The organism is Agarivorans gilvus, assembly GCF_001420915.1.
In the GTDB taxonomy this organism is placed as follows: domain Bacteria; phylum Pseudomonadota; class Gammaproteobacteria; order Enterobacterales; family Celerinatantimonadaceae; genus Agarivorans; species Agarivorans gilvus.
On sequence record NZ_CP013021.1, the window covers coordinates 240687 to 298357 of the forward strand.

A 57671-nucleotide genomic window follows, 5' to 3' on the forward strand; every position below is an offset into this window, starting at 1 on the left:
CATCGAATTGTTGGCCAGTAATGGCGCTAGCATTCCGCTGCAAGCCGGTGGCAAGCCTGTTTCCGAGGTATTGGAACTGACTCAAGCGCAGCAAAGCTGGGTATTTGATGCGGTGGCAGAAGAACCTTGTGTGGTGCTGCTGCAAGAGTTTTCTGCTCCAGTAAAACTTGATTATAGCTACAGCAGCGAACAGCTGTTATTGATGATTAATCATGCCAGTAATACCTTCGCCCGTTGGGATAGCATGCAGAAGCTGATCGCCGGATGGATGCAGCAAGCGGTGGCGAAAGTTCAGCAACAGCAAGCCTTAGAACTAGAGCCTGCTATCATCGCCACCTTTGAGCAATTACTGCAAGACCAAGCGATTGACCGAGGCTTATTGGCAGAGTTACTTACCATTAGCAGCGAAAACGAAATTGCCGATAACTTCCAAGAAGTGGATATTGACGCCATCGCTAAAGCACGTGATTTCTTTATTGAAGCTTTAGCCTTAGCCTTAGCAGAACCGTTTGCTCAGTTAGAACAACGCTGCGCCGAGGCGGATCAACAAAGCTTGGCACATAGCGATATTGCATGGCGCTCACTCCGTGCTGCGTGTTTACAGTTTGTTGGCTTTAGTCAACCACAGCGAGTGGCGGCGGCTTATTTTGAGAGCAGCTTAATGACCGATAAGCTGGCAGCAATGGCGGCGGCCAATACCGCGGCTATTGAGCAACGTAACAGCATGTTTAAAGATTACGAACAGCAGTGGCAACATGATGGCTTGGTGATGGACAAATGGTTTGCCCTTGAAGCCAGCTTTAGTGGCGGTGATGCGCTAGCGCGAGTGAAAGCCTTAACTGAACACCCTAGCTTTAGTATGGAAAACCCTAACCGGATCCGTTCATTAATTGGTAGCTTTGCTAACAATAACGCGCGTCACTTCCACGCTAAGGATGGGGCGGGTTACTGTTATCTTGCAGAAATCTTGACGTTATTAAACAAGCAAAACCCACAGGTGGCTTCGCGCTTAATTACGCCACTGATTCAAACGGTGAAGTTAGATAAGCAACGTAAAGCGATGATTATTGAACAACTTGAAGGTCTCGCCGCGTTGGATGAGCTTAGTAAAGATTTATACGAGAAAGTCAGCAATGGCTTGCAGCAGTTAAAGGGCTAATATCGTTTTAATTTAATGAAGCAATATTATTTTAATTTGCACATTTCTTATCAGGAATTTGAGCGGGTATACCGAGGAACGGCCCGCTCAGTTCTTGCTGTAGATAACCAAGGGCGGCGGATCCAAATACCGGCACTGCGTTTTTTGCCTTTTTTGACATCGGTCGGTATAAGCGGTCGTTTTGTGTTGTCCACTGATAACAATAATAAATTCCTTTCACTTCAAAAAATCTAGTTAACCATGTTGTAAATTTGTAACGCAGTGGTTTAATTGTTGGTAACAGTTCGCGCTTTATTTTTCGATAAATTAATAAAGCCAACTACACTAACAATAAGCAATAAGCCATTGTTGTTTAACAACAATACTCATTCTCTACTAGGATAAGGAATGCGTTATGACAAGAGCGCAGCAACACACCTCCGTTTTATTGCAAAAGGTCTATCAAATTGTTCATCAAAAACTCGACCCTAAGGTCGCTCCCTTAGCTGAAGAGTTTATTGCGCGACTTTTTTCCGGCATGGGCAGTGATGATTTAGCCAATCGCAGTGATAGTGACCTTTATGGTGTGGGCTTGGGTTTGTGGAATACCCTAAATCAAACCGCCACTTGTGATCGTCACATCAAAGTATATAACCCCGAGCTCAGCCGTCATGGCTGGCAGTCCACCCACACCATTATCGAAATTGTAGTGCCCGATTCCCCGTTTTTGGTGGACTCCATTCGCATGGCTTTAGGGCGTAGTGGCATTAATACCCACTTGTTAATGCATCAACCGATGCGCATTGAGCGTGGCGATAATAATCAAGTACTGGCGCTGCACAATGTAAAACATGAAGAAATCGGTAATCAAACCGTGTTCATGATTGAAATTGACCGACAAAGTGATGAGCGTGCTTTACAACACTTAAGTAAAGAGCTGAACACCGTTTTAGATGACGTGAGCGTGGTGGTGAACGATTGGCCAGCGATGCTGACTAAACTCAAACAGGTTACCGCCGATCTGGCGGCCAGCAAGGGAGCGAAGGATGATCAGTTGCTGGCGCAGAGTACCGCATTTCTCTCATGGATGGCCGATAATAACTTCACCCTGATGGGTTATCGCCATTACAGCCTTAAGAAAGTGAAAGGGGATTTGCAACTATTGCCCGACGACAAGGGCTGTTTGGGCTTATACCGAGAGTATCAAAGTGACAAGGTAGTTTCGTTATCTAGTTATACCCATGCGGGGCGCGAATTGGCCACCAACAGTGTGCCTTTGGTGCTAAATAAAAGTAACCATAAATCACGAGTACATAGACCCGCCTATATTGACCATGTCGGCGTTAAGATTTTCGACGATAAAGGTAATGTAGTAGGTGAGCATCGGTTTATCGGCTTGTATGCGTCTTCTATCTATAATCGCAGCGCCTTAGAAATTCCGCTCATCAATCAAAAACTCGCTCGTATCATGGTTAATTCCGGTTTACCGGAAGGCTCTCATGCGTATAAATCGCTACTCAATATTATGGAAACCTATCCTCGTGATGAGTTGATTCAAGCTACCGAAGAGGAATTGCTGGAAATAGGCCTAGGGGTTGAACAAATACAGGAGCGCGATTTAGTTAAGCTGTTTGTGCGTAAAGACATCTACGGGCGTTTTTATTCTTGTTTGATCTATACCAACAAGGAGCGCTACAACACCGCTCTGAGAATTGAAAGCCAGCGCATATTAAAACAGCACTTTAAATCAGATGAAGAAGTGGAATTTTCAACTTACTTCACCGAAGGGGCGATGGCGCGTACTCAGTACATGGTAAGGGTTAAGGATTACAATCAGGAGTTTGACTTGAGCAACCTAGAAACTAACCTCATTGAGGCCGCTCGAACTTGGGAAGACCGCCTAGTTGATTCATTAGTTTCTAACTTTGGAGAAGAGCGGGCGATTGAGCTGAGCAATCTCTATCAAACGGCTTTTCCTCGCTCTTACAAAGAGAACGTATTACCGGGCTCTGCAGTGGCTGACATTATTCAATTTGAAGAGCTCAGTGATGAACACCAGTTAGGTATGTTGTTTTATCGGCCTCAGGAAGAAGCGGCACAGAGTAACTCGGTGCGTTTAAAATTGTTTCACTTAAACGAACCCTTATACTTATCAGATATTTTGCCCATGCTCGAGAATATGGGCTTACGAGTCATTGGGGAAACACCGTATCGTTTATTGACCTCCGAAGGAAAAGTCTATTGGCTACTGGATTTCTCAATGTTATTTGTGGGCTCTGGTAGTTTGGACATGGAAAAAAATCGGGACAATTTCCAGCAGGCCTTGGCTAACATCTGGGCTGGTAAACTAGAAGATGACGGTTTCAATAGATTGGTATTAGCCGCACAAGCCTCGGGCAGAGATGTGGCTTTACTGCGGGCCTACGCTAAATACATGCGGCAAATAGGCAGCAGCTTTAGCCAAAGCTATATTGAAGAAACCTTCGCCAACTATCCAGAGATAGCCGTATTACTACTTGAGCTATTTAGACGGCGCTTTAATCCCAGCTTAAAACCTGCACCCAAAACCGAGCAGAAAATTGAAGAAAAACTCATCTCTCTATTGGATGGGGTAGAGAATCTCGATGATGATCGGATTATTCGTCGTTATCTTGAGATGATTAAAGCCACACTGCGCACCAATTTCTATCAGCTTAATCAAGCTAAGCAGGTGAAAGATTACATCTCGTTTAAGATGAATCCGAGTCAACTCTCAGACATGCCCCAGCCGGTGCCAATGTTTGAAATATTTGTTTACTCGCCTCGCGTCGAAGGGGTGCATCTACGTGGTGGCAAAGTGGCCCGCGGAGGATTACGCTGGTCGGATCGTCGCGAAGACTTTAGAACCGAAGTGCTCGGTCTGGTTAAGGCTCAGCAAGTTAAAAATACCGTTATTGTGCCTGTAGGGGCCAAAGGCGGCTTTGTTTGTAAACAGTTGCCTAGCCCTAGTGAACGTGAGGCTTGGTTGGAAGAAGGCAAGGCTTGTTATCGGATCTTTATTCGTGGTTTGTTGGATATCACCGACAATAACGTTAAAGGTGAAATCGTGCCTCCGGCTCAGGTGGTGCGCCGCGATGACGACGACCCTTATTTAGTGGTGGCCGCCGACAAAGGCACTGCGACCTTCTCAGACATTGCTAACCAGTTAAGCCAAGAATATCAATTTTGGATGGGCGACGCCTTTGCCTCTGGCGGCAGCAATGGTTACGACCATAAAGGTATGGGTATTACCGCTCGAGGGGCTTGGGAGTCGGTAAAACGCCACTTCAGAGAAATAGGCATCGATTGCCAAAGCACCGACTTTAGCTGTGTCGCGGTGGGTGATATGGCTGGCGATGTATTTGGTAATGGCATGCTGTTATCTGAGCATACCTGCTTGGTGGCCGCCTTTAACCACATGCACATTATTATCGACCCTACACCAAACGCTGCTGCGTCTTACCAAGAGCGTAAGCGTTTATTTGAATTACCTCGCTCATCTTGGGCCGATTACGACAAAAGTTTAATCAGCGAAGGCGGCGGCGTATTCTTGCGCAGCGCTAAGTCGATTAGCTTAACGCCGCAAATACAAAAATTGCTTGATACCAAAGAAACTCAGGTCACACCCAATGCCTTAATTAAGCTCATTTTGTGTGCTCCGGTAGATTTGTTCTGGAATGGTGGCATTGGTACTTATATTAAAGCCAGTTCAGAGTCTGATGCGGATGTGGGCGACCGAGCCAACGACGCCTTAAGAATTAACGGCAAACAGTTACGCGCAAAAATTGTCGGCGAGGGTGGCAACTTAGGTATTACCCAGCTGGGACGTATTGAAATTGCCAGCCATGGTGGGCGCATCAATACCGATTTCACCGATAACGTGGGTGGCGTGGACTGTTCTGATAACGAAGTAAATATCAAAATTTTGTTGAATGGTCTGGTGGCAAATGGCGATTTAACCGAGAAACAGCGCAATAAGTTGTTGGTTGATATGACTGAGAACGTAGCGGAAATCGTACTCGATAACGCCTATCGTCAAGGTCAGTCAATCAGCCTCACCGAGCATCTGGGGGCGACTACTGCTAAAGAGGTGATTCGCTTCATGCACGCTTTAGAGCGTGATGGCTTACTTGACCGCAGTTTAGAGTTCTTGCCTAGCGATGAAGAGTTAATTGAACGCCAGTCCAATGGCCAAGGTTTAACTCGGCCAGAGCTAGCGGTGCTGGTAGCCTATGGAAAAATGGTGTTAAAAGAGTGGTTTAACGTAGAAGACGTCACCGAAGATCCCTACTTAAGCCAAACCTTGATTAAGTCTTTCCCAGTATTACTGCAACAACGTTATAGCGAGCAAATGCAGCAGCACCCGCTGCGCCAAGAGATTGTTGCCACCCGTTTGGCGAATCGAGTGGTTGACCACGCAGGTTTTAACTTTGTGACTCGTTTATTGGAAGAAACTGGCTCCAGCGCGGCTGAAATATGTACTTGTTATGTGACCGCCTGCGAGGTGTTTGGCATATGGGAACTGTTTGAGAAAATAGAGGCCTTAGACAATCAAATTAGCGCACAATTGCAGCTTAAAATGATGAATAGCCTGCGCAGAATGGTGCGCAGAGCTACGCGACGTTTCCTCACCTTGCGAGACCGCTCGCTCTCTATCACCGAGCAGATTGAGCGTTACCGTCCAAGTTATCTCACTCTGCAAGATACGCTAATGGAAGTGCTAGCAGCAGAAGAGGTGGCCTTGGTTAACAAAGAGTCTCAGGATCTACAGGCTAAGCAGGTTCCCGCCGATATTGCTTGTGCTATGGCCAAGATGAACTCCTTGTATTCGGTATTAGATTTAACCGAAATTGCCGAGCAGGCAGAGCAAGATATTGTTGAAGTTGCAAAGCTTTACTTTAACTTAGGAGCCAAAATTGGCTTGCACTGGTTCCTCGAGCAAATTAACCAGCAGGGCGTCGACAATCACTGGCAAGCCTTAGCGCGCTCTTCATTTAGAGAGGATCTGGATTGGCAGCAACGTTTGTTAACCATTAGCGCCTTAAAATGGGCCGCAAAACTGGAAAGCGAACAACCGCTTGACGATTGGTTGTTGGCTCACGACAGTGTTCTTGACCGTTGGAATCACATGTTAGCCGACTTTAAGACTGGTAATAGCCATGAGTTTGCAAAATTTTCCGTATTATTGAGGGAATTGAACTTATTAAATTTAAACTGCGCCATAAACTAGTATAAAATACGGCCCCCGAAGCCCTGCATCTTCGGGGTCTTATACTAGGAGTTCAAATGTATTACCCACTCGCACGAAAATTGATCTTTCAGCTTAACCCAGAGCGCGCTCATGATCTTACTATCGAGATGTTTAAACGCACTGGTGGCACCTTATTAGACCGAGTTTATCGCCAAACGATTCCAGAAAACCCAGTTGAGTTAATGGGCTTACGTTTTCCTAATCCGGTGGGCTTAGCCGCGGGCTTAGACAAAAACGGCGAGTGTATTCAAGCGTTTGACGCAATGGGCTTTGGTTTTATTGAAGTGGGTACTGTCACTCCTCGCGCTCAATCGGGTAACGATAAGCCACGTATTTTCCGAGTGCTAGATGCCGAAGGCATTATTAACCGTATGGGTTTTAATAACCTTGGGATCGATAATTTAATAAACAATGTTGAGAAAAGCCAATATAAAGGGATCCTTGGGATCAATATTGGTAAAAACTTCGATACGCCTGTTGAAAAAGGAAAAGATGATTATTTAATAGGCATGAATAAAGCTTTTCCTCACGCTTCTTATATCGCTGTCAATATTTCTAGCCCAAATACTCCTGGTTTACGTACATTACAATATGGCGAAGCCTTAGAGGATCTATTAAAGGATCTAACTGAGCGTAAAGATCAACTTTCTCAGCAATATAATAAACATGTTCCTTTATTGATCAAAATAGCACCAGATTTATCAGAAGCAGAAATTGAACAAATTGCTGACTCACTACTTAAATATAAATTAGATGGTGTAATCGCTACTAATACCACGCTTGAGCGTTCGATGATTGAAGGCATGAACCACGCCAGCGAGGCGGGCGGCCTAAGCGGACGACCTCTGCAATTAAAGTCCACTGAAGTTATTCGTAAATTGGATCATTATTTAAAATCTGAGATCCCAATTATTGGCGTAGGTGGAATTGATTCAGGAATGGCCGCTAAAGAAAAAATGGAAGCGGGTGCTAAATTAGTACAAATATACAGCGGCTTTATTTATAAAGGCCCAGAATTAATTAAGCAAATATGTAAGGCTGTATAAAAAATAGCAATTTAATTTGTCTTTGTTGAGTTCACGTAGTACATTTGTTTATTAAGTGAACTCGACATGGATAGCGCGTCTTTTTAGAAATGTTAATTCAACCTAATAAACATTGGCACTGGATATTTGATAACAATAAAGGAGTGATGACTCTGGAGTTGGGCAAAGATATGCTGTTTGTGTCTAAGTTATGTAAGAAACGTTGTGTTCAACATGCTCAAGAAGACAGTCCTTTTACTGCCGAACATACCCAGCTTTATTATCAGTTTCTTGAACATCTAGAAGCTTTTTCTTGGTCAGATCCCATTAAAGTTCAAATTTGCCTCAATGCCGTGGCCTCTGCGCAGTTCTTAAAACCTTTAATGCCGCAAAGTTGGTTCTTTAAAAGCATTGCTCAGGCCCAGCAGTCTCAGTTAGAACTGGGTGAATTGGCGGTGTTGCAGAGTGAGCATAGCCAAGCGCGTTGCGTGGTGGTGGAGCGCAGTGAGCAAACCTATACCTTAATGACCATCGAAGACGGTTTAGTATTGGACGAGCGTAAAGCGCTGGCTCAGTTCGAGGCCATCAAAGTGATGCAAGACCGAGTCATCCCCTAAAGCAACTGTTACAGAATCAGTATCGCTTAGCTCAGACCGGCTAATTCTTCGCTAATAAATCTTTTAGTTGCGCGCGCATTTTTTGGCTAATGAGGCTTTGTGCCTCTTGGTTTGGATGGATCCCATCTTGCTGCATCAATTCTGGCTGCTGCGCGATATCTTCAATAAAAAACGGTAGGTAATGCACTTGTTGCTGCTCGGCAATTTGCGGATAGAGTTGTTCAAAGGTTTGTATATAACGTTTGCCATAATTAGGTGGAATGCGGATCTGCATTAAGGCGACTTGTATTTGTTGTTGTTTGGCGATGTTGATGATGGCCTCTAGATTGGCTGCGATGTTGGCTGGAGGGTGACCTTGTAGAGCGTCGTTACCGCCCAATTCAATCAGTAGCCAGTCTACTTGATGCTGTTCTAGCAAAGCGGGTAACCGTTTTAAACCACCCGCGGTGGTTTCGCCACTAATACTGGCATTGATGAGATCGATGTCCTGAGATGTCTCGTTATAATATTGTTGGGTAAGTGAAACCCAGCCTTGGTTTAACTCCATGCCATAAGCGGCACTTAGGCTGTCTCCTAGAATGAGTACGCTTTGCTCATTTGAAGAAGCCTTTGAATTTAATGTAAATAAGAGTAAAACCGCTAGAGTTAACAGCGATAAAACTTTACTGTTATATTTTACTAACATTCTTTGAGCACCTACTTTTTATGGTCACAGCTAATTTAAGTCGAAGCACTAAGATAATCATAAACGCCAGTGCACTCAATCACCATATTGTCACCCCTGGTGGAAAACTCAAGCTGTTGAAGGACATCGACTTGCAAGTAGAGCAGGGCGAATCCTTGGCCATTGTTGGCGCATCTGGGTCTGGTAAAACCACCTTATTAAGCATTCTGGCAGGTTTAGACAGCGCCAGCGAAGGCGATGTGACTTTGTGTCAGCAAAACCTGAGTCAACTCGACGAAGAACAGCGCGCCGAGCTACGTCGCGATAATGTGGGTTTTATTTTCCAGCAGTTTTTATTAGTTCCCGCTCTTACGGCGCTGGAAAATGTCATGTTGCCCGCCGAGCTTAAGGGTGATCGTCAGGCCAAACACTTGGCCGAACAATGGTTAGCTAAGGTGGGTTTAGCCGAGCGTCATCATCATTATCCCAATCAATTATCTGGCGGCGAGCAACAACGGGTGGCGATTGCGCGAGCCTTTATTAGCCAACCTAAGGTGTTATTTGCCGATGAACCTTCGGCCAATCTCGATAGCGACAACGGCCAGATCATTGAAGATTTATTATTTGAATTAAACCAGCAGTCGGGAACCACCTTGGTATTGGTGACTCACGAGCAAAAATTGGCTCAGCGCTGCGCTCGGCAAATACGTTTGCAGGCCGGCATGATTGTCGATAGCTAAGGAGCCAACAATGAATAGCTTGATTTGGCGCCTATTTAAAGCCGAGTTGCGTCGCGGCGAGTTAACCATTATTGCCGCAGCCATTGTATTGGCGGTCAGCTCGGTATGGTTGTTTACCAGTATCACCGACCGCATGGAACAGGCTATCTTCAATAAAAGTGGTGATTTCATCGCTGCCGATAGGGTGGTGAGGAGTGCCCATCCGGTAGAACTGCCCATGGCCGAGCAGGCTCAAGAGCTTGGGCTAGGCTATGCCGAACAGCTGTTATTCCCCTCTATGGTGTATGCCAAGGATAAGCTAGTACTAGCCAGCGTAAAATCGGTATCTTCGGCTTATCCTCTAAAAGGCAGCTTACGCATTAGCCAGCAAAAAGCTGCTGGTGAAGCTCAGCTGCGTAGCGGAATCCAGCAAGGTGAGGCGTGGTTGGCTGAACGCCTATTTTACCAATTGGATATCGATATTGGAGATAAGCTCGAAATCGGTGAAGCCGAGTTTGTGGTGAGTGGGCGAATTGTTAATGAACCTGACGCGCCTTTCAGTGTATTTATGACCGCGCCGCGGGTGATTATTAGCATTGATGATGTGGTCAAAACTCAAGTAGTGCAGCCTGGCAGTCGCTTGGCCTATCGCTATATGTTTGCGGGTGCAGATGAGCAGCTTGAGCGCTTGGAAGACTGGCTCAAGCCACTGCTTAAAGAAAACCAACGCTTAATCACGGTACGCAGCGGTAATTCCCCTTTGGCTAACTCGCTGCAGCGTGCCCAACAGTTTTTGTTACTGGCAGGTTTGATTGGGGTGTTATTAGCCAGTGCTGCGATTGCTGTTGCCAGCCGTTTATACTGCCAGCGACACTACGATACCGTGGCCATGTTCAAGGTATTGGGAGCCTCTAAGCAGCAAATTAGACGCATTTATTTAGGCCACTTACTCACGGTAATGCTTATATCGATAGTGATAGGCATTGTACTGGCCATGCTATTGCAGTGGCCAGTGGCGCATTACATCGAAAAGCTACTCAATATCGCTTTGCCTAGTGCAGGTAGCCTGCCCTATGCGATGGCGGTGGGGAGCGGCATTATCTGTGGAGTGGCCTTTACTCTGCCCACCTTGGCGCAACTGTTTGATATTGCCCCTTTGCGGGTGATTCGCCGCAATAGCGACGATGCCGTGGTGAAGCCATTTTGGGTTGGCCTATGGATGCTCTTGAGTGTATTTGGCCTGTTATTGCTGTATAGCCGCTCCTTAAAGCTAAGCTTAATTTTATTAGGCGTTGGGGTGTTAGCGGTACTGGCGTTGCTGGTGATTAGTCAGTTACTGCTATGGTTGGCGAAAAAGTATGCGACGCGTCTGAGTGATTTGAGTTTAAAAATCGCAGTGTCTTCGCTGTATAAACGGGCAAAACAAAATCGCGTGCAGTTAATTGGTTTTACTGTGGCGATTAAACTGGCCCTAGTGGTGTGGGTGATTCAACAAGACTTGATTAGCGAATGGCAGCAACAACTGCCTGAAGGAGCGCCTAATCACTTCATGTACAACATTTCTGAACAGCAAAAGCCGCAGTTAACGGAGCGTTTTACCCAACAGGGCATAGAGCTAAGTCCAATGTACCCGATGTTACGTGGTCGTTTAGTGGCAATTAATGGCGAAGCCGTGAGTCAGCAGCGAGAAGGTGAGTATTCAGAAAAAGACTCATCGCGGCGGCGCGGAGCTGGGCGTGAATTGAACCTGAGTAGTACCCTAAACTTGCCCTATAGAAATGAAATTGTTGCCGGTGAGTGGCTAAGTCCAAGCAGTGTGGCGCAAGCCTCGGTTGAGCAGGACTTTGCCGAACGGCTAGATATTAAACTTAACGACAGTTTGCGCTTCATGGTGGGCTCTCAGCAATTTGAAGTTAAGGTGAGCAGTTTTCGCAGCATCGACTGGAATACCATGCAGCCCAACTTCTTTGTATTGCTCAGCCCTGACATTATTCAGTCTTTCCCTAGTGGCTATTTAACCTCGTTCTATTTGCCCGATGGTAGCGGTGAGTGGATGGCCGATATTATGAGCCGCTTTCCGACCTTAGTGCTGATTAATGTGAAAGCCCTTATTGAGCAACTTTCGCAAGTGGTTGATCAAGTCGCCTTAGCCTTGCGTTTGGTTTTAGTGGTGGTGTTATTAGCCAGCTCGTTAGTATTGTACGCTCAGGTACAAAGCTCGTTGGCCGAGCGGCGTAAACAAACGGTAATTTTGCGCACCTTAGGGCCAGTGGCAAGTTGCTGCGTAACGCGGTGATTTATGAGTTTGTTATTCTCGGCCTATTAGCAGGCTTGATTGCCGCAGCTGCGGCACAAACCGTATTGGTATTATTGCAACTGTTGGTATTTGAAATAAAGGCCACCATTAGTTGGGATCTATGGTTATTAGGGCCACTGGCCGGCATGGTCTTAGTTGCATTAATGGGCGCCGGTGCAACCTTGCGTTTGCTAAAACAAAACTCGGCTCAGCTGGTTCGAAGTCTTAGCTAGTAAAGGAAAAAGCACGAGATTAAACCTGTTTTATTCTGGCAATGATTGAAAGGCAGTAAAAATAAAGCCGCTACTCATTTTAGTTGGGATTTATGGCTATTAGGGCCACTGGCCGGCATGGTCTTAGTTGCATTAATGGGCGCCGGTGCAACCTTGCGTTTGCTAAAACAAAACTCGGCTCAGCTGGTTCGAAGTCTCACTTAGTAAAAACTTTGAACGGCCATAGCCCCTATTGGCTTACATGAGCGTGGGGGCAAGCTTGGGCTTGGTGAAATATTACTTGGCTCAACTAGCAAGCAGCCACACTGAGAAAAAGGCTATAAATAACTGATCAAAGGCGTTTTATTCTGGCAGTGATTGAATATATACTTATAAAAAAATGTAATAAGAGCACCCACTAACACCGCGTTGGTGTTCTACTTGTGTCGAGCCAGAGAACCTAAGTAAATGAAATTACAACAGTTGCGCTATATCGTAGAAGTCGTTAACAATAATTTAAATGTATCGGCTACTGCGGAAAGCCTGTACACCTCTCAACCGGGCATTAGTAAACAAATTCGTTTGTTGGAAGATGAGTTAGGGGTGCAAATTTTTAAGCGCAGCGGCAAGCATCTGAGCCAAGTGACGCCAGCGGGTCAAGAAATCATTCGCATCAGCAATGAGATTATGGCCAAGGTCGAAAGCATTAAGGCGGTGGCTAACCAGCATACTCACCCTGATCAGGGCTCACTCAATATTTCAACCACGCACACTCAGGCTCGTTATGCTCTGCCTGAGGTGATTCAGGGCTTTATTCATCGCTATCCCAATGTTTCTTTAAACATGCATCAAGGTACGCCCAATCAAATTAACGAGGCGGTAGCCAAGGGCAGCGCCGACTTTGCGATTGCTACCGAAGCGCTACATATTTTCTCTGATTTGGTCATGCTGCCTTGCTATCACTGGAACCGCAGTATTTTGGTTCCTAAAGATCATGAGCTCGCCAAGAAACACTTAAATGGCGAAGTGGTCACCATTAATGATTTAGCCAAGCATTCGATAGTTACTTATATCTTTGGCTTCACCGGCCGTTCTGATTTAGACGAGGCTTTCGGCCGCGCTGGTAAGGTGCCTAAAATTGTCTTTACTGCCACCGACGCCGATGTAATTAAAACCTATGTCAGAATGGGCATAGGGGTAGGCGTATTAGCTAGCATGGCAATCGATAAACAGCAGGACGAAGACTTAGTCGCCATCGATGCCAGCCATTTATTCCGAGCTAGTACCACCAAGATTTGTTTTAGAAAGGGCACGTTCTTACGCACCTACATGTACGACTTTATCGAACGTTTTGCTCCTCATTTGACGCGTGACATCGTTGATAAAGCGGTGCAAGCCAAATCCTTAGATGAAGTCGATGAACTGTTTAAAAACATCGAACTACCGGTGTTATAAACCGGCTGCAAAAGCTTAAACCGCAGCTAAGCTAAGTTTGCTTGGCTGAGCGGCTTCAGCTAGGTGTATCAGTAAAATTAAGCCAATAAGGAGCGCAGGCATGCAACTACACATCACCAATGGCGATGTAGTGGGTCAAAGCTTAGCCGCTTCATCATTGATTGAGGGTGAGATCCTCTGCTGGCGGGATGTCTTGCACGACGGACCTATTGTTGCTCCCGAAGGCGAAGCCTACCTTAAAGCGCGTGCTGCTTTTATATATCAAAGTTTACAAGCCAGTCGCAGCTTTGCCGCTAATTCAATAAGCGAGCAGCAGCTCTTCGCCGACTTTAAACAGCGCCAACACACTATGGCTCGGCTAGATCAATACAGTGAAATCGTATTATGGTTTGAGCACGATCTCTACGATCAACTGCAGCTAGCCGAGTGCCTATATAGCTTGGCGAAACGGCCGGAATTATCAGCCCGCTTTACGCTTATTTGCATTGGCGAGCATGCCGAAGTCGCTAATTTTCGAGGTTTGGGTGAGTTGTCGATAAGCCAGCTAGAAGCCCTATACCCGCAGCGCCAAGCTATCAGCGCTGCGCAATTAACGCTGGGTTCTGAGCTGTGGTTAGCCCTAGCTGCGGCTAGCCCCGAACCAATCAATCAACTGTTGCAGCAAGATATGGCCGTTCTGCCCTTTATGCGCCCTGCGCTACGCCGCTTTGCTGAGGACTATCCTTGGTTAAATAGTGGACTCACTTTGACCCAACAGCTGATTTTACGCAGCCTTGTTGAAGCTAAACTTAAGCTTCAAGCTGAGCAAGTAAAGGCTTCAGCTTCATCGACTAAGCTGAGTTTTGCGGAATTGTTTGCGACTTTTCAGCGGCTAGAAGCGGCGCCTTTTCTAGGCGATCTTTGGCTGGCGAAAGAGCTAATCAACTTGGCGTCCTTAGCGACTCCCTTACTGCACATACATCACCGTTCGAGCGGCCAATGGGATGGGGATAGTTATTTTGAAATTAGCTCGGCCGGGCAAGCCATTCTAGCCGGCGAGGCTAGATTGTCGCTAGACAGCATGCCGAGCTTTTGGCGGGGTGGCGTTGAACTGTCGGCGAGTAATTATTGGTGCTGGGATCCGCAGCAACAGCGTTTGTGTAGGGTTAGTTAGCCATCTAAGGCGATGGCTAACTAATTGCGATTAACATTCGATGATGTTTACGGCTAAACCGCCACGCGCGGTTTCTTTGTATTTGGTTTTCATATCGCGGCCAGTTTGCCACATGGTTTTAATGGCTTTATCCAAAGACACTTTGTGCTCGCCACTGCCGCGCAGCGCGAGACGGGCGGCGTTAATCGCCTTTAAAGCGCCCATGGCATTACGTTCAATACAGGGCACCTGCACTAAGCCGCCAATGGGGTCACAGGTTAAACCTAGGTTGTGTTCGATGCCAATCTCCGCGGCGTTTTCAATCTGCTCGGGCTTAGCGCCGAAAATCGCTGCTAAACCTGCCGCTGCCATAGAGCAGGCCACTCCCACTTCTCCTTGACAGCCCACTTCGGCGCCTGAGATAGAAGCATTGGTTTTATACAGAGAACCAATCGCTGTCGCTGTGAGGAAAAACTGATTAATGGCATCTTGGTCTAAGGGCTGCACAAAATTGTGATAATAGTGCAATACGGCAGGAATAATCCCCGCTGCGCCGTTGGTGGGGGCGGTTACTACACGGCCACCTGCAGCATTTTCTTCACTCACTGCTAAGGCATAAAGATTGACCCAGTCCATTACATTTAGCGGATCGGCGCTAAGGTTACGCTGTGCCGACAATTGTCGTTTTAGTACTGGGGCGCGACGGGCCAGCTTAAGTCCGCCGGGTAAAATGCCTTCTTCGTTCATTCCACGTTGTACGCAATTTTGCATGGTATCCCATAGCTGTTGGGTATATTGGCTAAGGCTACGTAAAGAGCAATGTACTTGTTCGTTGGCCGCCACCACTGCGGCAATACTCTTACCGCTTTGCTTGCACTGTTGTAATAGGCTATCGGCGCTGTCAAAGGGATAGGGGTAGGCAAATTGTCCTTCGTTGGCTTGTTCACCGTCTTCAATAATGTAGCCTCCACCAATCGAGTAGTAGGTGCGAGAAATGCATTTACCGTTGTCTAAATAGGCATGAAAACTCAAGGCATTACTGTGAACTGGTAATTGCTTGCGGCGATGAAAAACAATTGCGCCACGATTGGCGAAATTAATGGTTTTTTTGGCTAATAAAGCTAGTTCTTGGCTTTGTTCAACACCTTGTAAGATCGACTCGACTTTATCCACATCAACGCTTTCGGGGGCTTCGCCGATTAAGCCTAAAATCACTGCCTTACCAGTACCGTGACCTTTGCCAGTAGCACCTAAGGAGCCAAATAATTCCACTTTTAGGTGATCGACACGATTGAGTTCTTTGTCATGCTCTAAGCTTTCGGCGAATAGCTTAGCGGCTTTCATCGGGCCAACGGTATGAGAGCTAGAAGGCCCAATACCAATAGAAAATAGGTCGAAGATACTTACCATTTATGTTCCTAGCCTAGCTGGCTATTTGTTATTAAGATATTAATTCTGAGATTATAGCTGCTTTTAGTTGTTAGCAACATTGAAATGCGAAATCACGCAATATTTTAGCGGTCGCTCCCCAAACTACGTTGTTATCTACTTCTATGAAGTAGGCTTTCTGCTGCTGGCCATGACGCCGAAAGTGATAAGTTTGATAGTTGTTTAAGTCTAAAAATGCCTCTAGAGGCAGTTGCATTACTCGCGCGACTTCATGCTGGTTTAACTTAAAGTGTAGTGGTGTATTGCAGGTAGCGAGAAAGGGATGAATCACAAAATTGGTCACCGTTTGATGCTGCGGAAGCTGGCCGACTAGCTTAAACGCCTGCGGTGCAATGCCAATTTCTTCATAGGTTTCTCGCAGCGCGGTGGCGGCTAGGTTAGGATCTTGTGGGTCGAGCTTGCCGCCGGGGAAACTAATTTGCGAAGGATGATGGCGCAGCTTGTCGCTCCGTTGGGTAAGTACCAGCTTGTCACTGTGGCCGGGTAAGCTGACTATCGGCAATAACACCGCCGCAGGGATATGATTAGTCGCGCTGGGACGAGCCTTAGGGCGTTGCAACAAAAAGCGCTGTAAATAGTGCTGATGACGAGGCATTACGCGAAAAGGCTCCTTTATTATTGTTGGCTATGGTTCAAGTATGGGCAGAATTCGGCTCAATTTGTCAAATAACTCCTGATATTCGGCATCTACTTGCGAGTCGCTGACCACGCCGCCACCGGCCCAACAATAGATTTTTTGTTGTTCGCATACTAGCGTGCGAATGGCAATGTTACTATCCATATCGCCATTCGCCGAGATATAGCCGATAGCACCACAGTAGGCCGCCCGGCGGTTCTCTTCTAACTCTTCAATAATTTGCATGGCGCGGATCTTCGGCGCTCCAGTAATTGAACCACCGGGAAAACAAGCGGCAAGCAGTTGCTCGGCGCCGTAACTCTCTGCCAGGGTAGCTTTAATGGTACTGACTAAATGATGCACAGCCGGGAAAGATTCAACCGCAAACAATTTAGGCACATGCACCGAGCCAGGCGTGGCGACGCGGCCAATATCGTTACGCAGTAAGTCTACAATCATCAGGTTTTCTGCTTGGTCTTTCTCGGCCTGAGTTAGGTCTTTGGCTAGCTGTTGATCAAGGCTTGGATCTTGGCTACGCGGGCGAGTGCCTTTTATTGGTTTGGTTTCAATTTCGCCTTGTTTTAAACGAATAAAGCGCTCGGGAGACAAGCTTAAGATACAAGAGCTGGGTAAACGCATGAAGGCCGAGAAAGGCGCTTGGTTAGCGGCGATTAGCTTTTGGTAAGCAGCAAACTCACTGCCGCTGTAACTGGCCTCGAAGCGTTGAGTCAGGTTGATTTGGTAGCAATCTCCACTGAGTAAGTACTCTTGTACTCGGGCAAACTTATCTTGATAGGCGGCCTTGCTGGTATTGCTGTGCCAAGTGCTGGTTAGGGTAAAGGGGTGAGCGCTTTGGCTACTAAGTTGATGTAACCACTGCTCTCGCTGGGCTAATTGCATTAAGCCTTGTTGCTCGGTTTCGCACCATTGGATCAGCGAAGCGCTTTGCTGCTGGTGATCGTAAATTAAGGCCCAGTCATAAAAGCCTACCGCCATGTCGGGGCACAGTAAATCGGTTGGTAGCTGCTGGGGAATGCTTTCAAGGCTGCGGCCTAAGTCATAGGACCACAGGCCTAAAGCTCCTCCAATAAAAGGGAAGGGGTAGTCTTGGCCGAGTTGTTTAGGAAACAGTTGTTGGCGCAAATCAGCCAATAACTCAAAAGGGGCTTGCTGACTTTGGTAGCGCTGCTGGCCCAGTTCAATATCGCCAAGACCGTCTTTATAGCTGAGAGTGGCGATGGGCTCTGCTACCAGAATATCGAAGTGATTATTTTCGTGAGACTCGGCGGCAGATTGTAACAAACAGCTCCAAGGCTGTTCTGCCAGGTGCGCACATAGTTCGACGGGTTTCAGAGAAATAGTTTTGCTAACAATCATATAGGTGGTATTGCTGGTTAATTCAACAAGTGCTTTGTTGATGTAGAAAAAATGTAAAAACTGCGTTCAAGGTTATAGCAGCCTTAATGGCGCAAGAGTATCATAGCCGATGAAGGATAACGACAATAACCCTAACAGCTGCGGTAAGCGCATTTAGCTTCCCTCGCATTTGCCCCAGCAAAAATAAGGAACGTGGAGACTTTATGACCATCATCCGTAAACAAGACTTCATTGACAGTGTCGCAGAATCACTGCAATTCATTTCTTACTATCACCCCATTGATTTTGTTAAAGCCATGGCCGAGGCCTACGAGAAAGAGCAAAGCACCGCAGCCAAAGACGCGATTGCCCAAATCTTAATTAACTCTCGTATGTGTGCTCAGGGCTTGCGGCCAATTTGCCAAGACACCGGCATTATTACCGCCTTTGTTAAGGTGGGCATGAATGTGCAGTGGGATAGTGATTTAACGGTTCAAGAGATGGTTGATGAAGGGGTAAGACGCGCTTATACCAATCCTGATAACCCTCTACGAGCTTCGATTGTTGCTGACCCGAATGGCGCTCGTAAGAATACCAAAGACAATACTCCAGCGGTGGTGCATATTGATTTGGTAGCCGGTGATAAAGTGGAAATTATGGTCGCTGCCAAGGGCGGCGGTAGTGAGAATAAGTCTAAGATGGTGATGCTAAATCCATCAGACTCGGTGGCCGAGTGGGTATTAAAAACCTTGCCTACTATGGGGGCCGGTTGGTGTCCGCCGGGCATGGTGGGCATTGGCATTGGTGGTACCGCCGAAAAAGCCGCGGTAATGGCCAAAGAATCGCTGATGGATCCGGTGGATATTCAAGAGCTAAAAGCGAAAGGTGCAGAAAACGCTGATGAAGCGCTGCGTTTAGAGTTAATGGAAGGCATCAACAAATTGGGCATTGGTGCCCAAGGCTTGGGCGGCTTAACTACCGTATTAGATGTGAAAGTGAAGTCTTGTCCGACTCACGCCGCTTCTAAACCGGTGGTGATGATCCCGAACTGCGCGGCGACTCGTCACGCCCACTTCTACTTAGATGGCAGTGGCCCCGCGGTGCTAACACCGCCTAAGTTAGAAGACTGGCCAGAGATTACCTGGGATGTGGGTGACAACGTGCGCCGAGTGGACGTTAATAAGGTGACCAAAGAAGAAGTCGCTACTTGGAAAATGGGTGAAACGGTATTGCTTAACGGTAAAATCTTAACCGGTCGTGATGCTGCTCATAAACGGATTAAAGAATACATTGAGCAGGGTAAACCCTTCCCCGAGGGGGTGGACTTTAATGGCCGCTTTATTTATTACGTAGGTCCGGTTGATGCGGTGCGTGATGAAGCGGTGGGGCCGGCGGGGCCAACGACTTCGACACGCATGGATAAGTTTACCGATATGATGTTAGAAGAAACCGGTCTACTTGGCATGATTGGCAAAGCCGAACGCGGTCCAGCCACGGTCGACTCGATTGCTAAACACCAATCGGTGTACTTAATGGCCGTGGGTGGCGCTGCTTACCTCGTCTCTAAGGCGATTAAAAAAGCCCGAGTAGTGGCTTTTGAAGACTTAGGTATGGAAGCCATTTACGAGTTTGAAGTCGAGGATATGCCGGTAACGGTGGCGGTAGACGCAGAAGGTAACTCTGCCCACCAACAAGGCCCGGCGATTTGGAAGGCTAAAATTGAAGAGCTAGACGCCCAGCTTAGTAAATAGCCTTAACATTGAGGTTTAAGTAAAAAGCGGCATTAGCCGCTTTTTTTATTGGGCGCGAACTTTAGGCTTAATAATTTATCTAGCGAATAGGGGCCGGCGCCCCACAGCAGATTAATTAGCAACATTAAACCCCATAATTGGTGGTCATAAAATCCGCCCGGCCATAACGCAGGGTAGGAAATGACCGCTATGATGTTGAATAAAAACAGTTGTAAGGCAAACATTCGAGTGAATAAACCCAATAGTAAAAACACCGGCAAAATTAACTCTGCGGCAGTGCCTAAGTAAGCGGCCAGCTCCCAAGGCAATAGCGGCACTTGGTACTCCAATTCAAACAAATATAGGGTGGAGTCCCAGCTGCTGAACTTTAAATAACCGGAGCGCCAAAAGATTGCGGCTACCCATATCCGTGTGAGCAACAGTAAGAGCGGAATCAGTATTGCCTGCATGGCGGCCACGGCGCTAAGATAACGTTGATAGAAAACAGACATATGCTTTACTCCGCTGTTGGCTGAGAAGGACTAGCTAAATACTGCTGGCTTATTGCTTTGCCCAGCAACTCTTGTAATTGGGCAATACAGCTGGGGTTTAGCTCAGCCAAGGGGCGGCGTTCCTGGCAATGCGCGAGGAAGGCATATTCTAGCTCCGTGAGCGGTTCTAGCTTAACGCTAAAATCCAGCTGTTTGCTTAACAGCAGATATTGCGCTTGGTCTAGCTCGATGGGCTGAACTTGGTCTTGCTGTAACATGTGGTAGATAGTCAACACCGGGTAGGGGCTAGTCATTAACATCTGATTGCTCGCCAGCGGCAAAATAGCCTGGCTTAAATCTTGGTTGGGTAGGGCTTGCAACAGTTCTAGGCTTAAATATTGAGTTTCCAACGCTTGGGCTGCACAGCGCTCAATTCGCCAATCCAATTCGGCCATTGCAGGCAGGTAGGGCAGGTGGCTAATATCGCTTTGCTTAGTCAGAAACTGGGCAAAGCCTGCGCCAAACAAATTTAAGTCGCCCTGATCATGACCACATTGCAAAACAAATTGTTTGGCTACGAAATGAAAGTAGTCTTGGCCTACCAACTTAAGCACACTGGGGTAACTGGCAGTTAAGGCCTCAATTAAGCTTAACAGGTAATTATTTTGGTAAATCTGCATCGCTTGAGTGGCGTTCAAGTAGGGCTGACTCAGCGTCAAACGGCTGGCCGCATGCGTTTGCTCTAACACTTCGGCAAATTGTGTTTGTAATTGCTTAAGCACAGCGCCTCTCCTTCACTTGTTGGTCGAGCACTTTGATTTTGGCTACTTCATCTAGCAAGCGCTGCAATGGAGGAAAGTCGCTGTCCCATTCAATCATGGTGGGAATATTGTTGCTAAAACGCTGCTGAAAGTGCTTATACAGCTGCCATACCGGCTCTGCCACCGGCTGGTTATGGCTATCAATCAATACTCGTTGTTGGCCAATGGTTTTTTCGGTGAACCCAGCTAGGTGTATTTCTTTTACTGCATCAACATTAAGCTGCTCAAAGTAGTGCTCAGCGTCCCAAGCGAGATTGGCGGCACTGACATACACATTATTAATATCGAGCAATAAACCACAGCCGGTAGCTTGCGCTACTTGATTGAGAAATTCTGGCTCGGCGATATGGCTTTGCGGGTAAGCCAAATATGCCGAAGGATTTTCAATCAGTAGTTGTCGCCCTAAGTATTGCTGTGTTTGGTCGACTTTTTGGATAAACAGCGCTAAACATTCTTGGGTATAGGGTAGAGGAAGCAGGTCGTTGTAATAACGACCATTCACACTGCTCCAGCTTAAATGTTCAGAGACAATAAAAGGATTAACATCATCGATTAATGCTTTTAGTTTCTCTAGATGTTGTGGGTTAAGGGGATCGCTTGAGCCCAAAGATAGGCCGACGCCATGTATGCTAATAGGATGATGCTCAGCCACTTGCTTGAGCAGATGATAGTCATAACTATGTGGATTAAAATAGTTCTCGGCGTGGATCTCCAGCCAGTCAATCGCGGGTTGTTCCTTGATTAGCTGCTCGGCAAAGGCGCTACGCAAACCCAATCCATATTGTTTATCGTTTATCATATTGCCTCCTTAGCCGCCCTTAGGGGAGCGCCGAACCATTAGTTGCTGGTTCAGCGCATCCATAATTAACCTTCGGTGCTGCCACCGGCGAGTTTGTCACAAAGACCTTTAGGTACCACCACGAAGGCGTCTTTTTGATGGTCCATTTTAGAAGTACCAGCACACGAGCTACTTTTGGTCGCGCAATCGTTTTTGCCGGCTTTGGCAACGCCGTAACATTTCTCTTTTTCTGCAGCTACTGCAGGAGTAGCGCTAATACCTGCTAGAGCAATTAATCCAGTGATGGCTGAAGCGATGGCAATATTTGAGTTTTTCATAGCATTTCCTTAATAAGTATGTTTCGGTTTGCTTACAACTCTTAACAAGCTGTAACTAAACAAACCGACTGGACGCGAAAAAACTTTCACCAAGTGGCGAAATTTTTATAAATAATTTTCAGCCGCTTTTTGAAAAAAGGTCTGAACTAAGTGAAAAATTGAAGCATTGGTGCTTAATAAACAAAAACTTATGTGCGATGGCCAAAGGCTTACGCTACACTGCTAAGCAGTGTAAAAAAGCAGCAGTCGTTGGCTGCTTGATATTAGTAATCAGTTTGAAGGGTGGAATAAATGAATAAACTGCTTGGGCTAAGTTTAAGCATGGTGCTATTAAGTGGCTGCGCCTCGGTAGACAGCACAGAGCCACAGCGTAGCGAACAACAATACCGCGATACGGTGGTGGTTAATGCTGAACCTGGATTTAGTCTATACAAGGGCCAAACTATTTGTCCTCATCCTTTGTTAGAAGACGCTATGCGTAATCCGCAGCGTTCTGATTTACAAGCCTACGACACTTTTTACCAAGCTGTAATCAATAAACTTAGAGGCTTAGGGCTAAATTACCAAAATAACGCTGACGACAACTGCGACTATTGGATGGCCTTTGCTTTACCCACTAGTAACATTTTAAGCGACGAGCAATTAATGAGTTTGTTTGGTATATCGCCGGGTTTAACCGATAACAGTGATGAGCATTTTCAAAAAGCGACCTTGATGATGAGTTTGTATTCTAGCCAGTTAAAGGCAAATCAGTGGCAGTTAAGCTTGCAGGCTTTTGCTAAGGTGGGCAGTGATGCTCAAGGGCGGCGTAATATGGAAATAAGCCGCGAAGGGATCAACTACGTGGTTAATCGCATTTTCTCTTACTTAAATGTGAACTGATGGTTAAGCCAAAAGACAGGCAAAAAAAAGCCCAGCTACAGGGAAGCGCTGGGCGGTCAATTTAAGTGTTTAATTGCAGTGGCATTTATTATGACCGCACCTTTTTAAGAAAGTTTCAAAAAATCTTATTTATTTTTGTTAAAAAAATGTATCAAGTTCTCGTTTTTTGTTTCACTCTCAAAATATCCCCTCTGAGCAATTGACATCCTCGACCCTTAAACGTAGATTTTAAACAGGTGTTTTATTTTTTAAGGTGTCATTGTGAGACAAGGAACCAAAAGCAAGATCCTCGATGCGGCTGAACGCCTGTTTGCCGAGCGCGGATTTGCCGACACGTCGCTGCGATTAATTACTTCTCATGCCGAAGTGAACCTCGCGTCTGTTAACTATCATTTCGGCTCGAAAAAAGAACTTATTCAAGCTGTTTTGATGCGCTATTTAGAGCAATTTATGCCTTTGGTGGACCAAGCCATGTTGCAGCATCTCGAGGCTGATGAGGCGCCTAACCTGAAGCAAGTGTTCTCTTCTTTCTTAGATCCTTTATTAGAAATGAATAAGGTGAAAAAGCACGGCACTGCGATGTTTTTACTGCTACTTGGACGAGGCTATACCGATAGCCAAGGCCACTTACGTCGTTTTATTACCCATCACTTCGGTGAAGTATTGAGTCATTTTCAGCAGGCGGTACGGCGCGCCTATCCTGAGTTAAGTGATAGTGATATTTTTTGGCGACTGCACTTTACCCTTGGCACGGTGGTGTTCACCATGGCCTCGAGTACTGCGCTAAAAGAAATTGCCAGTGCCGATTTTAATGAGGATATAAATACCGAAGCGTTGATTAAAAAAGTAATCCCCTATCTGGCCGCAGGTGTTGGCGCGCCAATTTAAACAATAAAAACGATAAAAATAATACGTGAAATAAGGAATGAACCATGACGATTCTGTTGATGATAGTGACCGCCTTAGTGGTGCTGCTAAGCATAGCCGAAACCCGCAAAAAGCTGGTGACACGCCCAGCGTTTAAGGTGTTTAAGAAAATTTTGCCGCCACTTTCTCAAACAGAGAAAGAAGCCATGGAAGCCGGATCTGTCTGGTGGGACGGAGAGCTATTTGGCGGTAAACCCGATTGGAAAAAATTACACCAATACCCTAAAGCTCGATTAAGTGAAGAAGAGCAGGCCTTCATGGATCAGCAAGTGAATACCTTGCTGAAGATGCTAGACGACTTCGATATCGTGCAAAATCAACGTGATTTGCCTAAGCCGGTATGGGACTACCTAAAAAGCGAAGGTTTTTTTGCGCTGATCATCCCTAAATCTTACGGTGGTAGACAGTTTTCGGCGATGGCTAACTCCACTATTGTAAGCACCATTGCCACACGTAGCTTATCGGCCGCGGTTACCGTTATGGTGCCGAACTCATTAGGGCCAGGTGAGCTATTACTGCATTATGGTACCCAAGAGCAAAAAGACCACTGGTTACCAGGCTTGGCCGATGGCACTCACGTGCCTTGTTTCGCCTTAACTGGTCCAGAAGCAGGCTCAGACGCTGGCGCTATTCCCGATAAAGGCATCATCTGTAAGGGTGAGTTTAACGGTGAAGAAGTAGTGGGCATTCGTTTAAATTGGAACAAGCGTTACATTACCTTAGCGCCAGTGGCTACGGTGCTGGGTTTAGCCTTTAAACTTTACGATCCCGAGCATTTGTTGGGTGAACAAGAAGAGCTGGGTATTACCTGTGCCTTAATTCCCACTGACCACCCCGGTGTACGCACTGGTGATCGCCACTTCCCATTGGGCCTAGCGTTTATGAATGGGCCTACCTTCGGTGAAGATGTGTTTATTCCCTTAGATTGGATCATCGGTGGTGCTGATTATGCTGGCAAAGGCTGGCGGATGTTGGTGGAGTGTTTGTCGGCGGGGCGCGGTATTTCGCTGCCTGCTTTAGGCACCGCAGTGGGCCACATGAGCTCGCGCACCACCAGTGCTTATGCCTATGTGCGTAAACAGTTCGGCTTATCAATTGGTCGCTTTGAAGGGGTAGAGGAAGCGCTAGCGCGAATTGGCGGTATGACTTACCAGCTAGAAGCGGCGCGCCGTTTAACCGCGGGTGCCTTAGACTTAGACCAAAGCCCGGCAATTGTTACCGCCATTGCCAAATACCACATGACCGAAATGGCCCGTACAGTATTAGACGATGCCATGGATATCCACTCTGGCCGTGGTATTCAGTTAGGTGCAATGAACTATTTGGGCCACGCCTATAATGGTATTCCGGTAGCGATTACCGTGGAAGGGGCCAACATTCTTACCCGCAATCTGATGATCTTTGGTCAGGGCGCAACCCGTTGTCACCCTTACGTATTAAAAGAGTTACAAGCTGCAGCTAACCCCGATGAAGAAGCCGGTTTAGCCGAGTTCGATAGCCTGTTAGTGAAACACGTTGCCTTTGGCGTGGGTAACTTTGCTGCCAGTTTGTGGCAAGGTTTAAGTGGCGCGCGCTTTAATTCAAGCCCTGTATCGGGCGAGACAGCGGTGTACTATCGCCAGCTTAGTCGCATGAGTCGTGGCTTAGCGCTGTGTGCCGACATGTCTATGTTGATTTTAGGCGGTGACTTAAAACGTAAAGAACGTATTTCTGCTCGCCTTGGTGATGTACTCAGCCACCTTTACTTAGCGTCCGCCACCTTAAAACATTATGAAGATGAAGGTCGCCCCGCTGAAGATTTGCCCTTTGTAAAATGGGCGGTAGAGCGCAACCTTTATGAAATTGGCTTGGCGTTTGAAGGCTTCTTCCAAAACTTCTCAAACCGAGTGGTCGCACGCGTATTAAAAACCGTGGTATTCCCCTTTGGAAATCGCTTTAAACTGGCCAACGACGATGTGGCACATAAAATTTGTGAAACCATGATGACGCCGGGTTCTGCCCGTGAACGTTTAAGCAAATTATGTGTGACGCAAGGTGATGAAGCCGATGCTGTGGCGATCATCGAACAGGCTTTCTTAGCCATGTATAAAGTGCGCCCCTTAGAGCGCAAAATTGCCAAGGCGCAAAAGGCCGGTAACTTACCGCGTAAAGTAGAGTTATCGGTGATTGTTAAAGCCGCTTTAGAACAAGACATTCTGACTCAGCAAGAGGCGGATGACTTACTAGAAGCAGATAAGCTGCGTTACCAAGCCATTCAGGTGGACCATTTTGAACCTGGAGTATTGGAAGGGAAGAATGCGCAGATTGTACCTTCCGCCGATGTCGCTTAAGTGCAATTAATGGAAAAGGGATGCCAATGGCATCCCTTTTTTCGTTTTTGTTTGGCCTTGGTTAAGCAGCTAAGCGGTATAGCAATATTACGTAAATAGCTAAAGACTAAAAACAACAAGGCCAGCATTAATACTGGCCTTGATTTGGTTATAGCGCTTTGTCGGTGCGCGAATCTTTAAGACTTTGTTTTACCTTACGTAGGTTTTCGCGGAACTTCTCGCCGCGGCGCAGGGTAAAGCCAGTAGCTAATACATCGATTAAGGCCATTTGGGCAATTCGTGAAGCCATTGGCATATAAACGTCAGTATCTTCTGGCACATCCATCGACAAGACTAAGTTACACTCTTTAGCTAGCGGAGAGTCTTTGCTGGTGATACCGATAACGGTGGAATCATTTTGCTGGGCAAGAATGGCGATATCGATCATCGCTTTAGTGCGACCGGTGTGTGAGATTAAAATAATCACATCTTCTTCGGTGGCCACAATGCAGCTCATGCGCATCATTACCACGTCATCAAAATAACTGACTGGCACGTTAAAGCGGAAAAATTTGTTGAGCGCATCTTGGGCAACTGAAGCTGAAGCACCTAGGCCGAAAAAGGAGATCTTTTTAGCTTGAGTAAGTAAGTCCACCGCGCGATTTACCGCGTTAGGGTCTAGACTGTTTTTGGCAGCTTCAAGGCTGGCCATTGAAGACTCAAAAATCTTTGAAGTGTAAGCCTCTGGGCCGTCTTCTTCGTCGACGTGGCGGTTCACATAAGGCGTACCGTTGGCCAAGCTTTGCGCTAAGTGCAATTTAAAATCAGGAAACCCTTTGGTGTCTAAACGACGACAAAAACGGTTAACGGTAGGTTCGCTTACGTCGGCTAATTTCGCTAACGCGGCGATGCTAGAGTGAATTGCTGTTTGTGGGGAAGCAATGATCACTTCTGCGACCTTTCTTTCTGATTTGCTGAAGTTTTCTAGATTTTTAGTTATTTTCTCAAGCGTATTCATAATATCCGTTAAAGTTAGCGCATTTGTTATGTTTAGGTTGTCAAATGTAATATTTTTTCAACAGGAGAAAAAATCATACAATTACATAGACCGTGACTTAAAACAAGCTTAATAGTCCGTGATAATAGACCAGTGCGGCATTTTATAGTTTGAGCTAGGTCTAAAATATTTGAAAATACGAGGCTGTTTGGTAATTTACTAACGAAATTCTAGTACAAAAGCGGTAAAATTTGTCGACTTAACAATACTAGAGCTATCTTAATGTCAGTTTGTTAGGATGCGTAATAATATTTTTCTTTTTTTTGAACTAGGTATGAAGGAAAACAAAATGTCCGGTTTTGGTTTAATTGCCGATGTAGGTGGTACAAATATTCGTTTAGCGTTGGTCGATTTGAAAACGGGTGAAATTGGGCGATTACAAAAATACTTGTGTGCGGACTATCCCAGTATTGCCGATGTTATTGCTCTTTACCTCGAGAAGCAGAATGAAACTGTCACCCAAGCTTGTGTCGCTATTGCTTGTCCTACTGATAAAGACTGGATTGCTATGACCAACCACAGTTGGGCGTTTTCTAAGAAGCAGGTACAAGAGCAGTTGGGTTTCGATAATTTCCATGTGATTAACGATTACACTGGTATTGCTATGTCTATTCCTACTTTAACTGACGAGCAAAAAATTCAAATTGGCGGCGAACCTGCCAAAACCGGTGAACCGATTGCCGTATATGGCCCAGGCACTGGCCTAGGCGTGGCTCACTTGATTCACCACGACAGTGAATATGTGTGTATTCCAGGTGAGGGTGGTCACGTCGAGTTTGCCTCAAACGATGAAAAAGAAGCGCATGTATTGGCCTTCTTACAAAAACGCTACGGTCATGTATCGGCAGAACGTTTATTGTCTGGCCCAGGTCTTGTGAATATCTACCAAGGTTTAATGGACATGCACGGTAAAGTGGCTGAAGACCTTCAACCCGCTGATGTAACGACTCGTGGCCTAGACGGAAGTTGCCCAGTATGTGTTGAAGCAATGGAAGTATTCTGCCGAGCGCTAGGCTCATTTGGTGGTAACCTTGCGCTAAATATGTCTACCTTTGGTGGGGTATACATAGCTGGTGGTATTATCACGCGCTTTATGGACTTCTTCAAAAACAGCGACTTCCGTAAGCGTTTTGAAGCTAAAGGCCGTTTTGTAGACTTTGTGGCTAAAGTGCCAGTTTATGTTATTACCGAAGAACAACCGGGCTTACAAGGTGCTGCTGCTTACTTACGCCAAAGCAATGGCTACCGTATTTAAATTTAAGCTTTAACAAGAATTGGATCTAAGAAGGAGGCTACGGCTTCCTTTTTTATTGTTTAACGAAAAATTGTATAAGAACTCAGCACTTGCCCGCTTTTCGATAAAAAGTTATTGACCGAAACTATCGGGATCCGTAATCTAGCGCCACATTATTGCCATGCGCAATAAGTTCAATCACGGTGAGGTGTCCGAGTGGCCGAAGGAGCACGCCTGGAAAGTGTGTATACCGCAAGGTATCGAGGGTTCGAATCCCTCCCTCACCGCCATTTTCAAGAATTAAGACGTCCAAGGACGTCTTTTTTTGTTTTTAATTTTAGTTAAAACAGCAGGTTATAATCTATAAACACACCAATGGTGTTTCTTAACATCCACATATGTAAGCCATACTTGTTTATGTCTATCGATGCTAGTAATACTTTTGTGCGTGCAAATATTGTTACTTAGGCTTTCAATTTACGGTATCTTGGAAGTGCTTAATGCAGCGGTGAAAATGCCCAATATGGGCATGAGCTAGGTACATCAGTAATCATGATAAAACCAGCATTTTTTTAGTTGAGGATATAAAGGAGAAGCTTAGGTTAGCTAGTTGTTTGCTTTTTAATTGTCTTTTAGCTAAATTTGAGACTCATTTCATCACGGTCGATAACGACCTGACAGCAGTTTAATGACCGAGTCCAATGCTGGATACGTCAGGGCAAGGCCGCCTATACTGCTCGATACCTGTCATGAGGCGGTACAGTGATATAAATTGGGGAAGCAGCGGTAACGCGGCCCTGTCCGTACTCAGAAAGCCTTAACTGAATACGGCATCAATTTTATATTGGATACCGTTATGCCAACTAAATTTTGCACGCCTGCAACTGAAACTATTCGTCATTCGAAGAGTTTGTCTTATGAATCTCAAACAGCTACTTGGTTACTTCAAGACGGTTGGGAAGTACTTTTGCCGATGATTGATCACGGTTTGAAAACAGATGTTGTTATTTCTGATGGATATTCCTTTTACCGAATACAAGTGAAGTCTCTTGAAACGTCCGAAGAAACAACGTGGGTTGAAAACAAGTGGGGGGACGCTCCGGTAGATTTTGTTGTTTATTTCTCAAGAACATCACATTGGGGCTACATTATGCCAGCTTTTAAGGAATCGAGAAGAAGGTTAAATGCTCCTGGTCATATACGTTTTCATCAAGATGCGAAACCATTTATAAAAGCGTTTAATAGGCTTTAATACCTCAGATATGTATTAGAAGAGCTTACGATAAATAGCCCTGCTGTATTAGAGTAAAGTTAAGGTAAATCTCGGTTTTGCTATATTTATCAGTTATATTACTGGCAAGCGTTTAGTCATTAGGTAGTGTATGGCCAGCACATTTAACAAATTAAAGCTAAGTGAAACAGATATCATCACCAAGTTTATTTTGCCTGCTATTAACAAAGCTGGTTGGGATGACATGTTGCAAATTCGCCAAGAGGTGAAACTGCGTGATGGGAAGGTGATTGTTCGAGGCCAAGCAGCCGCTCGTAAAAAGGTAAAATCCGCCGATATTGTCCTCTATCATAAACCAAGCATGCCACTTGCTGTCGTAGAAGCAAAAGCCAATAAGCATGAAGTAGGTAAAGGTATGCAGCAAGGTATGGAGTATGCCGAGTTGTTAGAAGTACCATTCGTATTTGCTTCGAATGGTGATGGCTTTATCTTCAGAGATTTAACCAATCCCACTCAACTAGAATCAGAAATCCGCCTAGAGGATTTCCCGTCCCCTGAAGAACTTTGGCATAAATACTGTGTTTGGAAAGGCTACAAAGAAGAACACTTACCAATCATTACACAAGACTATTACGATGATGGTAGTGGTAAGTCACCTCGTTATTATCAACTTCAAGCTATTAACAAAACGGTTGAAGCTGTAGCGGCAGGTCAAAATCGAATCTTATTGGTTATGGCGACAGGTACTGGTAAAACTTATACGGCCTTCCAGATTATTTGGCGATTATGGAAAGCTAAGGCTAAGAAGCGAATCCTGTTTTTAGCCGACCGTAACATCCTCGTTGACCAAACTAAAACTAATGATTTCCAGCCCTTTGGCTCAGCAATGACCAAAATCACAGGTCGTACAGTAGATCCTGCTTACGAAGTTCATCTCGCACTATATCAGGCGCTAACAGGCCCAGAAGAAGCACAAAAAGCCTATAAGCAAGTTGACCCTGACTTTTTTGACTTGATCATCATTGACGAGTGCCACCGTGGCAGTGCTTCTGAAGACAGCGCATGGCGAGAAATTCTCGAGTATTTCAACTCTGCAACTCAAGTTGGCCTAACGGCAACCCCAAAAGAAACGGATGAAGTTTCAAATATAGAGTACTTTGGTGACCCTGTTTACACCTACTCATTGAAGGAGGGTATTGAGGATGGCTTCTTGGCTCCTTACAAAGTGGTTCGTGTTGATATCGATGTTGACTTGCAAGGCTGGCGGCCTACCAAAGGCCAGATTGACAAACACGGTGAAGTGATTGAAGACCGAATCTATAACCAGAAAGATTTCGATCGCACTATGGTCATCGATGAACGTACTGAGTTAGTTGCCCAAACTATTACCAATTATCTCAAGCGTACCGATCCAATGGCGAAAACTATCGTGTTCTGTAATGACATCGATCACGCCGAGCGTATGCGCCGTGCTTTGGTTAACCTTAATCCTGAGCAAGTGCAGAAAAATGACAAGTACGTAATGAAAATTACGGGTGATGATGAAATCGGTAAAGCTCAGCTTGACAACTTCATCAACCCCAAAAAGAAATACCCAGTGATCGCAACAACCTCCGAGTTAATGACCACAGGTGTTGATGCAAAGACTTGTAAGTTGGTGGTACTCGATCAAAGCATCCAATCTATGACAAAATTTAAACAGATAATTGGTCGTGGAACTCGTATCGATGATCGCTACGGTAAGCTCTGGTTTACCATTCTTGATTTCAAAAAAGCGACAGAGCTATTTGCTGACGAGCGTTTTGATGGCACACCTGAACGGGTAAAAGTGACAACGCCAGAAGATTTTGAAGACGAAGAAGTGTTAAACGATATTGTGGCTGGCGTTGATGATCACGGATTAGATAGCCCGTTCGGTGATGAGAATATCGATCTTGGTTCGATACAAGAGCCAGAGCATAGTTACAGCAACAATAGTTCAGACACTGGTTCAACTGGTAGTGATGACTGGGATGATGAGAACAAAGTTAGAAAATACTATGTTAACGGTGTCTCGGTAAAAGCGCTTGCTGAGCGCATTCAGTATTATGACTCTGACGGCAAGCTAGTGACAGAGTCATTTAAAGACTATACCCGTAAAACTACAGTGAAGCAGTTCTCCTCTCTTGATGAATTTATTAAGCGTTGGAATGATTCAGAGCGCAAACAAGCAATTATCGATGAACTCGCTGAGGCTGGTGTTTTATGGGATGCGCTTGAAGATGAAGTGGGTAAAGATATGGACCCATTCGATATGATTTGTCATGTGGTCTATGACCAGCCAGCGTTAACTCGCAAAGAACGAGCAGAAAACGTGAAGAAGCGTAACTATTTCACTAAATATGGTGTGACAGCACAAGCAGTATTAAATAATTTATTGGACAAATATGCCGATACTGGCGTGCAAGAAATTGAGAATATGCAAGTGCTTAAAGTTCACCCTTTTAGTGACATTGGCAGCTTAAGCGAAATCGTTAAGAAGGGTTTCGGAGGTAAAAATGAATACCTTGAAGCTATACAAGATCTTGAGTCTGCGATTTACCAGTCGGCATGACTTGTGGTTGCTCCAAGGCAAATTTAATTTCACTATTGCAGATATACCTAACAACTATTGTTCATTTTTGGCGTATTGCAAAAGTACCCAGGGCGCAGCTTCATCACTAAGTTAGCCTTGCAAAAAGTTTGGCGAGCTACGTTTCATGTTTGAAGGTTGCTCGCCTTGTAGTTTTCTGCAGGAAATGTAGACATTGATTTTGAAAGTTACTCGCGCCTCGTAAGCGCGTGCACAAATTATTTTAGAAAGAGTCTGGCCAGGCCGATTTTATTGTGTTGCCTACGTTGAAGGGGCGTTTTAGCTCAGCGATACTTTCTAGCTTATCCTTTAACTCTGGTGACATATCTGAGTACTCTTTCTCAATATATAAACTCATGTCAGCAACAAGTAAGGATCTCATTCTTTTTAAATTTTCAGTTTCTTCGGCGCTGGGGGAAAATGCTTCAGTGTTCTCTAAAGATACTAGGGTTCTTAGTGCTTCGGTGTACTCATACAATGCGCACTGTTGTAAGGCCCTATAATTTAGTATCGCTAAAGATAATGCTGCTTCAGGGGGGATGCTTCGTAGTTGAGCGAGTGTTTCGTCTGATACATCGGTATTTTTTGCTTGCTCATCACAGTGGTTCATTTTTTCAGCGAACGCTTGGTATCTTGTCTGTAGTAGGTCTTTCCCAAAATCAATTACTTCACTAGAAGTATTCGCATTGGCATTGAACGCAAATAGAACACCGAACACCAGAATAGATTTTTTCATTTTACTTATTTACCTTACATCCGTTGTAAATTGCGGCCCAAAAACTTCTTTCTTTTGGGCTAGCTGCCGTTCTTAAATGCTGCACCATAGCAATTTTTTCAATTTGGCTGTTAGCATGTTGATCTAATGCTGAGAAGCTTTTGAAAAAATACTCCCAGTTGCTTTGGTATATGCTCCATGAAACTTGGTTAGAGTCAGCAGCAATAACCTTAAACATGTTGCTATTTTCAACAATGTTACCAGGAGCCGATGTTCTTACTGCTCCTCCGGCAAAGATAAGGCCCAATTGACCGACCAGAGTCACTACCCAGCCAATCTTTTTCACTTTAATTATATGGGCTATATCATCAATAGCTTGGCGGCTAGCATCGTCAAACTTAACATCAATTATCACTGGGCAGGTTTTATAGCTCATTAATATTCCATCATCAGAAATTTAATGATGACTATATTGCTATCCACTATTACTGTCAATTGAATCAATAGTGGGATTTGCTTTGTGTTTAATCTTCATCTAAAGCCAGCGAAATACCTCATGGCTTCACCATGTTCATCACGTAATAGTTATGCTCTCCGAATTTAGGGAGGATAGTTCCTAGTTTATATCTAGGATGGTCAGTAATGATTTTTAGGTAGAGGTTTAGCATTTCTTCTGATGTTGAATCGGGCTGTAGCTGCTTGTTAGTATTTCCCTGCTTTAGCGCATTTTTATGAGGCATTTACTGGTATAATTGCTAACAATTTCAAGCGTATAAAAAGTGTTCAATATGTCTATCAGTTCTGTTATTAAATCCATCCAAGATATCATGCGTAAAGATGCGGGTGTTGATGGTGATGCGCAGCGTCTTGGCCAAATGTCTTGGCTGTTATTTCTTAAAGTGTTTGACGCTCAAGAAGAAGAGTTAGAGCTTGAGTTGGATGATTACCGAGAACCAATCCCAGAGCAGTACTTATGGCGTAATTGGGCGGCAGATACTGAAGGCATGACTGGCGATGAGCTGCTTGAATTCGTCAATGATGACTTGTTCCCAACACTGAAAAACTACACAGCACCAATTGATAAGAACCCTCGTGGTTTCGTGGTAAAAGAAGCGTTTAGTGACGCGTTCAACTATATGAAAAATGGCACGTTGCTGCGCCAAGTGATCAATAAGCTTAACGAGATTGACTTTACCGATTCTAACGAACGCCACCTGTTTGGTGATATCTACGAGCAAATTCTTAAAGACCTACAGAGTGCAGGGAACGCAGGTGAGTTCTACACTCCTCGTGCTGTTACTCGCTTTATCGTTGACCGCCTAGATCCAAAACTTGGCGAATCCATTATGGACCCTGCAACGGGTACGGGTGGTTTCCTTGCTTGTTCATTCGATCACGTAAAACACAACTATGTGAAGACGGCGGTTGACCACCAGATACTGCAAAAGCAGATCCACGGCGTAGAGAAGAAGCAGCTCCCACACTTACTGTGTATCACCAACATGATGCTGCATGGCATTGAAGTACCAGTACAAATTAAACACGGCAATACGCTAAACAAGCCACTTTCAAGCTGGGACAGCAACATTAACGTGATTGCCACCAACCCTCCGTTTGGTGGTACTGAAGAAGATGGCATCGAGAAAAACTTCCCAAGCGATCTGCAAACGCGCGAAACCGCTGACCTGTTCTTACAACTGATTATCGAAGTGTTAGATGAAGGCTCTGATACCAAGAGCGGCGGACGAGCGGGTGTTGTACTGCCAGATGGTACGTTGTTTGGTGAAGGCGTTAAAACCAAAATCAAAAAGATGCTGTGTGAGGAGTGTAACCTGCACACCATCGTTCGCTTACCTAATGGCGTATTCAACCCATACACGGGCATTAAGACCAACATTCTATTTTTCACCAAAGGCCAACCGACCAAAGAAGTGTGGTTCTATGAGCACCCTTACCCAGAAGGCGTGAAGAACTACAGCAAAACCAAACCGATGAAGTTTGAAGAATTCCAACAAGAGATCGATTGGTGGGGTAACGAGGAAGACGGTTTTGCTAGTCGCGTAGAAAACGAGCATGCTTGGAAAGTCTCGATTGAAGAAGTTATTGAACGCAACTTCAACCTTGATATTAAAAACCCGTATCAGGACGAAGTAGTCAGCCATGATCCTGAAGAGTTACTGGCGAACTATCAGCAGCAGCAACAAGAAATTGCCGAGCTACGTAACAAACTGAAAGGTATCCTTGAAAACGCACTGAAGTCATCTGTAGGCGGTGCTGAGTAATGAGCGTAGACCAAGCACTTATGAATCAGTTGATTACCGAAAGCGCCATGGATGGCGTGAATGTCGATAATGCAGGAGCAATTATCGACCAAATTGACATTTGGACTTCAACCGTTAAAACCAAGTCCACAACAGGGCGTGGCAGCAGCAAAAAGCTAGAGCTGTATGGCGTTAAGAAACTGCGTGAGTTAATTCTGGATTTAGCAGTACGCGGTAAGTTAGTGCCACAAGATCCAAATGATGAGCCTGCTTCTGTGCTGCTTGAGCGAATTGCGGCTGAAAAAGTGCAGTTGGTTAAAGAAAAGAAGATTAAGAAACCAAGGAAGTATGACTCCATTGATCTCAACACTGTGCCTTTTGATATTCCTGTTGGTTGGGAGTGGGCGAGAATAGAAGAGTTAGGTCATGATCTTGGTCAGAAGAAGCCTGATCAGATGTTCACTTATGTAGATGTTAGTGCCATCAATAAGGAACTGGGATTTATTGAAGAACCTAATGTGCTAGAGGCTTCAGATGCACCCTCTCGGGCTCGAAAGTTAGTTAAAAAAGGAACTGTTATTTATTCAACTGTTCGACCTTACTTGCTAAATATTGCGGTGATCGATAGAGAGTTTTCCCCTGAACCGATTGCAAGTACCGCATTTGCGATTATTCATCCGCTTAATGGGGTTTCAAGCTCATACTTGTATAGATATCTAAGATCTCCAAGCTTCATCGAGTATGTTGAACGTGTTCAAACTGGTGTTGCTTATCCAGCAATTAACGATAAGCAGTTCTTTTCTGGTCTTATTCCTGTCCCACCAACTGAAGAACAACACCGCATCGTCGCCAAAGTTGATGAACTAATGACTCTCTGCGACCAACTAGAGCAACAAACCGAAGCCAGTATTGAAGCGCATCAAGTGCTGGTAACAACCCTGTTAGACACACTAACCAACTCTGCCGATGCTGCCGAGTTAATGCAAAACTGGCAAATGATTGCAGAGCACTTCGATATGTTGTTTACCACAGAAGAAAGTATCGACCAGCTAAAACAAACCATCCTACAACTGGCGGTAATGGGTAAGCTTGTACCACAAAATTCAAATGATGAACCTGCTGCAAAACTGCTTGAGAGTATTGCAAAAGAAAAAGCGCAGCTAATTAAAGAGAAGAAAATCGCAAAACAGAAAACGCTACCGCCAATTACGGAAGATGAAAAGCCGTTTGAACTGCCGAGTGGGTGGGAATGGGAACGATTGGGTAATTACTCATATGTGTTTGCTGGTAACGCATTCAAAAGTGCGGATTTTAACAATGAGGCAGGCACTAAAGTCATCAAGATTACCAATGCTGGAGTTTACAGCTTTATCGAGACTAACGACTTTTTACCATTTGAATTTTCAGAAGCATATTCTCAATATCAAGTTTTAGAGGGGGACTTAATACTAGCACTGACTAGACCTTATATCTCCTCGGGATTAAAAGTAAGTATTTGTCCCTCAAACTATAATAAGTCCCTGCTTAATCAGCGTGTTGCAGCAATCAGGACACTTGATGCAACTGGGTTTACTTTTTTGTTCTTGCAGTCGCCTGTAGTTCTTTCGCACTATAAGCAAAGATTTGGTGGCTCTGGATTACAGCCAAATCTAAAAATGAGTGATGTCACAGATTTATTTGTAGCGGTGCCGCCAAAAAATGAGCAACTAAATATCGTTAGAAAAGTCCATGAGCTGTTTGCAATCTGCGATCAACTTAGACAACGCTTTCGTGGCAGTCAAGAAATGCAGCTTGAACTTACTAACACTATCGTCGAACAGGCTGTGTAACAATGGGAATTGTCTTTAATCAGCCTCAAACCATTGTACAGTTGTTGGAGAAAAAACTCACAATTCCTGAGTACCAACGCCCATACAAATGGCAGCCTAAGCACGTCAATCAACTGATTGATGACATTTTTAACCACCGCACTAAGCCATGTTATCGGCTTGGTACTGTGGTACTGCATCAAGGCAAAGAGTTAGAAAGTGAGGAAATAAAGAGTGCTCTTAATATCGTAGATGGTCAGCAGCGTCTTCTTACCTTAACGCTACTTTGCACCATTCTTGATGGGGAAGAAAAAAGCATTTCATCGACTCTTCTTGAGCATGAATTTGGATCATCAGTTAGTATCGAAAACCTCAAGAATAACGCACAAATTATCTCTGAACGAGTGGCGGGTCTGTCTCCTGTAGAAAAGCAGGAATTACTCAATTTTATTCTTAACAAGTGCGAGCTTATCCAAGTCACGCTGGATGACCTGAGCGAAGCGTTCCAGTTCTTCGATTCGCAAAATGCTCGTGGTAAAGCGCTTGCCCCTCATGATCTACTAAAGGCTTACCACCTACGTGAAATGATGGACTCAACAGAGCAAACCGAGCGTCTGCACCATGTAAGCTTGTGGGAGCAGGGCGTTAACCCTGATGATGAGTCAGCAAACTTGCACACCATCATGGGTGAGTTCTTGTTCCGTATGCGCCGCTGGATTGACTGCGACTATGGCATCCAGTTCAGTCGCCATAACATTGATGTATTCAAAGGCATCAACCTAGATAGCACTCAGTATGCTTATGTCGATGCAATGCTTGCGCTTGATTACGCGATAGAAACCTTTAATGCTGATCCTGCGCGAAAATGGGACAAGCAAACTAAGGGCTATCCATTCCAAGTTGACCAAGTGATGATCAACGGGAAGCGGTTCTTTGAGTACATTCAGCACTATATGACTATCCACTCTAAGTTGTTTATCGATAAGGATGCAAAGTTAGCTTCATTTTTAGAGGAGCACACTAAGTACAGTGGTAGCAACCGTAAAGGAGACAGCTATGTGCGGAATCTTTTCCTGTGCGCGGTGATGTACTACTACGATAAGTTCGGTGATGTGGAGTTAGATAAAGCAGCACAGATTTGTTATCGCTGGGCATATTTCTTACGTCTTGATTTGCAGCGCATTGGCATGGAATCGGTAGACAATCACGCCAGATCAACACGAGGGCTGTTTAAGGTGATAAGCAAGGCGATACACCCACAACAAGTTCTAACTTTTCAGCCACCACCAATACAAGAGCTTCGCTTTAAAAACGCAGAACAAGTGCGACAGTCGATTGAAAACATGATGAATGGAAACTTTAAATGAGCGATAGCAAACCAGTAGCACCGTTATCGGTTAAGGATCTTTTTAACAGCAATACACAATACGTAGTTCCAATTTATCAACGTAATTATGCTTGGGGTGCTTCAGAAATAGAGCAGTTGATTCAAGACATCTATGATGCATCCGGTAACGGTGAGAGTAGGAATATACAAGATAAGTATTATTTAGGAAGTCTGGTTGTTTATAAACGCGAATTAAAAGGAAACAATCAGCAAACCGTTTATGAAACCATTGATGGTCAGCAGAGACACACGACGCTTTCGATTTTATTGGCATATTTGAAAAATCTAAAAACACTTGATGATGGTGAATTAAATGAGTTGCAGGTGAATTTATGTTTTGACAGTCGCCCTAAATCTACCCGAGCACTAGAAGATATCTATCTTAATGATGCTAATAGTAAGAAAGAAGAGCCAAGTATCCACGCTGCTTACGATATCATCGAGCGTTTTTTTAAAATTAAAGGTTTGAATAAGGCGTTTGAAGCTCAAGCGTTTTGTAATTATCTGCTTAATCAAGTAACCATCTTAAGAGTCATTGTGCCTCAAGGAACGGATCTTAATCATTATTTTGAGATCATGAATAACCGTGGCGAGCAGCTAGAAAAGCATGAGGTGCTTAAAGCTAAGTTCATGGCAACGTTAGAAAGTGGTGAAGAGACAAATGCCTTTTCGGCGATTTGGGACGCATGTTCTGATATGAAGCGTTACGCACAGATGGGCTTTAAGTCGGAGGATCGCAGAGCAGTTTTTGGCAATGATTGGCGTACAATACCTTCAAGTTTTAACGCTATTCAAAGTAAGTTAGGTCACCAAAAAGAAGTCCAACGTGCGATGACTCTGCGGAAGATCATCGAGAACAAATCTTCACATTCAAACAACGATGACGAAGAGCGAGAGAAAGAGCAACGTTTTGGCTCTATCATCGACTTTTCAAACTTCTTGCTCCATGTCCTTAAGTTGATAGTGGCGGGAGACTCTGTGTCATTAGATGATAAAAAGTTGCTCGATGCGTTCATATCAAAAGAAGGGAGATTGAAAGTTGACGCAAAGGAATTTGCCTTTGAACTACTTAAATTTCGAATACTGTTCGATAGCTATATCATCAAGCCGGATATGAGCGCTGAAGAGCGTAAGTGGAGTTTGCAAAAGTTAACTTCTAGGGGTAATGATTCGAGCTTAAGTCCGGATTATCCAAGCTCCTTCAGCTCAGAACAGAACCCAAGTGTTAATGAAAAAATACGAATGATACTTGCGATGTTTCATGTCTCTCACCCTTCGCACGTATACAAGCGTTGGCTTAATCATTCGCTAGCAATCTTGAGACAATTGGCGAAAGATAATAGCAAATTGCATGTTAATGGTAATGAATACCTTAATGCGCTCGAAAAGCTTAGTAATGACTTCTTAGATGATATTTCCAAAGAAGATGGACAGTTAAATGAAGAAGTGTTCCATAGAGGGACTGGTGTCCAGAACTTTGTATTTAACCTTCTTGATTATCGCTTGTGGAGAGAGTTCACTGCAGGCAAATCATTTGATGGGAAAGGTCTAGACAATATCGAGATTAAGAAGCATTTTGATGGATTTCAGTTTTCACAAAGCCGAACTTCCGTTGAACATTATTTCCCACAAACTGATCCATCCGGCGCAGACAAGATGGGTGAAGACGTTCATCGCTTTGGTAACCTATGTCTTATCTCACAGAGTAGCAACTCTCGATTGAGTAATTATTATCCCGACGGTAAAAAATCCTTCTATCAAGAGAACCATCGTGCGGAGAGCTTAAAGCAAGCAATCATGTTGAGCTATGATGAATGGGGGCCAGAAGAGCAAGGAAGACGGAATATTGAGCGTCATGAGAAAGTGATGATAGATGTTTTGCGTAATCGCAAATAGTATAGATCTGCCTAACTTGTTTTTAGCTAATAAGGTCATTAGAAATGATTGGATTTGGTGATATAGAAGCGCTTTTTTCGTTAAGAGATAGATACAACAAGTGGCGAAATTCTGAACCTAGGCTGACAAATACTGCTGACCGTTTCATCCATCTCTTTCAAGCCCACGGAGTGGCCCGAGCACAAATACCTCGTTTCTTTGGTCATGGCCTTACTATCCATCAAGTGGAAGATAATAACGAACTACTGAAGGCTTTAGATACCCAAATATTGGATGCTGCAGCTGAGTTATTTGCTATTAAACCGGAATGGCTTGAAGGGGGCTCGGATGAGCTTTACGAGTTAAAACATTTTTATAACCATCCAAAGAAGTTTGGCGTTTGGTTAGATTCTCTATTAAGCGCAACTAATGTACAAAGAATAGATGGTTGGCTATTAACTACTTCTGAGTTTAATGATGAGTATGACGCCGCCATTGTGATGAGAGAGCAAATTGGTGAGTTTGGCGATGAGGCAATTTATCGATACCACCTTTGTGAAACTTGGGTATACGGCTATTGGAAATGTAGGGCGGATATAGCGGCGTGCATTGCTCAAGCTTGGAAGCGAAACTGTTATGTATTTGGTCAACGTATACCACTTAGTGTTTTTAACAGAGTTATTTCACTTAACAGTGTGCCCGACAGTGAGTTAGAGCAAACCCGTATTCATGGTAAGAAATTTTACGCTGAAGATTTAACAACTAACCCAGATTTTTATGCTAGTGCTTTAAAAAACGAGCAGTTTGGTATTGATAGCGCTATTGCTCGTTGGCTTGAGTATTATGAGCTAGGCATGATGGACTCTCGTTTTGGCGATTATGGTAAATTGTTCAGGGATTTTGGGGGGCGTTGAGGATGGAGCGAAACGGTCCTGTATCGCTAAAAGTTGTGTAATGCATAATGGGTCAGAGCTTGTTCATATCTTGCCCAAGAAAAAGGAATTTTCATGTTAAAGCTGGCGTTAATCTTCATTGGATTTGTTGTGTCTTGGCCCGCTTGGGCACTTAACAGTGGCAGTTACTCTAAGTTTGTTTATGCCGAGTGGGGTAACTATCAGGTGGCACAAATTCGGCCATTTGAGTACGCCATAGAGCAGGGCCAGCTCAGCAGCATAGCCTACAGTGCGCAGTTTTCCGATGTGATGCGGCGGGTGATCCCCGAAGTGAGTGAACTCGGCCCTTATTACCAAGAATATTTATTAGGCAGAGACTTTAGCCGAGCCTTGGTGAGTTTGGTGACTGAATACGGTTGCCTTGAATACCGTTTTCGCCATGCGCTACCCCATACCAGAGAGTGCGGTGGTTATGTGGATGATGAGCGGGTGAAGGAGTATTTCCCTTTTTCTGGTGGTTACTTCCTACAGCAACCTTTGCGGGTGTACCAGCGAGGCAAAGCCGGCAATCAGCAAATGGGCTATGCACTGTACTTAAAAGCGGGCAACAAATACCAACCCAGCAGTATCTGGTATCCGGTGCATCAAATAGGATCGGCGTTTGGCCGAGCGATTTCTTCTAAACAGCTGGTATTAACGGTGTCTGTTAATTTTGAAAAGCTAGACGCGGCTGGCGCTCCAGAAAGCACTTTGTTTGAGACACCCCGAGTGCTTTGGTTAGTGCTACCAGAAGCTAAGCAAATTGCTGCTCAGGCAAATGAACAAGCTGCCGGTCGTTATGCTGCGAAGCAAGCACAGGTGCTGATTGTTGAGCTTTAAAGCTTAAATTTCTGCCTTTAACAAAGACGCTTTAAAGGCGTCTTTTCTTTTGTATAGCTGATTGGCCGTACCTTTTACATGCCGTATCGGACTCGAATCAATCAAGCTTTATTTAAGCATGGGGTTTGGCCAATTTTAGTGGGTCTAATAGCGCTTTAAGCTGCGCTTCATCTAAGTCGGTTTCTTCTAAGGCTATTTCTAATACAGTTTTTTGCTCTTTATCGGCGTGTTTGGCGATTTTGGCGGCTAAATCGTAACCAATATCCGAGTTTAGCGCGGTAGCGAGTATTGGGTTTTTAGCCAATATTTGATTTAAGTATTCGCTGTTAACTTGAAAGTCGGCAAATACTTTGTCACTCATGGCACTGCAGGCTTGGCTTAGTAGCTCGATGCTAGAGAGTAATTTCTCGGCAATCAGTGGCAGCATTACATTGAGTTGAAAGTTGCCAGACTGAGCGGCGATGCAAATGCTGGTTTCGTTGCCTATCACCTCGGCGGCAATCATGGCCACGGCCTCTGGGATCACCGGATTCACTTTACCGGGCATGATCGAAGAGCCCGGTTGTAATGCGCTTAAACGAATTTCTTGTAAACCGGCGGTGGGGCCGGAGTTCATCCAGCGTAAGTCATTGGCCATTTTGAGTAAACATACGGCAAGGCCTTTTAGCGCAGAGGCAAGGGCAAGGTGGTGATCTTGGCTACTCATATATAAGGCGGGCAGGGCGGCGGGAGTCCAAGGTAATTGGTCTAGTTGTTGTAAGTAGTGGCAGGCTAGTGTGGCAAAACGGGGATGGCAATTGACTCCGCTACCCACCGCAGTGCCGCCCAAGGGCAGGGCATAAAGGTTTTGGGCGCTGAGTTTTAGTTGAGCTTGGGCATGGCTCAGTTGCTGTTGCCAAACGCTGAGTTCTTGGCCAAGCGTTATCGGCATGGCATCCATTAGGTGAGTGCGGCCTGTTTTAAGGGTATTGGTGTGCTGCTTGGCTAGTTGTTTAAGACGCGAACTGAGAATGTCCATTGCTGGATAGAGAGAACCTTCTAGTTGCCGTAGGCTGCTAATTTGGATACTTGCGGGTATTACATCATTACTGCTTTGGCAGCGGTTTACATGGTCGTTAGGGTGTACTTTATCGGCCAATAGTTCGCTGGCTTGGCTTGCCACTACTTCATTTACATTCATATTAGAGCTGGTGCCAGAGCCGGTTTGAAACAGATCTATTGGAAAATGTTTGGCAAAATCTAGGTTTTTACTGGCTTTAGCGGCCTGCTGAATCGCTTCGCTGATATCCGCTTCGATTAAACCTAGCTCGCCGTTGGCTTGCGCAGCAGCCTGTTTAATATCGAGCACAGCGTGGATTGCTTGGCTTGGGAAACGGCGCTCGGAAAACTGAAAGTTGTTACAGGCGCGCTGGGTTTGCGCTTGATAATACACATCGTCTGCTACCTGCACCTTACCCATACTGTCGTGTTCTGTTCGCATGTTACTGGCCAAATTAGTTATGACTGGTGAATTAAGCTTAGCAGCCAAGCCTAATTGCGCTGTAGTTAGATGTGACTTCAGCTCTTTGGTGTTAGCCACAAAACTAGTAAAAGCTTGCCGATGGCCCATGCCAATGTGTCTTAAAACCAGCGGTAACTTAAGACCGCTGCGAAGCTCGCCGTGACAGCCAAAGACGCCCCTGCAAAGCGTTGTGGTACGGCATATAAATAGCTTTCAAGCAAAACAGCTCTTTCACTAGCAAGCTTTGGTTGGTTGGCGTTGGTAATTTGTACGTTTGGCAAATAATGCTGAATTTGTAGTCATTCGCTGCTTGAGTGATCAGGGCATCATGGTGCTTCGAACATTCACTAGGAGCACAACATGACACATTCATCTCATTTCGTGGTTATTGGTAAAACCGCAAAAACCGGAGCCCGCATTTATCAGCGTCTTCAGCAACAGGGCGCAGCTGTACGTGCGGTGTCACGAACTTCCGAGCCTGCCTTTGACTGGCGCCAGCGGGATACTTGGGCTAATGCGCTAAAAGGCGCCACCGCGGCTTATATTAGTTATCAACCCGACTTAGCCATAGAGCAAGCTGCTGACGACATCGCCGCCTTTATTGAGGTGGCAAAGGCGCAGGGCCTAGAGCATTTGGTATTGCTGTCTGGACGTGGAGAACCTGGCGCCGAGCGAGCAGAAAATTTGCTAATTAATAGCGGTTTAGACTGGAATGTGATTCGCGCGGCCTGGTTTGCCCAAAATTTTAGTGAAAGCTTTATGGCCGAGGGCATAGTCAGTGGCGAATTGGTGTTGCCAGCAGGTGAGGTGCTTGAGCCCTTTGTTGACGCTGATGATATTGCCGAGGTGGCGCTGCGCTGTTTGTTAGATAAAACCAAACGCAATCGTTTGTTTGAGGTGACGGGCAGTGAACTACTGAGTTTTGCTGATTGTGTGAATGAAATTAGCCGTCAATTGGCCAAGCCGATCCGCTATCGCCAGGTGAGCATCGAGGCTTATCTTGAGCTATTACAGCAGCAAGCTGTGCCGCAGGACTTACAAGATTTGCTGAAAGAGCTCTTTACCGTGGTGTTTGATGGGCGCAATGCGCACTTATGTGATGGCATAGAGCAAGCCACTTCAGCCAAGCCGCGACGCTTTGCCGATTATGTGGCGAAGGCAATAGCTACTGGGCATTGGCAAACGGCCGGTGTTTAAGCCTGCCTGCTTTGCGATGGAGGCTCGCCAAATTTGGCTTTGTAGGCGCGGCTAAAGGCCGCTTCTGATTGGTAACCTACCTCAAGCGCTACTGCTATCACTTGGCGCTGGCTATGGCGTAGTAATTCTCTAGCCAGCGATAGACGCCAATGTTGAATGTATTGCTTGGGTGGTTGGCCTAAGATTTTTTTGAAGTAGTCAATAAAGCTGGTGCGTGACATGCCCACCAGTTTGGCGAGCTGCTCTATGTTGAGCGGGGCTGCAGGGTCGCCGTGGATCTGCGCTATGGCGGGAGCGAGGCGTTTATCGGTATGGGCCAATAGCCAGCCTGGTTGGTTTTCACTGACTTGGGCTATCCAAACCCGAATACTTTGCAAGATAAGTACATCTGCCAGCCTACTGATGATGAGGCTCGCAGCATACGCTTGGCTGGTGGCTTCTTGTTGAATTGCGTCCACCATCGTCTTGATTAGGGGATAAGCCGGTGAATCGCCAGAAATCAAAATGTATTCAGGCATCGAGCTAAACAAGGCGCGACTGATTTCGCCGTCAAATAGCACCGTGCCACACAGGGTGGTACTGCTGGGGCCTGTTCCGCTAATGGTGAGTATTTCGTAATGCTCGCTGATCCTCTGTAAATTCTGTTCAAATAAATCGGCTGCAGGGCTGTTATTGCTATCCACTATCTCGTGGCCTTGGCCGTGAGGTAATAGGATAAAATCGCCGGCTTGTAAGGCTATGCAGTGTTCCCCAATTTTTACCAGCGCTTCACCATGTAGACTTAAGTGAAACATAGTGCTATTGGCGATGGCTGGTATTTTAAGCCCCCATGGCTGGTTTAAACGGGCATGGGTGTAAAACACACTGCTCATTTTGAGTTGCGCTAGCGGCGAGTTGGCTTCACTTTGTGCTTGTTCACTGGGGCGTAGTTGATTTAATTCAAGGGCTGGCTGGTGATCCACTATTGGTATTTCCTGTAAATGGTTAGCGACAAACGGTGATTAAAGCATCGCTTAACTTTCGCTAATTAACAACGTTTAGGACTCAAAGTAATGCTTGGTGTTTAGTGATGTTGATTCTTTTAACCGAGCGTCTGGTGTTAATGGCTTGCTAGTTGGGTGTTTTGGCTTTGCTAGAGTATTGAGTGCAGACAGTAGTAACTTGGTTGTAATAAAAAAGCCCCAGCAAGCTGGGGCTTAGAGTACGGTTATTGGGCTTAATTATTTAGCCGCTTTTTTCGCTTCTGCTATCCAGCCATCAAACTTGGCTTGGTTAGCTTTAATCCAGCCGTTTACGTGAGCTTCGATATCTGAAGGTTTGTTCTTACCTTGGCTCATCATCATGTTTTGCGCACTCACATCGTTGATGTTCAGCTTCATCACTTCGAATAACTTAGCCGCAGCTGGGTTTTCTTCAGTGAATTTTTTGTTCGCAACAATCTTCATTGAGTTCATCTGGAAGCCGTAGTTTTTACCGTTAGGTAGGGTAGTGTCTACATCGTCGCGCTCGCCAGGCAGCGAAGAAAATGGCACTTCTAGCCATACTACGTCTTTACCGGGAACCAATACGCCACTTACCCAGTAAGGGGTCCATGTGTAATACAGAATAGAGTCACCTTTTTTGTAACGGGCAATGGTATCAGCGATGATCGCCGCGTAGTTACCTTGGTTGTGCGTTACCGTGTCTTCCAGTTCAAAGGCGGTTAACTGATGCTCAATTACACCTTCACAGCCCCAGCCTGGGTTACAGCCGGTTAAGTCGGCTTTGCCGTCGCCATTGGCATCAAACAACTTAGCAATCTTAGGATCTTTTAATTGGCCAATATTGGTAATGTTGTACTGATCAGCGGTTTTCTTATCAATCAAGTAACCTTGCGCCGCACCTGAGATGTATTCGCCAGAACGGAAGAATTTGTCATCACCACCCGATTTGGTGTATTTGTCGGCGTGCAGCGGGAACCAGTGAACCGCAAGAAAAGTGGCGTCACCTTCGGCAATAGAGGTATAGCCTACGTTGTAGTCTACTTCTTTAGTTGGGCTCACGGTGTAGCCGAGCTTCTCTAGTGCTTTGTTTACTATCAAGGTTTGGAAAGTTTCTTCCGCTACAGTTGATTGTACTGGCTGTACGGTGATTCCTTTACCGGGCAGCTCCTCGGCAAAACTACTCATTGATAGTGTCGCGCTAAGCATGGTGGTTGCGGTAAGCAACGTTTTCCATGTGGTGTTCATGCATATCTCCTTGTGTTGCAGTACTTAAGAGGGTTTAACTCTTTTATAAACAGAATGTAGGATGGCGGCAGGACCAGACTGATACCAACGTGTTTTTTGGTCCCGAGATTCAACGCCAATGGTTTGGGTTAGGCGGTCGAGCAAAATAGCTAAAATCACAATGCCTAAGCCCCCAACTGATGCCATGCCCATGTCTAAACGGCCGATACCACGTAATACCATTTGGCCTAAACCGCCAACGGCGATCATTGAGGCAATCACCACCATTGATAGTGACAACATCAGTGTTTGGTTTACCCCGCCATGATGGTGGGCATAGCGAGCGGTAGTTGGATGCGATAAAGCATTTGTTTGGAGCTGGCGCCAAACGCGTGGCCAGCTTCAATTAGCTCTTCTGGTACCTGTTGAATGCCTAAAATTGTCAGCCGAACAATCGGCGGTAAGGCGAAGATAATGGTCACCACTACGCCAGGCACGTTACCAATACCAAACAGCATCACAATTGGTACTAAGTAAACAAAGGCCGGAGTGGTTTGCATCGCATCTAATATGGGCCTGACTATTCTGGCGGCGCTAGCGCTTCGGGCTAGCCATATCCCCATCGGTAAGCCAATTAGTAAACAGAAAAAGACCGAAGTGAGTACCAAGGCCAAGGTCACCATGGCTTCTGACCAAGCGCCAATTAAGCCAATGGTAACCAGCGAGCAAAACGCCGCTATACCCATTTTTCGGCCAGCTAGCTGCCAAGCAATAAGGAACAATATCAGCAACATGATTGGTGCTGGGGTGGATACCAAAGCTGTCTCAAACGAGCGCAAGGTAATATCAATGGGCACTCGAATCGCTTGGAAAATCGGACGTCCGTGCTCTACTAACCAATTCAATGCAGTTTCTACCCATTGGTCAAAAGGCACTACCGCCTCTCTAAATGGGTCCATCCAATCAAAGGGCTGGCTTACATCGGTGCTGGTTAACCAGTCATTACCTGCGGTGGCGGTATCGCTGGCTCCGCCAGACCACGGGTCGCCAGCTGCGCTGCTGGTATCGGGCGTGGCCCAAGGATCGGCTGGCGCATCTTGGCTGGTGGCCGACCAAGGATCGGCAGTTTCACTTGTTGAATTTTGTTCGCTGCTCATGCTTCTTCTCTATCTAATACTTTCAATAGTCGTGACTTGGTAATCACACCAAAATATTTGCCCTGCTCATCAACTACCGGCACCGAATAGGGGACTTGAGCCACAGAGGTAATCAGCTCGCTTACCGCGAGTTCTGGATCGATGGTGATGGTGTCTTCCAACATGGCACTGCTGAGTGAGCGGTTTTCTTTTTTGGCGAGTTTCAAAGACTCTAGTGAGACGATGCCAGAAAATTTATTAGCTCTGTCTACCACAATGCCAAACTCACGGTCGTTATCTATGAGCAATTGAATCGCCGTGGCCGGGCCATCATGTTCATGCTTTTTAAATACGGCGGCAGGGTTTTTCACGGCAATATCTTTAGCACTGAAAATAGTGGCGGGGTTGACCCCGCGGAAGAACGAGCGAACGTAGTCATTGGCTGGTTTTTGTAAAATCTCGTCGGGCGTGCCCACTTGAACCACTACGCCGTCTTGCATGATGGCAATACGGTCGCCAATACGCATGGCTTCATCGAGATCGTGGGAGATAAACACAATGGTGCGTTTGTCATCGTTTTGTAGACGAATCAATTCGTCTTGCATCTCGGTACGAATGAGAGGGTCGAGAGCCGAAAAGGCTTCGTCCATGAGCAAAATGTCGGGGTCGTTCGCCAGTGCTCTAGCCAAACCCACCCGTTGCTTCATACCGCCCGATAACTCGTCGGGGTAAGAGTCGCAGTAGGGTTCTAGGCCGACTCGCTCCAGCGCAGCTTTAGCTGCAGTATTGCGTTGCTCTGGGTCTATACCTGCCAGTTCTAAGCCGAAAGCGGCATTTTCCAATACCGACATATGCGGCATTAAGGCGAAGTTTTGAAACACCATGGAGACGTTTTTACGGCGAACTTCGCGCAATTCTGGCTCTGAAATTTTGGCAATGTCTTTACCGTTTAATAATACGCTGCCTCTGGTGGGTTCTATTAAACGGTTAAGTAGACGAACAAGAGTGGATTTACCCGAGCCTGATAGGCCCATGATAACGAAGATTTCGCCTTCGTTAATGGTTAATGAAACATCTTTAACACCGACAGTTAACCCAGTTTGGTCAAAAATTTGATCCTTATCTAGGCCCTTGTCGATGAGAGGAAAAGCCTTTTGTGGCGTCTCGCCAAATACTTTATACAGGCTTTTCACTTCCAGTATCGTTGACATGGAACTTATCCTTGTTTTATGAAAAACAACTTACTACCTAATCAAATTATTAAGTACTCTAAATAATATTGTGATCATTATCAAGCCTAATACTTAAACAAGTGTTCAGTTCCATGCTATTAAGTAGCTGTATTTGAGTGTTTTTTATGGGCGTGGAATGGCCAATGTAATCAGCTCTAAAGTTTAGTGCAGATTGCATTTATTGGACGCTAAACTGAGACGCGAAAGGCTTAAACATAGGCCTTGTTAATAACAATCTTTGTGAGGTTTGTTAAATTTTTAATACTGAGCAAAACCCAGTAAAAGGCTAATTTATCAATAGTTAAGTTGATTCACATCTTAAGCTTGGCAGAGTGTTAATATGCTGTTGTTGATATTATGTAAACGCTTATTGTTGTGTGCGGTTTTGACTATGCTTAAAAGCGAGTTGGAGTTTAAATTGGTGCTGTTTACTGAGTGCGAATTATTGATATTGGGCGCGGTGAACACTTTGATTGGCAGTTTAACTTGTCGATGTTTTTCTTGGCTCGCCATAGGGAATGCAGTATGAAATTGACCGATACCTCGCTGCTTGAGCAGATGCATATTAGTGATGTAGAGATACAAAACAGAATGAGATTATTAGGCCTCGATGAATCGGCACTAGACTTAATTGCCAAGCAGCGAGGCTTAATTGAAGAAGAAGTCGATGGCATTGTTAATCGCTTTTATGACATTCAAACTGAAGTGGACGAAATAGCCTCGTTAATTGGTGATACTGAAACCTTAAGTCGTTTGCGTATTGCTCAGCGGCGTTACATCACCGATTTGTTTTTAGGCGTATGTGATTCAGACTACGTTAATAATCGGCTGCGTATTGGCATGGTGCATAAACGCATTGGGGTCGAGCCAAAGTTATACTTGTCGGCAGTAAGCACGCTGAAAGATTTGTTATTTGAGTTACTCAGTGTTCACCTGAAAGATAAGCAACAACTTGCCGCGACCTTATCGGCTTTAGATAAGTTATTTTATTTCGACACGACTTTGATATTCGATACCTATATTGCCAGCTTGGTGGGTGAAATTGAGTTGGCCAAACGTAAAACGGAAGACTATGCCAAGAGCTTAGAGCAGAAGGTTGCCGAGCGAACTCGCCAATTAGAAAAACAAACTCGTTTAGATGGCCTCACCGGAATTTATAATTTAAGAGCCGTGCACGATATATTGCATCGGGAATTGGCGGTGGCGCAAAGGCGCGAATCCAAGCTGTGCTTGGTTTATATCGACTTGGATAACTTTAAGCAGATTAACGATAGCGAAGGTCATTTAAAGGGTGATGAAGTATTGAAGTGTGTGGCTAAGATCCTGTTAGCGAGTATTCGAGAAGTGGATGCTGCTTGTCGTTATGGAGGGGATGAGTTTTGTTTAATTCTGCCTGACTGTGATGCCCACAATGCCTATTTAGTGTGCCAAAAAGTGATCGAAAACTTCCTGCAACATTATCAACATTTCTCTTTAAGCATGGGGGTGGTGCAAACCGGCCCTACCCGCTATTACAGTGATGAACAAATAATCAAACTCGCCGACCAACGCATGTATCAAGCTAAGGAACAGGCTGGCTGCAGTATTTTTCATGCAGAAGATTAGGCTGCCGATAGCTAAGTATCGGTAAGCCATTTAATCATTTGCTGCTAAGTACTGACCAGCCAAATACCTACGCCTATCATTAGGGTGCCAGAAATTCGGTTAAGCAAGCGAACATTGCCGCTTTTATTGAGAAAGACCCGTAGGGTTTTACCGCCGCTGGCGTATAGGCTCATACAGACAAACTCAGAAAGCAAAATTATCGATACTAGCAAGCTAAGCTGTAGGGCAAGCGGATGCTGTGCTTGAATAAACGGGGGCAGCAGCGAAATCATAAACGCCCAGCCTTTGGGGTTGGCAATGGCGGTGATAAAGCCCTGTATGGCCAGTTGGCGTCGGCCAACTTGTTTTTGCTCAGAAAACTCACTCGGAATCGCCATTTTCCCACGCGAGCGCCACATTTGAATTCCAAGGTAAGCCAAATAGCTTCCACCTAGCCACTTTAATAGACTAAAAATATGTGGATATTGCAGCATGATAGCCGCTACCCCAATCACTGCTAGCACAGCCACAATGCCCACGCCCAGCATTTCACCAATCATCATCCAAAAGGTGCGGCGCAGGCCTATGGTCATACCTAAGGTCATGGCCAGAGTCATGCACATTCCGGGGGTAATTGAGACAAAGAAAAAAGTAGGGATGAAAATAAGTAATACAGAAAGATCCATTTAAATTACCAACAGCGTTTTCGTAAGGCCTAAACTGTACACTGTTCTAAATTTCTTTGTCTAATGAAATGTAAGCAGGCTTAAACAAGGATGTTAGCCAGTTGTATCATCTTGACCTAAGGGCGAGCTTGGCCAACGGTTTTTTGACCGAGATTAATCAAAGGCGATATTGTTCAGCATTGTTTGATATTGATGATTACAATCAGCCGCTGTTTTGTCTCTTGCAAGTGTGATTGATGAGTTCTCGTTTTGAATTATTGGCCCCCGGCGGCGATTTAGAAGCCATTCACGCGGCGATTGCCGCAGGTAGTGATGCTATTTATCTTGGTTTAGATCGATTTAATGCGCGTAACCGAGCTAAAAATATTTCTTTGGCCGAGCTTAAAGCGGTGTGTCACTTAGCTCATCAGCAGCGGTGCAAAATATTTGTCACTTTAAATGTGATGCTGCTAGAGAGTGAGTTGCCCGCTTTGCTGCGTTTGCTCAATCGTTTGCTTAAGTTGAATGTAGACGGCCTGATAGCCCAAGATTTAGGTTTGTTGTATTTGCTTCATCAACATTTTCCGAATGTGGAAGTCCACGCATCTACCCAGCTAAATACCCATAATGAGGGGCAGATTGACGCCTTAAAGTCCTTAGGGGTGAATCGAGTTAATTTGGCCAGAGAACTCAACCTAGAAGAAATCACCGCCTTAACTCGTCATGCTGCGACCCTGCAGATGAAAATTGAAGTGTTTGTACATGGCTCTTACTGCGTGGGGTTTTCTGGTCTTTGTTATATTAGTTCCACTCGCAACGGCTGTTCGGGGAATCGTGGCCGTTGCAGCCAACCTTGTCGCGATCAATATCAAACTACCGAGCAGGGTAGTGCCTTTCCTTTGAACCTCAAAGATAACTCAGCCTTTGCCGAGCTTGAGGCGCTAGCTGCTGCTGGGGTCTATTCATTAAAAATAGAAGGGCGGATCAAAAGTTCACATTACGTGTTTAGTGTGGTGTCTCAATGGCGGGAGCAGCTAGACCGTTATCAGCAAGGGCAGCCATTAGTTAAGGATTTAAGCAATCTATATAAAGTGTTTAACCGAGACTTTACGGCCAATTATTTAAGTGGCGAGATTGGTAAAGCCATGTTTATTGATAACCCAAGAAACAATGCTTTAAGCCATTTCGTTGAGCAGCGCCAGCTCACCCAGCCAGAGCAGATCAATAATCTAAAGCAGGAGTTGTATCAGCATAACAGTGAGCTGATGCAGCAGATGCGCAAGCAAATTGCCGCCATGCAGGCCTCGGCTAACGCTCTGCCGAGTGACTTGCAGGCAAACCAAACTAAAGCGGTAGAGGTGCAACTGCCGCAGTACCGAATGGAAGATGACCCCAATACTAGCCCCAACTTGGCGGTGCTGATTAACCAAACTCACGATATCGCTTTAAGCCAGCAAGCCAAACTAGAAGTATTTTGGGCCTTGCCTAATGCCTTGTCGAATAAGCTAGATGAACAGCTTGTCATATTTAAGCAATATCCTAACTTGAATCCGTGGTTTCCGGCGGTGTTGATTGATAAAGATTACGCGGCAGCCGCGCAGTTCTTGGAGCAAGTGAAGCCCAAGCTATTGGTGACTAACAATTTAGGTGTGGCAGAGTTGGCCAAGCAAATGGGCTTAGCCTGGGTGGCAGGCCCGCAAATGAATAGCGCAAACTCTTTGGCGCTAGCCTGTATTAAACAACATTATCAGGGGCAGGGGGCGTTTTTAAGTAATGAGCTGAATGCTAAACAACTGCAGCGTCTTGTTATACCTAAGGGCTTTCGCAGTTTTTACAGTATTTTTCATCCCAACCAACTGTTAAGTAGTCGCCAATGTCTGTTTCAGCAAAGTAGCGGTTGCAAAAAGCAGCGACTTAACAAGTCGTGCTTGAGTCGTTGCAGTAAAAGTACGCGGATCCTCAACTTAAAAGATGCTCAGTACATCATTGATAAACAAGCGGGTGAGTATAATCACTTATTTAGTCAGCAACATGTATTGAATACTCAAGCCATTACTGAGATGGCGCATAAGTTTAGTGATGTACTTGTGGATTTACGTAACATCGCAACTGATACCACTTGGAGTGGTGTAAGTAATGCGGAGCTAGTGACGTTTTTTCAAGATTTAATCCGCCAAGAGGACGATGCTGAAGTCCGATTACAGGCCTTGTTAACGCCTTCAATTAACCAGCAATATTTAAAAGGTTTGTAGCCCAGAGCCAGTTCTTTTGCCGAGCTTGATAGAAATTTATTAGCTGAGCTATTAGAATCGGGGTTCGGCGGTTTACCGCAAATTCATTTAACCAAGGAATCTTTAATGATTATCGCAAAAGACGACGTAGCCATCTTTGAATACACCGTAACAGCAAACGGTGAACAGCTTGATACTTCGGAAGGCAAAGAGCCACTCGCCATTATCGTTGGTCAGGGGCAATTAGTACCCGGTTTAGAACAAGCTCTTATTGGCAAACAAGTAGGCGACAAATTTGATGCAGAAATCGCCGCTGAAGAAGCTTACGGAGAACGCAACGATAATCTAGTTCAGGCTGTGCCAAAAGCTATGTTCGGTGATGTTGAAGTTGAAGTGGGCATGCAATTTCGTGCCACTACCGATGAAGGCGAACAGTCTGTGATCATCATCGGTGTAGAAGACGACGAAGTCATCGTTGATGGTAACCACCCTCTAGCGGGCATCGATTTAGCTTTTTCTATCGAAGTGACTGAGGTACGTAAAGCCACTGAAGAAGAACTGGCTCATGGTCATGTTCATGCGCCAGGCGGCTGTGGTCATCATCACTAAGAATTAGCTTTATAGCTGACTCTCTACCGGTAGCAGGCCAATTATCCAGGATTGGAATTTTCTCCAGATACTGGCTTGTGGCTCGCTATCGTAGACGCGAGCAGCTTTATCACGAAAAGCTTCTGTCCAGACTAAATCGTCTTTGCTATCTAAGCTTAACTGGTAGCTTCTATAGGGCAGATTGTTCTTCACTCGATGTGCAATCTCTTTACCTAAATCGGGGCAGGTAAGTACTAAGCCCATTTCAGTATTTAAACTGATAGAGCGAGGATCCCAGTTAAAAGAACCGACAAACAAGGTTTCCTCATCAATAACAAACACCTTGCTATGTAGACTGGCCCGTGAGGCACTTTTGCCAAAAAAAGCTAAACGCTGTTTTTGTTTCGCGTCAGGTTTTAGCTCATATATAAATACGTTACCTTCCACCAAACGCTTGCGATATTTTTTGTAACCCGCGTGCACTGCTGCTACGTCGGTCGCGGCTAAGGAATTAGTTAATACACTAATGTCGATGCCTTTGTCCGCAAGGGCCACTAGAGCATCGGAACCTGCTTCGCCTGGTATAAAATAGGGGGAACTAAGCAAAATGCTTTGTTCTGCATGGCTTAACAGTTTAGCCAGATTATGGGATACATCCTGTGGGTAGTCAGTCCCTTTTACCGGGTGATCGACCAATACGTCACCATCACACCAATATAAGAAGTCTGCCATGCGTTTATCGGCTAATAGCTGAGCATAGCTTTGGTGTGCGCGAATAAAAGATTTTACGTCGTTCTGATAAAGTTGTTGTTCCAATTTGAGAAACTCAGCATGGCTGTCTACGTCTTTACTGTTTAATGCTTCAATCGGATAGCTTTGTTCACTGTTCCAATATAAGTCGAAGGCTTGACTGACTTTCTCTACTACCGGCCCAATTGCTAAGGCGTCAAAATCGTTGAAGTTCACTTCTTCGGTGGCGGCAAAATATTCATCACCAATGTTACGCCCCCCACAACCGTGGCTAACCCGTCGATGGTTAGGGACTTATTATGCATGCGTTTATTAAGTCGGCCGAAGTCACCTAGCATGTTGCCGCCACGGAATCCGCGTTGGTAGAAGGGGTTAAAGACTCTTAGTTCAATATTGGGCTGCATGGCTAAGGCGGTCAATTTATCGTCCATGCTAGCGGTATTAATGTCATCGATTAACAGTCTAACTCGAACTCCACGCTTGGATGCTTTTAATAAACGGGCGAGAAAGATGTCGCCAGTTAAATCACCTTTTAGCATGTAATACTGGGCGTCGATACTTTGGCTGGCTCTATCGATTAAGGCGATACGCACAGCAAAAGCGCCCAAACCATCATTCAATACTAATACCCCGGTGCGCTCGGGTTGGAAGTCTCTTAGTCGTTGAATGTCTTGATAGTTGTTGCTGGAAGGATCGACTGCTAGATAAGTGCTAGGGCGTTTATATTGGGCAAGCATTTCCGATGAAGGTCGCTGGGCACAAGAAATGAGCCCAAGGCTGAGCAGCAAAATGATGAACAATCGTAACGTCACTGGGGAAATCCGTTTCAAACTAATGCTTATGTAGATAAAAATTTTAGTTTAAATTTATGGGCTTGGCTAGCTATACGCTCTACAGCTATGTTACATAGCTGTTAATTCGGTTCCTCAGCACTAAGATTACGTATATAATGTCGCGCTTCGTTTCTTGAGACCAAATTATATGCATACCGCTCCCATTCTATTCAAGCCAGAAACTTGCGTTAACAAACAACGTGCTGCTGCGCCTTTCTTGCCAATGTCACGTAAGGAGATGCAAGCACTAGGCTGGGATAGCTGTGATGTTATTTTGGTCACTGGCGATGCTTATGTCGATCATCCTAGTTTTGGCATGGCGGTGATTGGTCGTATGCTGGAGGCCAAAGGTTTTCGCGTAGGCATTATCGCCCAGCCAGATTGGACCAATAAAGACGATTTCATGCGCTTAGGTAAACCGAATTTATTTTTCGGGGTGACGGCTGGCAACATGGATTCGATGATCAATCGTTATACCGCCGATAGAAAGCTGCGCCACGATGATGCCTATACGCCCAACAATGAAGGTGGTAAACGCCCCGATAGAGCAGTGATTGTTTATTCCCAGCGTTGTAAAGAAGCCTATAAAGATGTGCCGGTGGTACTAGGTGGCATCGAGGCCAGCCTGCGTCGAATTGCCCACTACGATTATTGGTCTGACAAAGTGCGCCGCTCCGTTCTGTTTGACGCAAAAGCTGAGTTATTGATTTATGGCAATGCTGAGCGCCCCTAGTGGAAGTGGCTTATCGGCTCAGTCAGGGTGAGGATATTGCTGAGCTAGATGATGTGCGCGGTACCGCCTTGATCCGCAAACAGCCTTTAGCTGGTTGGAGTGGTTTGGACTCGAGTCATTTGGACAAACCGGGCAAAATTGACCCTATCCCCAGCCCTTACGCAGAAACCGAGGAAAACTGTGCCAGCCAAGAGCAGCCAGAGGCCGAGTCTGTCGCTAGTGATGCTCAGGCCAAGCCTGTAGTGGTGCAAATGGACAAAAAGCGCCCTTGGGAGAATGTGTATATTAATTTGCCGGCTTATGAGCAGGTTAAAGTTAATCAGGTGCTGTACGCCCACGCTTCACGTATCTTTCACCTAGAAACTAACCCCGGTTGTGCCCGTGCCTTGGCTCAGCGCCACGGTGATCGTATAGTTTGGCTTAACCCGCCAGCCTTACCTTTAAGCACCGAAGATATGGATGGGGTATTTGGTTTACCTTATCAACGGATCCCGCATCCTAGCTATGGTAAGGCGAAAATCCCAGCTTACGAGATGATTAAATTCTCGATTAACATCATGCGTGGTTGTTATGGCGGCTGTACCTTCTGTTCGATTACCGAGCACGAGGGGCGAATTATTCAAAGTCGCTCACAACAATCGATTATTGGTGAAATTGAGCAAATTCGCGATCAAGTCCCTGGTTTTACCGGAGTGATATCCGATTTAGGTGGTCCAACGGCCAACATGTATCGGCTTAATTGTAAAAGTCCTAAGGCCGAAGAAACTTGCCGTCGTCTATCTTGTGTTTACCCCACTATCTGTCATCACATGGATACTGACCATACGCCCACCATTGAG

Annotated in this window: 48 protein-coding genes, 1 tRNA gene and 1 pseudogene (2 of these 50 cut by a window edge); 30 read left to right on the forward strand and 20 right to left on the reverse strand. The window is 45.4% G+C overall.

Annotated elements, in window-relative coordinates:
* The 5 genes from pepN to AR383_RS01170 form a co-directional block, all read left to right on the forward strand.
* Nucleotides 1-1159 carry the final stretch of an aminopeptidase N gene (gene pepN, locus AR383_RS01155; RefSeq protein ID WP_055731470.1) on the forward strand. 1466 nt of this gene lie to the left of the window's left edge, so 1159 of the gene's 2625 nt are visible here — the last part of the coding sequence; its start codon lies beyond the left edge, outside the window; it ends in the stop codon at nucleotides 1157-1159.
* Between the two features lie 15 nt (nucleotides 1160-1174).
* Nucleotides 1175-1393 (forward strand): DUF2835 domain-containing protein, encoded by a 219-nt coding sequence (locus AR383_RS21135; RefSeq protein WP_083481452.1) that lies wholly within the window; start codon nucleotides 1175-1177, stop codon nucleotides 1391-1393.
* A 160-nt stretch (nucleotides 1394-1553) separates the two neighbouring features.
* The gene (locus tag AR383_RS01160) at nucleotides 1554-6386 is read left to right on the forward strand and encodes an NAD-glutamate dehydrogenase (RefSeq protein WP_055731471.1); all 4833 of its coding nucleotides are present in this window, start codon (nucleotides 1554-1556) and stop codon (nucleotides 6384-6386) included.
* Between the two features lie 56 nt (nucleotides 6387-6442).
* Nucleotides 6443-7453 (forward strand): quinone-dependent dihydroorotate dehydrogenase, encoded by a 1011-nt coding sequence (gene pyrD / locus AR383_RS01165; RefSeq protein ID WP_055731472.1) that lies wholly within the window; start codon nucleotides 6443-6445, stop codon nucleotides 7451-7453.
* Nucleotides 7454-7542: 89 nt separating this feature from the next.
* Entirely contained in the window at nucleotides 7543-8049 is a 507-nt protein-coding gene (locus AR383_RS01170; protein WP_055731473.1) for a cell division protein ZapC domain-containing protein, read from the forward strand.
* 40 nt (nucleotides 8050-8089) lie between these two features.
* On the opposite strand, the gene AR383_RS01175 is transcribed toward AR383_RS01170, so the two are convergent.
* On the reverse strand, nucleotides 8090-8734 hold the full coding sequence (locus tag AR383_RS01175; protein WP_055731474.1) for an arylesterase: 645 nt from the start codon (nucleotides 8732-8734) through the stop codon (nucleotides 8090-8092).
* Between the two features lie 20 nt (nucleotides 8735-8754).
* Between AR383_RS01175 and AR383_RS01180 the strand changes: the two genes are divergently transcribed.
* The 6 genes from AR383_RS01180 (at nucleotide 8755) to AR383_RS01200 (ending at nucleotide 14548) form a co-directional block, all read left to right on the forward strand.
* Nucleotides 8755-9453, forward strand: a complete 699-nt coding sequence (locus tag AR383_RS01180) for an ABC transporter ATP-binding protein (RefSeq protein ID WP_055731475.1) — start codon at nucleotides 8755-8757, stop codon at nucleotides 9451-9453.
* A gap of 10 nt (nucleotides 9454-9463) precedes the next feature.
* Nucleotides 9464-11728 carry an ABC transporter permease gene (locus tag AR383_RS01185; protein ID WP_055731476.1) on the forward strand — a complete coding sequence of 755 codons (2265 nt, stop codon included), beginning with the start codon at nucleotides 9464-9466 and terminating at the stop codon, nucleotides 11726-11728.
* Nucleotides 11710-11961 carry a hypothetical protein gene (locus tag AR383_RS01190; protein WP_055731477.1) on the forward strand — a complete coding sequence of 84 codons (252 nt, stop codon included), beginning with the start codon at nucleotides 11710-11712 and terminating at the stop codon, nucleotides 11959-11961. The genes AR383_RS01185 and AR383_RS01190 overlap by 19 nt, the downstream gene beginning before the upstream one ends.
* Nucleotides 11962-12006: 45 nt before the next feature.
* A complete protein-coding gene (locus AR383_RS21455; protein ID WP_157051617.1) occupies nucleotides 12007-12165 on the forward strand; it encodes a hypothetical protein in 159 nt (52 codons plus the stop codon).
* 243 nt (nucleotides 12166-12408) lie between these two features.
* Nucleotides 12409-13395 carry an HTH-type transcriptional regulator CysB gene (gene cysB, locus AR383_RS01195; RefSeq protein ID WP_055731478.1) on the forward strand — a complete coding sequence of 329 codons (987 nt, stop codon included), beginning with the start codon at nucleotides 12409-12411 and terminating at the stop codon, nucleotides 13393-13395.
* 100 nt (nucleotides 13396-13495) lie between these two features.
* On the forward strand, nucleotides 13496-14548 hold the full coding sequence (locus AR383_RS01200; protein ID WP_055731479.1) for a DUF1835 domain-containing protein: 1053 nt from the start codon (nucleotides 13496-13498) through the stop codon (nucleotides 14546-14548).
* 30 nt (nucleotides 14549-14578) lie between these two features.
* Here AR383_RS01200 and AR383_RS01205 read toward each other — a convergent pair whose 3' ends face one another.
* From AR383_RS01205 to pabB, 3 genes are all read right to left on the reverse strand, one after another.
* A complete protein-coding gene (locus AR383_RS01205; RefSeq protein ID WP_055731480.1) occupies nucleotides 14579-15937 on the reverse strand; it encodes an L-serine ammonia-lyase in 1359 nt (452 codons plus the stop codon).
* 70 nt (nucleotides 15938-16007) lie between these two features.
* Complete coding sequence (locus tag AR383_RS01210; protein WP_055731481.1) at nucleotides 16008-16571, reverse strand: CoA pyrophosphatase; 564 nt, start codon at nucleotides 16569-16571, stop codon at nucleotides 16008-16010.
* A gap of 30 nt (nucleotides 16572-16601) precedes the next feature.
* A complete protein-coding gene (pabB, locus tag AR383_RS01215) occupies nucleotides 16602-17969 on the reverse strand; it encodes an aminodeoxychorismate synthase component I (protein WP_055731482.1) in 1368 nt (455 codons plus the stop codon).
* Between the two features lie 203 nt (nucleotides 17970-18172).
* Here pabB and AR383_RS01220 point away from each other — a divergent pair, with 203 nt between their 5' ends.
* Nucleotides 18173-19699, forward strand: a complete 1527-nt coding sequence (locus AR383_RS01220) for a fumarate hydratase (RefSeq protein WP_055731483.1) — start codon at nucleotides 18173-18175, stop codon at nucleotides 19697-19699.
* A gap of 32 nt (nucleotides 19700-19731) precedes the next feature.
* Here the strand turns inward: AR383_RS01220 and AR383_RS01225 are convergent, their stop codons facing one another.
* The 4 genes from AR383_RS01225 to AR383_RS01240 form a co-directional block, all read right to left on the reverse strand.
* The gene (locus AR383_RS01225; protein WP_055731484.1) at nucleotides 19732-20190 is read right to left on the reverse strand and encodes a DoxX family protein; all 459 of its coding nucleotides are present in this window, start codon (nucleotides 20188-20190) and stop codon (nucleotides 19732-19734) included.
* A 5-nt stretch (nucleotides 20191-20195) separates the two neighbouring features.
* Nucleotides 20196-20951: an HvfC/BufC N-terminal domain-containing protein gene (locus AR383_RS01230; RefSeq protein ID WP_055731485.1), complete on the reverse strand. Its 756-nt coding sequence runs from the start codon at nucleotides 20949-20951 to the stop codon at nucleotides 20196-20198.
* A complete protein-coding gene (bufB, locus tag AR383_RS01235) occupies nucleotides 20944-21789 on the reverse strand; it encodes an MNIO family bufferin maturase (protein ID WP_055731486.1) in 846 nt (281 codons plus the stop codon). Before bufB ends, AR383_RS01230 begins: the two co-directional genes overlap by 8 nt.
* 65 nt (nucleotides 21790-21854) lie before the next feature.
* Nucleotides 21855-22106, reverse strand: a complete 252-nt coding sequence (locus tag AR383_RS01240) for a BufA1 family periplasmic bufferin-type metallophore (RefSeq protein ID WP_055731487.1) — start codon at nucleotides 22104-22106, stop codon at nucleotides 21855-21857.
* Between the two features lie 291 nt (nucleotides 22107-22397).
* On the opposite strand from AR383_RS01240, the gene AR383_RS01245 reads away from it, so the two are divergent.
* The 3 genes from AR383_RS01245 to AR383_RS01255 all read left to right on the forward strand — a co-directional run bounded on the left by AR383_RS01245 (nucleotide 22398) and on the right by AR383_RS01255 (nucleotide 26245).
* Entirely contained in the window at nucleotides 22398-22988 is a 591-nt protein-coding gene (locus AR383_RS01245) for a hypothetical protein (RefSeq protein WP_055731488.1), read from the forward strand.
* Between the two features lie 261 nt (nucleotides 22989-23249).
* Complete coding sequence (gene psrA / locus AR383_RS01250; RefSeq protein ID WP_157051618.1) at nucleotides 23250-23876, forward strand: TetR family transcriptional repressor PsrA; 627 nt, start codon at nucleotides 23250-23252, stop codon at nucleotides 23874-23876.
* Nucleotides 23877-23920: 44 nt separating this feature from the next.
* A complete protein-coding gene (locus AR383_RS01255; protein WP_055731490.1) occupies nucleotides 23921-26245 on the forward strand; it encodes an acyl-CoA dehydrogenase in 2325 nt (774 codons plus the stop codon).
* A 148-nt stretch (nucleotides 26246-26393) separates the two neighbouring features.
* Here the strand turns inward: AR383_RS01255 and AR383_RS01260 are convergent, their stop codons facing one another.
* A complete protein-coding gene (locus tag AR383_RS01260; RefSeq protein WP_055731491.1) occupies nucleotides 26394-27242 on the reverse strand; it encodes a MurR/RpiR family transcriptional regulator in 849 nt (282 codons plus the stop codon).
* Between the two features lie 328 nt (nucleotides 27243-27570).
* Here AR383_RS01260 and AR383_RS01265 point away from each other — a divergent pair, with 328 nt between their 5' ends.
* The 4 genes from AR383_RS01265 to hsdR all read left to right on the forward strand — a co-directional run bounded on the left by AR383_RS01265 (nucleotide 27571) and on the right by hsdR (nucleotide 32339).
* Nucleotides 27571-28536, forward strand: coding sequence for a glucokinase (locus AR383_RS01265; protein WP_055731492.1), 966 nt, complete (start codon nucleotides 27571-27573; stop codon nucleotides 28534-28536).
* A gap of 181 nt (nucleotides 28537-28717) precedes the next feature.
* A tRNA-Ser gene (locus AR383_RS01270) sits at nucleotides 28718-28805 on the forward strand.
* A 566-nt stretch (nucleotides 28806-29371) separates the two neighbouring features.
* A complete protein-coding gene (locus AR383_RS01275) occupies nucleotides 29372-29767 on the forward strand; it encodes a PDDEXK-like family protein (RefSeq protein ID WP_055731493.1) in 396 nt (131 codons plus the stop codon).
* Nucleotides 29768-29897: 130 nt separating this feature from the next.
* Nucleotides 29898-32339 (forward strand): EcoAI/FtnUII family type I restriction enzme subunit R, encoded by a 2442-nt coding sequence (gene hsdR, locus AR383_RS01280; protein ID WP_055731494.1) that lies wholly within the window; start codon nucleotides 29898-29900, stop codon nucleotides 32337-32339.
* A 241-nt stretch (nucleotides 32340-32580) separates the two neighbouring features.
* Here hsdR and AR383_RS01285 read toward each other — a convergent pair whose 3' ends face one another.
* Nucleotides 32581-33093 carry a hypothetical protein gene (locus AR383_RS01285; RefSeq protein ID WP_055731495.1) on the reverse strand — a complete coding sequence of 171 codons (513 nt, stop codon included), beginning with the start codon at nucleotides 33091-33093 and terminating at the stop codon, nucleotides 32581-32583.
* 1 nt (nucleotide 33094) lies between these two features.
* Nucleotides 33095-33508, reverse strand: a complete 414-nt coding sequence (locus AR383_RS01290) for a hypothetical protein (protein WP_055731496.1) — start codon at nucleotides 33506-33508, stop codon at nucleotides 33095-33097.
* 352 nt (nucleotides 33509-33860) lie between these two features.
* On the opposite strand from AR383_RS01290, the gene AR383_RS01300 reads away from it, so the two are divergent.
* The 6 genes from AR383_RS01300 to AR383_RS01325 all read left to right on the forward strand — a co-directional run bounded on the left by AR383_RS01300 (nucleotide 33861) and on the right by AR383_RS01325 (nucleotide 42175).
* The gene (locus AR383_RS01300; protein WP_055731498.1) at nucleotides 33861-35354 is read left to right on the forward strand and encodes an N-6 DNA methylase; all 1494 of its coding nucleotides are present in this window, start codon (nucleotides 33861-33863) and stop codon (nucleotides 35352-35354) included.
* 47 nt (nucleotides 35355-35401) lie between these two features.
* Nucleotides 35402-37162 carry a restriction endonuclease subunit S gene (locus AR383_RS01305; RefSeq protein WP_055734935.1) on the forward strand — a complete coding sequence of 587 codons (1761 nt, stop codon included), beginning with the start codon at nucleotides 35402-35404 and terminating at the stop codon, nucleotides 37160-37162.
* Between the two features lie 2 nt (nucleotides 37163-37164).
* A complete protein-coding gene (locus tag AR383_RS01310) occupies nucleotides 37165-38508 on the forward strand; it encodes a DUF262 domain-containing protein (RefSeq protein WP_055731499.1) in 1344 nt (447 codons plus the stop codon).
* Entirely contained in the window at nucleotides 38505-40424 is a 1920-nt protein-coding gene (locus AR383_RS01315) for a DUF262 domain-containing protein (RefSeq protein WP_055731500.1), read from the forward strand. The genes AR383_RS01310 and AR383_RS01315 overlap by 4 nt, the downstream gene beginning before the upstream one ends.
* Before the next feature lie 44 nt (nucleotides 40425-40468).
* Nucleotides 40469-41317, forward strand: a complete 849-nt coding sequence (locus AR383_RS01320) for a hypothetical protein (protein WP_157051619.1) — start codon at nucleotides 40469-40471, stop codon at nucleotides 41315-41317.
* A gap of 93 nt (nucleotides 41318-41410) precedes the next feature.
* Nucleotides 41411-42175, forward strand: a complete 765-nt coding sequence (locus tag AR383_RS01325; protein ID WP_055731502.1) for a hypothetical protein — start codon at nucleotides 41411-41413, stop codon at nucleotides 42173-42175.
* 112 nt (nucleotides 42176-42287) lie between these two features.
* On the opposite strand, the gene AR383_RS01330 is transcribed toward AR383_RS01325, so the two are convergent.
* On the reverse strand, nucleotides 42288-43655 hold the full coding sequence (locus tag AR383_RS01330; RefSeq protein ID WP_055734936.1) for a class II fumarate hydratase: 1368 nt from the start codon (nucleotides 43653-43655) through the stop codon (nucleotides 42288-42290).
* A gap of 381 nt (nucleotides 43656-44036) precedes the next feature.
* Between AR383_RS01330 and AR383_RS01335 the strand changes: the two genes are divergently transcribed.
* Complete coding sequence (locus AR383_RS01335) at nucleotides 44037-44873, forward strand: NmrA family NAD(P)-binding protein (protein WP_055731503.1); 837 nt, start codon at nucleotides 44037-44039, stop codon at nucleotides 44871-44873.
* Here the strand turns inward: AR383_RS01335 and AR383_RS01340 are convergent.
* The 5 genes from AR383_RS01340 to proV all read right to left on the reverse strand — a co-directional run bounded on the left by AR383_RS01340 (nucleotide 44870) and on the right by proV (nucleotide 49427).
* Nucleotides 44870-45835 carry an AraC family transcriptional regulator gene (locus tag AR383_RS01340; protein ID WP_055731504.1) on the reverse strand — a complete coding sequence of 322 codons (966 nt, stop codon included), beginning with the start codon at nucleotides 45833-45835 and terminating at the stop codon, nucleotides 44870-44872. The genes AR383_RS01335 and AR383_RS01340 overlap by 4 nt on opposite strands.
* A 258-nt stretch (nucleotides 45836-46093) precedes the next feature.
* Nucleotides 46094-47101 carry a glycine betaine/L-proline ABC transporter substrate-binding protein ProX gene (gene proX / locus AR383_RS01345; protein WP_055731505.1) on the reverse strand — a complete coding sequence of 336 codons (1008 nt, stop codon included), beginning with the start codon at nucleotides 47099-47101 and terminating at the stop codon, nucleotides 46094-46096.
* A 24-nt stretch (nucleotides 47102-47125) separates the two neighbouring features.
* Nucleotides 47126-47383, reverse strand: a complete 258-nt coding sequence (locus AR383_RS22295; RefSeq protein ID WP_236758868.1) for an ABC transporter permease — start codon at nucleotides 47381-47383, stop codon at nucleotides 47126-47128.
* 11 nt (nucleotides 47384-47394) lie between these two features.
* On the reverse strand, nucleotides 47395-48237 hold the full coding sequence (locus AR383_RS01350; RefSeq protein ID WP_236758869.1) for an ABC transporter permease subunit: 843 nt from the start codon (nucleotides 48235-48237) through the stop codon (nucleotides 47395-47397).
* Nucleotides 48234-49427: a glycine betaine/L-proline ABC transporter ATP-binding protein ProV gene (gene proV, locus AR383_RS01355; protein WP_055731506.1), complete on the reverse strand. Its 1194-nt coding sequence runs from the start codon at nucleotides 49425-49427 to the stop codon at nucleotides 48234-48236. Before proV ends, AR383_RS01350 begins: the two co-directional genes overlap by 4 nt.
* A 546-nt stretch (nucleotides 49428-49973) precedes the next feature.
* On the opposite strand from proV, the gene AR383_RS01365 reads away from it, so the two are divergent.
* On the forward strand, nucleotides 49974-51053 hold the full coding sequence (locus tag AR383_RS01365) for a GGDEF domain-containing protein (RefSeq protein ID WP_055731508.1): 1080 nt from the start codon (nucleotides 49974-49976) through the stop codon (nucleotides 51051-51053).
* Nucleotides 51054-51097: 44 nt separating this feature from the next.
* Here the strand turns inward: AR383_RS01365 and AR383_RS01370 are convergent, their stop codons facing one another.
* Complete coding sequence (locus AR383_RS01370) at nucleotides 51098-51718, reverse strand: LysE family translocator (protein WP_055731509.1); 621 nt, start codon at nucleotides 51716-51718, stop codon at nucleotides 51098-51100.
* Between the two features lie 236 nt (nucleotides 51719-51954).
* Between AR383_RS01370 and AR383_RS01375 the strand changes: the two genes are divergently transcribed.
* Together AR383_RS01375 and AR383_RS01380 are read left to right on the forward strand one after the other, a co-directional pair.
* Nucleotides 51955-53949, forward strand: a complete 1995-nt coding sequence (locus AR383_RS01375; protein ID WP_055731510.1) for a peptidase U32 family protein — start codon at nucleotides 51955-51957, stop codon at nucleotides 53947-53949.
* A 105-nt stretch (nucleotides 53950-54054) separates the two neighbouring features.
* The gene (locus AR383_RS01380; RefSeq protein ID WP_055731511.1) at nucleotides 54055-54537 is read left to right on the forward strand and encodes an FKBP-type peptidyl-prolyl cis-trans isomerase; all 483 of its coding nucleotides are present in this window, start codon (nucleotides 54055-54057) and stop codon (nucleotides 54535-54537) included.
* 9 nt (nucleotides 54538-54546) lie between these two features.
* Here AR383_RS01380 and AR383_RS01385 read toward each other — a convergent pair whose 3' ends face one another.
* Together AR383_RS01385 and AR383_RS01390 are read right to left on the reverse strand one after the other, a co-directional pair.
* On the reverse strand, nucleotides 54547-55482 hold the full coding sequence (locus AR383_RS01385; protein ID WP_055731512.1) for a phospholipase D-like domain-containing protein: 936 nt from the start codon (nucleotides 55480-55482) through the stop codon (nucleotides 54547-54549).
* Nucleotides 55479-56078, reverse strand: coding sequence for a phospholipase D-like domain-containing protein (locus tag AR383_RS01390; protein ID WP_157051621.1), 600 nt, complete (start codon nucleotides 56076-56078; stop codon nucleotides 55479-55481). The genes AR383_RS01385 and AR383_RS01390 overlap by 4 nt, the downstream gene beginning before the upstream one ends.
* Nucleotides 56079-56247: 169 nt before the next feature.
* Between AR383_RS01390 and AR383_RS01395 the strand changes: the two are divergent.
* Nucleotides 56248-57671: pseudogene (locus AR383_RS01395) on the forward strand (YgiQ family radical SAM protein) (it continues 717 nt past the right edge of the window).

Excerpts from the sequence above, each read along its gene's own strand:
- AR383_RS21135 (WP_083481452.1), top strand. The coding sequence starts at position 1,175 with ATGAAGCAATATTATTTTAATTTGCACATTTCTTATCAGGAATTTGAG.
- AR383_RS01160 (WP_055731471.1), top strand. The coding sequence starts at position 1,554 with ATGACAAGAGCGCAGCAACACACCTCCGTTTTATTGCAAAAGGTCTAT.
- pyrD (WP_055731472.1), top strand. The coding sequence starts at position 6,443 with ATGTATTACCCACTCGCACGAAAATTGATCTTTCAGCTTAACCCAGAG.
- AR383_RS01170 (WP_055731473.1), top strand. The coding sequence starts at position 7,543 with ATGTTAATTCAACCTAATAAACATTGGCACTGGATATTTGATAACAAT.
- AR383_RS01175 (WP_055731474.1), bottom strand. The coding sequence starts at position 8,734 with ATGTTAGTAAAATATAACAGTAAAGTTTTATCGCTGTTAACTCTAGCG.
- AR383_RS01180 (WP_055731475.1), top strand. The coding sequence starts at position 8,755 with ATGGTCACAGCTAATTTAAGTCGAAGCACTAAGATAATCATAAACGCC.
- AR383_RS01185 (WP_055731476.1), top strand. The coding sequence starts at position 9,464 with ATGAATAGCTTGATTTGGCGCCTATTTAAAGCCGAGTTGCGTCGCGGC.
- cysB (WP_055731478.1), top strand. The coding sequence starts at position 12,409 with ATGAAATTACAACAGTTGCGCTATATCGTAGAAGTCGTTAACAATAAT.
- AR383_RS01200 (WP_055731479.1), top strand. The coding sequence starts at position 13,496 with ATGCAACTACACATCACCAATGGCGATGTAGTGGGTCAAAGCTTAGCC.
- AR383_RS01205 (WP_055731480.1), bottom strand. The coding sequence starts at position 15,937 with ATGGTAAGTATCTTCGACCTATTTTCTATTGGTATTGGGCCTTCTAGC.
- AR383_RS01210 (WP_055731481.1), bottom strand. The coding sequence starts at position 16,571 with ATGCCTCGTCATCAGCACTATTTACAGCGCTTTTTGTTGCAACGCCCT.
- pabB (WP_055731482.1), bottom strand. The coding sequence starts at position 17,969 with ATGATTGTTAGCAAAACTATTTCTCTGAAACCCGTCGAACTATGTGCG.
- AR383_RS01220 (WP_055731483.1), top strand. The coding sequence starts at position 18,173 with ATGACCATCATCCGTAAACAAGACTTCATTGACAGTGTCGCAGAATCA.
- AR383_RS01225 (WP_055731484.1), bottom strand. The coding sequence starts at position 20,190 with ATGTCTGTTTTCTATCAACGTTATCTTAGCGCCGTGGCCGCCATGCAG.
- bufB (WP_055731486.1), bottom strand. The coding sequence starts at position 21,789 with ATGATAAACGATAAACAATATGGATTGGGTTTGCGTAGCGCCTTTGCC.
- AR383_RS01240 (WP_055731487.1), bottom strand. The coding sequence starts at position 22,106 with ATGAAAAACTCAAATATTGCCATCGCTTCAGCCATCACTGGATTAATT.
- AR383_RS01245 (WP_055731488.1), top strand. The coding sequence starts at position 22,398 with ATGAATAAACTGCTTGGGCTAAGTTTAAGCATGGTGCTATTAAGTGGC.
- AR383_RS01255 (WP_055731490.1), top strand. The coding sequence starts at position 23,921 with ATGACGATTCTGTTGATGATAGTGACCGCCTTAGTGGTGCTGCTAAGC.
- AR383_RS01260 (WP_055731491.1), bottom strand. The coding sequence starts at position 27,242 with ATGAATACGCTTGAGAAAATAACTAAAAATCTAGAAAACTTCAGCAAA.
- AR383_RS01265 (WP_055731492.1), top strand. The coding sequence starts at position 27,571 with ATGTCCGGTTTTGGTTTAATTGCCGATGTAGGTGGTACAAATATTCGT.
- AR383_RS01275 (WP_055731493.1), top strand. The coding sequence starts at position 29,372 with ATGCCAACTAAATTTTGCACGCCTGCAACTGAAACTATTCGTCATTCG.
- hsdR (WP_055731494.1), top strand. The coding sequence starts at position 29,898 with ATGGCCAGCACATTTAACAAATTAAAGCTAAGTGAAACAGATATCATC.
- AR383_RS01285 (WP_055731495.1), bottom strand. The coding sequence starts at position 33,093 with ATGAAAAAATCTATTCTGGTGTTCGGTGTTCTATTTGCGTTCAATGCC.
- AR383_RS01290 (WP_055731496.1), bottom strand. The coding sequence starts at position 33,508 with ATGAGCTATAAAACCTGCCCAGTGATAATTGATGTTAAGTTTGACGAT.
- AR383_RS01300 (WP_055731498.1), top strand. The coding sequence starts at position 33,861 with ATGTCTATCAGTTCTGTTATTAAATCCATCCAAGATATCATGCGTAAA.
- AR383_RS01305 (WP_055734935.1), top strand. The coding sequence starts at position 35,402 with ATGGATGGCGTGAATGTCGATAATGCAGGAGCAATTATCGACCAAATT.
- AR383_RS01310 (WP_055731499.1), top strand. The coding sequence starts at position 37,165 with ATGGGAATTGTCTTTAATCAGCCTCAAACCATTGTACAGTTGTTGGAG.
- AR383_RS01315 (WP_055731500.1), top strand. The coding sequence starts at position 38,505 with ATGAGCGATAGCAAACCAGTAGCACCGTTATCGGTTAAGGATCTTTTT.
- AR383_RS01320 (WP_157051619.1), top strand. The coding sequence starts at position 40,469 with ATGATTGGATTTGGTGATATAGAAGCGCTTTTTTCGTTAAGAGATAGA.
- AR383_RS01325 (WP_055731502.1), top strand. The coding sequence starts at position 41,411 with ATGTTAAAGCTGGCGTTAATCTTCATTGGATTTGTTGTGTCTTGGCCC.
- AR383_RS01330 (WP_055734936.1), bottom strand. The coding sequence starts at position 43,655 with ATGCGAACAGAACACGACAGTATGGGTAAGGTGCAGGTAGCAGACGAT.
- AR383_RS01335 (WP_055731503.1), top strand. The coding sequence starts at position 44,037 with ATGACACATTCATCTCATTTCGTGGTTATTGGTAAAACCGCAAAAACC.
- proX (WP_055731505.1), bottom strand. The coding sequence starts at position 47,101 with ATGAACACCACATGGAAAACGTTGCTTACCGCAACCACCATGCTTAGC.
- AR383_RS22295 (WP_236758868.1), bottom strand. The coding sequence starts at position 47,383 with ATGTTGTCACTATCAATGGTGGTGATTGCCTCAATGATCGCCGTTGGC.
- AR383_RS01350 (WP_236758869.1), bottom strand. The coding sequence starts at position 48,237 with ATGAGCAGCGAACAAAATTCAACAAGTGAAACTGCCGATCCTTGGTCG.
- proV (WP_055731506.1), bottom strand. The coding sequence starts at position 49,427 with ATGTCAACGATACTGGAAGTGAAAAGCCTGTATAAAGTATTTGGCGAG.
- AR383_RS01365 (WP_055731508.1), top strand. The coding sequence starts at position 49,974 with ATGAAATTGACCGATACCTCGCTGCTTGAGCAGATGCATATTAGTGAT.
- AR383_RS01370 (WP_055731509.1), bottom strand. The coding sequence starts at position 51,718 with ATGGATCTTTCTGTATTACTTATTTTCATCCCTACTTTTTTCTTTGTC.
- AR383_RS01375 (WP_055731510.1), top strand. The coding sequence starts at position 51,955 with ATGAGTTCTCGTTTTGAATTATTGGCCCCCGGCGGCGATTTAGAAGCC.
- AR383_RS01380 (WP_055731511.1), top strand. The coding sequence starts at position 54,055 with ATGATTATCGCAAAAGACGACGTAGCCATCTTTGAATACACCGTAACA.